This window comes from Lujinxingia sediminis (genome assembly GCF_004005565.1).
In the GTDB taxonomy this organism is placed as follows: domain Bacteria; phylum Myxococcota_A; class Bradymonadia; order Bradymonadales; family Bradymonadaceae; genus Lujinxingia; species Lujinxingia sediminis.
The window spans coordinates 173014-230684 of sequence record NZ_SADD01000005.1; the positions used below are offsets into that span (position 1 = coordinate 173014).

Below are 57671 nucleotides of genomic sequence, written 5' to 3' on the forward strand. Positions count from 1 at the left end.
AGGATCTGCTCACGGCCGCGGACATCGGGCGGCGCGACCATCACACGGCGGTCGAAGCGGCCCGGACGAAGTAGCGCCGGGTCGAGCACGTCGGCGCGGTTGGTCGCGGCGATGAGGATGACGCCTTCGTTGGACTCAAAGCCGTCCATCTCGACAAGGAGCTGGTTGAGCGTCTGCTCGCGCTCATCGTGCCCACCGCCCATGCCCGAGCCACGGTGGCGACCGACGGCGTCGATCTCATCGATGAAGATGATGCAGGGCGCGTTCTTCTTGCCCTGCTCAAAGAGGTCACGAACGCGCGAGGCACCCACGCCGACGAACATCTCGACAAAGTCCGAGCCGGAGATCGAGAAGAAGGGAACGCCAGCTTCACCGGCCACACCGCGGGCAAGCAGGGTCTTACCGGTACCGGGCGAACCCATCAGAAGCACGCCCTTGGGGATACGGCCGCCCAGTCGGGTGAACTTTTTGGGGTTCTTGAGGAACTCGACGATCTCCTGGAGTTCTTCTTTGGCCTCATCGATGCCGGCGATGTCGTTGAAGGTGACCTTATTCTGGTTTTCGTTGAGCAGGCGTGCCCGCGACTTCCCAAAGGTCATCGCACGGCCACCGCCGCCGCCCTGGAACTGGCGCATAAAGAAGATCAGGACCATCACCAGCAGAATAAGCGGGATCGAGGTCACGAGGATCGTCTTCCAGACGCCGTCTTCGTCGGCGCGATCAAAGGAGAACTCGATCTGCTGGGCAGCGAGCATGTCCTGAAGATCTTCACCGACCGGGCCGACGGTGTTGAATTCGGTTTTGCCCTCGTGATGCTCGCGGGCGTACTCCTCATTGAAGGTGCCCTTGACCTCGAGGTCTTTGATGGTGACTTCCTCGATCTGCCCGGTCTCCACCGCGTTGCGGAACTGGCTAAAGGAGATCTCGGAGGAGTCGATGGAGGTGTCGGTCATGATGTTGAAAACCACCACGACCATGATGATGAGAATACCCCAGATCAATGATGCGCGGAGGGGGATCTTGTTGAGCACGTTTGGCCTCGTCGAAGTCGAGTATCTGGCGAGCCTTTAAGGCGATACCTTGATAAAGCGCGCGGGAGTCCGGCGAGAGCATCGAATGCGGGGGGCCGGACCGACAAGCTATAACACCTCGCATGTGGGCGTTCAACAGCGCACCCGGCGCTTGAGTCACCCATCTGCGGGGCCGCGGATGGTGCGTGCGGCGTCGATGGGGAGAAGGGATGTTTAGGGGGTGTTATTTCCGCTGCCAGTGAAGAATTGCACTCAGGGCGGCGCCAGGTCGCACCACGATCTCCCAAAAGGGGTGCGCTGACGTGTTTTGAGCGGGAAAAGAAGGGGGCTTCAGCCCGGCGATCCAGATCAGGTTGTTGTTGGTGTCCGCGATGCAGGGCCAGCACCAGCGCACGTCGGTGCCCAGTTGAGCGGCCTGAAAGACGGTGCTGGCTTTTCGCGTCTGCGATGTGCCGTCCTGGCGCAGGCGCATAAGCGTATCGCCCGGGCGATAGCCTCGCAGCGTCAGAGGTTGCTTCGCGAGCGAATGGGGGAGCAGGCAGCGCCAGGGGCGAGCGGGGTGGTCGGGCGCAGCCTCGGCCCGGGGCACGAGCGACCACTGCAGGAGGGAGCCCTGCCACGCAAGTGTGCCCTGTGGGGTGGAGGCGAAGTTTGCCGGCGCGGCGACGGGGTGCAGGCGATCGCGTCCGCCGCGCTCGCGCGAGGGCAGGAGCACCAGCTGGCCGTGGCTAACGCGCACCAGAAAGCCGGGCGCGCTCAGGTGTTTCGGGGTGATGGAGAAGGCACCCGGTAGCATGGCGAGGACACCTGCAAGCGTCTCGCGAGCGAAGTGAGGCGCGATGCGCAGGATGATGCGGGTGCAGGTGGCGTGCGGTGCGTTTAGCAGTGTGCGGGCATCGAAGGCGTGTGCGTCGGGCTCAAGCGGCGGTCGGCGTGCGCGTCGCTCCAGCGCGTCTGCCACGTCGTCTGCCGCCTGCCGCTCGGCCTCCAGGTTTATCAGCGTGCGGCGTGCCGGGCCGAGCTCGCCGGCGATCGCTCGGAGCGCGGGGGTGACTTCCCTGCGGATGCGGTTTCGCAGGTAGCGGTCGGTGGCGTTGGTCGGATCTTCGACCCAGGTGAGTTGTCGCTGGCGCGCGTAGTCGCCGACCTGCTCAGCGGACGCGAAGAGCATCGGTCGAAGGACGCGTAATCTGCGATCTTCGATGGTGAGCGTGGCGTCTTCTTTCAAGGTCGCCAGGCCATCGAGGCCGCTGCCGCGCAGCAGGTTGATCAGCGCGCTCTCCAGGCGATCGTCGCCGTGGTGTGCGGTCAGCAGCGCGGAGGCCCGATGGGTCTGTGCGATGGCTCCAAGCGCCTGGTAGCGGGCCTGGCGTGCATCGGCCTGGTTTGAGGCCTGGCCCGGCGAGAGCGTGACGCGTTCGAGCTGGATGCCTGATGTTCGCGCCCACGCTTCGCAATGCTCGGCGTCGCGCGAAGAGCTCTCACGCATGGCGTGGTCCACGTGGGCGGCGATCAGGTGAAGGTGCAGGCCTGGTGCGAGTCTTTGCAGAAGATCGAGCAAGACGGTGGAGTCGCGTCCTCCACTCCATGCAACGACAAGCCTATCTCCCCGGCGGATATCGGCGTGTTCTAATGCGTTTTGAACACCTTCGAGCAAGGTGTCTTCGCTGGCAGTCGGAGGTGTTGGCATCGCGTGGAGACTCAGCGCTCGGAGAGCGATTCGATAAAATGCTGGAGTGCGCCGGGGGGGACCGCGAGGCCTACTGCGCTACGTTCCGGGTGGCGAAGTGCGTTCAACGCAACCAGGTGGTCGGTGTTGGAAAAGATCGGTGCCCCGAGAATCGCGGTCGAGGTGGTGGGCAGATAAAACTGAAAGGCCTCCTCAAGGGAGCGAAGATCGTGGATTTGCACCGGTTCAATACGATCAGGACGCTCCGGCGAATACGCGAAGATCATAGATGGGGCCGGACGACTGGAGTCATGCAGTGGCCAGCCTTGCGATGGCCGGTGTGTGGAGGTGGCGGCATCGGAGGTAAATACGAGGTGTGCCAGATTGAGGTTAGGCTCTTTGCGCGCCGCGCGAAGTTCGATGAGTACGTCTGCGTCGTTCTTGAGTAGATCTTCGATGCCGCTTCCCGAGGGGCGATGTGCTCCAGGGGAGGGCTGACTGGCGAGAGGAATGCCGTGTTGGCGCATGGCCGCGGCGGTCGCCTCGTCGATCAGGAAGAGTTGTCGCGCGTCGGCGATCCAGTCAGCTGTGCTGAGGAGGACCGGGGGCTGGTTTGGAGCAGGCTCTACCCAGACGGCGTGCCCGATATACACCATGGGCACCTGCCGGTAGGGCCGCGGGGGCATGACGAGTGCCATGATAAGCGAAGTGCGTGTGCTGGCGATGCCACGCAGGCGCTCCAATTCCTGACGATTCAAGGGGCGAGGAAGGTCGGCGCCTTCGGCTGTCGCGATGGTGGAGCGCCCCAGCCCTGGTACGATCTCGCTGAGCTCGTGGGGGCTGATGCGTTCGATGCGAACATCCTCAAAACTCTGCAACTCTCCGGGCTTGACGCGCTCCAGGGGCTCGGATTGCTGGGCGAGTGCACCGGTGCTCCAGAGGCATAGAGCAAGGGTCGCGGACAGGGGCCTTGTCCAACGCGGCATAGAAAACGGTCGGCGGGGAGTTTTGAGTGTGGGTAGCATGCTGAACTCGTCACTTTCGTCGCGGGCTCGGCCCGGCATTGCCTGGACGGTAAAAGACGCCCGGGTGCTTCGCAAATTCTAAAGGTGATCAGATGGCGCGATGACGCAGTGCATCGTGCGGAATGAACGAGGTTGAAGGCAGTGTGTCGTATGATGTAGGTATGATGCGGTGATCCGGCGTTCGGTCGCTCTCTCTAAGGGGTGCTTGACGCCAGAAAACGCAAAACGTATCTTCTCTTGTCCGCTTTCTGTCCCGGCTTTCGGGTATACTGGAGCGGAGTTCGGGCCGACCGCGTCGGCGAGAGTCGTCGCACCACGTGCGGCCAGATGGTGATAAAACCGAGTGAACGGAGCTCCTGGTGAAGCCGAAGAATCATAACCTGCGCGTCGCGCTAGTCTGGAACGGGACGATCTATCAAGAGTCGACGTTCACCAAAGACAGCGCGCCTAAAGTCACCATCGGTGAAGATGATAAGAACGTCTTCTCGGTCCCGGCGCCGGGGCTTCCTGCCTCGCTTGATGTATTTGAGCGTCAGGACTCGGGTTATAAAATCCGAATCACCGATAGGATCGAAGCCTCCCTCCATATTGATGATGAGGAGTTTGACCTCGAAGAACTCATCGAAGAGGGCAAAGCTACCAAGTCGGGTACCGTAAGCACCGATGAGGGCAAGGCTACCGTTTACGAAGTGGACTTGAGCTTCGGCGATTGGGGCGTGCTCAATCTGGGTAACGTCAACATCTTCTTCCAGCTCGTGGAGCGCGGTGAGGCGATTGTTGGCACCAGCCCCAAAGAGATCTTTGACGGTCCGCTCTCGGTCTCGCTGATTGTGGCGGCCATCGCGCACCTGATCTTCTTGATCACGGCGATGATGCAGCCGATTGAGCCGGAGCTCACCGATCTCGAGGTCATGGATCGCTTCGCGCGCTTTGCCGTCGATGACGTCGACGCTGCGCTTGAAGAAGAAGAGGAAGTGGAGGAGCCCGCCGAGGACACCACCGGCAAGAAGGCCGGCGGCGAAGAGGGCGAGTTCGGTGACCCGGATGAAGACATGCCTGACTCCAAGATCCCGAAGGTCGACGGTCCGATGGTCGATGAGATCGATGTGAAGAACATCGGTGTGCACGAAGCGCTGAGCAACAACATCATCAGCGATGGCCCGCTGGCCAACCTCTTCGGCAACTCGGAAGGCTTTGACTCCAAGATGAACGTCGCGATGAGCGGCGAAGGTGGCGAGCTGCAGATCGGTCGTGGCCAGGGCGGCATGGGCATGCGCGGCAGCGGCAGCGGCGGTGGTGGCGAAGGCTTCGGTCGCGTCGGTGGCCTGGGTAAGGTCGACACCGGTGGCGGCAAAGGCACCGGCGCAGCGCTGGGCAAGAAGAAAGAGCGTAAGGTTGAAGCCCGTATGTCGACCGGTGCGCCGGCCGTCGGTGACTTCTGCGACCCGGGCAACATTCGTTCGGTGGTCAGTCGTCGCCAGCCGGCCATCCGCCACTGCTTTGAGCGTGAGCTTCAGACCAACCCCACCCTGAGTGGTAACATCACCGCGACCTGGCGCGTGCAGCTGGACGGCTCGGTCTCCAACGCCGCGATTGCCAGCTCGACGATGAACAACTCCTCGGTGGAGAGCTGCATCACCCGCGTGATTGATCGTCTGCGCTTTGAGAAGCCCGACGGTGGTGTCTGCGTGATTAACTACCCCTTCGTCTTCTCGGGTATCGAATAAGTCGAGTCGGGTAGCTCCGAATAAAAAGGCCGCGTCCCTCTAAGGGGCGCGGCCTTTTTTGTGATGTGTCAAAAGGTCGTTCTGGCGCGCCGGCAACGCGTGCACATCGCTGCCGGTGGCGCTCAGCTCCCGGCAGGGTTATTCGCCGCCGAGCATCGTGGTGAGCTCCCCGGTGCGCTGGAGGGCTTGCACGTCGGTAAAGCCGCCGACGGATGTTCCGTTGATGAAGATCTGGGGGACAGTGCGCTTGCCGCCGGTGCGCTGGATGAGTTCCGCGCGGGCGTCGGGATCGTGGGTGACGTCGATTTCTTCAAAAGGCACATCGAGCTCGCGAAAGAGGCGCTTGGCCATGTCGCAATAGGGGCAGAACTGGGTGCGGTAGATGATGACTTCGGCCATGAGTAACTCCGTGATTCAGGTCAGTACCGGCAACAGTGCCGGAGGGTGAGCACAATGTGTGTGCGGGATTGAGCGCCATCGTGGCGAGTGGACGATTCGGCGCGGCAGGCAATGCTTTTGCGGCGCGATTCGGCCGGAGGCATCCAGGCGTCTACGTGGAGGTCGCGTCGGTGGCGTTGATAGGATGAGCAGGGCCCGGCGCGTGTTGGCGGGGAGCCGCACTGTGCGCGCATCACGCCCGGGTGGAGTGGGAGGTTTCGACGCGCGGCGTAAGGGGCCTGACATCGGGTGAGATGCCAGAGCCTGGCAAAGGTTTCAAGAAAGGTGTGGGTCGGCAGGTCGAAGCGGGCAGATGGCGAGGAGCCGTTCGTGTCGGAGCAGCGCCGTGGCCGTGCGCAGCGTGTCCAGGGTGGAGAGGGCGGGGAGCTCGGCGCGCAGTTGTCGGCGCAGCAGCGCGGGCAGGCTGACACGACGATGGGAGGCAAAGTGCAATTCGGCCAGATCCGGTGATAGCTCGGCGAGTTCGCAGGCCAGCTGGTAGGCGCGATTAAAGCCTCCGAGCTCGTCGACAAGGCCTCGGGCCAGTGCGTCGCGGCCGGTGTACACGCGCCCCCGTGCGTAGCGGTGCAGCTGTCGGCGGGGAAGCTTGCGGGCCTGGCCCACGCGTCGCAAGAACATCCGATAGAACGCGCGAGCGTCTTGCTGCAGGTTGCCAAGTGCGTGTTCGGGTAGCGGAGCTGTCAGGCTTTGGAAGCGGCCGACCGGGTGGCGCTCGCGATGCTCCACGTGAAGGTGAAGATTGTCGAAAACGCCGGGCAGCGCGAGTTTCCCGGCGATGACTCCGATGGAGCCCGTCAGTGTTTCGGGTTGGCAGATGATGCGATCGCAGGCCACGGCCATGTAGTAGCCGCCGCTGGCGGCGATGTCGGAGCAGTAGGCGATGACCGGTTTTTCGCGTCGCAGGCGCTCGATGGCCTCCCAGAGGATCTCGCTGGCCAGGGCGCTGCCGCCTGGCGAGTTGATATGCAGAACGACCGCGCGTACACGCGGGTCGCGGCGCAACGCGTGGAGTGTTGGCAGGACCTCGGAGGGTTCCACGCTGGCTGCCGATTGGCCGGGAAGTTCGGTTGAGGACATCACGATCATCCCGGAGAGATCCATCACCGCGATGCGTTCGCGGCGTCGAAAGAGTGGGGTGGGGCGAAAGCGGCCCGGGTCGCTGTCCAGCCAGTCGTTGGCGGAGCGAAAATCAACAGGTTGGTCCTCGGCGGGCGCGGGAGGCTGCTCGCTCTGAGGGGTGTCCTCGTCCTCGTCCTCGTTTTCGCGTTTGGCAAGTTCGGGACGAGGAATGAAGGCGCCTCGCTGAGAGCCCATTTCCAGGTAGTCGACGAGCTGAGCGCGATGAATCTCGGGACCGACCAGGCCCATCACCTGCGCGCGACGTGCGTCGAGGGGCATGTGTGACACGGTCGCATCCAGGGTCTCCGGGGTCAGTTCGAGGGAGGTGGCCTGACGCTCCAGGCGCTCCTGTTCCAACGTCTCGAGCAGTTGAGACATCATCAGGCGCTGTGGCGCGGTGCTCTGAGCGTGAATCATGCGGTGGGCGGCTGTTTTGAAAGGACCGATGTGCACGAACTGTGCGGCCACACCGACCTTCTCTAAGAGCTCCGCAGCGAAGATCTCTTCGAAGCGACGTCCGAAGAGGTAGAGACGGCCCCCCGGGGTGAGCAACACCTCATCGGTGGCGCAGGCCAGGTCGAAGTCATTGCCCGTCAGCGAGTGGGTGTGGGTGACGACGCGCTTTCCGGCCTGTCGCAGTTGCAGCACAAGCTCGCGAAGATCGGCGGTGCGCGCCGCCCCCTCGGTGAAGTCATCACAGACAAGCACCACGCCCCTGACGTAGGGAGATCTGGCGAGACGGTCGACGTCGTCGCGAAGTTGCAGGTAGGATTCCTGGCGCTGGAAACGTGCGGCCAGCCCCTGAGCCGGGCCAAAGGCCCGGCGCGTCCCCATGTTCAGACGCACCCAGAGTTGGTGTCGGCGCGCCAGCCGTCGACCCAGCTTAAAGAAAAGCCAGCGCCACATATAAAGCAACAGGCGCAGGAGATTTAAGATGATGACAAAAGGCGCACGCAGCATCATGAAACTCATCTCGGGGAATCATTCATACCGTCTGGCCCAAGGTAGACCCGGCACAGGGCGGTGTCGAGCAGGTCTGCTGGCACTCACGGTGCTCGTTCTTGGGATGATGGTTGCCGGGGGGTGTGTGACGACCACCGAGTGCGACGAGTACGTGCGTTGTGGTGATGGCGAGATGTGCTACAAGCGCCAGTGTCTGCCTCAGTGCGCCGACAACGCTCAGTGTGAGGCACCGGCGCAGTGTGTGCCCTGTCAGCCGGAGAGCGGGGCCCTGGAGGGAGATTGTCTGGGCGAAGCCGGTCGAGTGTGTGTGGAGCCGGGCTAAGACTGCAAAAAGGGTGCGCCGATGGCGCGAATGATCGACATCGAGGAGCAGCATAGCCGGCTGCGCATCAGTTTCCCCTACGACCGGGAGCTCGTGGCGGTGGTGCGCACGCTTCCCGATCGCTGGTACGACAAACACACCCGCAGCTGGCTTGTTCCCCTGGAGCACCTGGCCTTTGTGATCAGCAAACTTGAGGCGCATCACTTCAAGCATAGCGAGGATTTGCGGTCATACTGCGCTGACAATCAGTCGCAGGCCCGGGAGCTTCCGGCGCCGGCGCTTCCCACGGTGCCCGAGGGCACACTGACGGTGGCTCAGCTCAATCATCAGGCGCGGCTGGCGTTGCGTGAGCGTTTTGCTGAGGCGGTCTGGCTTGTCGGTGAGTTGCAGGATTTTGATAAAAACCGAGCCAGCGGCTACCGCACGTTTTTCTTCGATCTTGTGGAGCGCCCCTATGCCGGGGCCAGCGAGGTGGCGCGGATTAAGGCGGTCCTCTTTGAGGATGATCGTCGTCGGGTGGAAGAGGCGTTGCGCCAGAGTGCGCTTGATGTGCGTCTGCGGGACGGGCTGGCGGTGCGGGTGCTGGTGAAGATCGATCTCTATCCGCAGAACGGACGGTTTCAGGTCATCGTTCAGGATGTTGACCCTCGCTACACCGCCGGTGAGCTGGAGATGAACCGGGAGCGGGCCTTTCGTGCGCTCGAGGCACGAGGGGTTGCGGGGCTGAACCTGGCATTGCCCTTGCCCTTGTGTCCGCTGCGCGTGGGCCTCATCACAAGTTATGAGAGCGACGCCTACAACGACTTCGCCCACCAGCTGGCGCAGAGCGGGTTTGGCTTTGCGTTGACCGTGCACCACGCCAACGTGCAGGGGGTGCACACCGAGGCTTCCGTGTTGCGGGCGCTGCGCTATTTTGAGGCGCGGGCTTCCGACTTCGATGTGGTGGCCATCGTGCGCGGAGGAGGCTCGCGCTCGGACCTGGCGTATTTCGACACCGAGGCCATTGGTGAGGCGGTATGCCGGCTTCCCCTGAAGGTGATCTGCGGGGTGGGGCATCAACGCGATGTATGCCTTTTGGATGTGATCAGCACCTCGACGAAGACGCCTACGGCTGCCGCGGACGTGCTCATCGAGCAGGTGGAGCGCTTTGGGGCGACGATGGAAGATCGCTACGCGAGGCTGGCGCGCCATGCCACCCGCCAGGTGGAGCGGGAGCGGCAGCGTTTGCGGGTTGCAAGCGCGGTGCTTGAGCGCGATGTGACACGCGGGGTGGAGCGCGCACGCCTGCGGGAGGCCCGGGCGCGTGACCGTGTCAGCGCTGCGGTGCGCCGCCGGGTCGACAAGGCCGCGCGCCACACAGAGCGTGCCGAGGAGCGGTTGGCCCGGGCAGTGGAGCGGCGCACAGACGATGCGCGCCGTGAGGTGGAGCGCGCTTCGCGTGGGCTTTCATGGCACGCGGTGCAGGCGCGCCTTCGGCGACGGCTCGATGAGATTCGCGATCGCCAGGAGCGCCTCGATCGTGCCACCCGAGTGACGCTCATGCAGGCGCGGGCGAAGCTGGAGTTTGCCGAGGAGCAACGTCGTTTGCTCGACCCGGCTCGTGTGCTCTCCCGGGGATTTGCGATCGTGCGCGGCCCTCAGGGCGTGGTGCGCGGACCGGGCGAGTTGGAGGTCGGCGCACATTTTGAGGTGGAACTCGCCGGCGGTCGACTGACCGCAACGCGCATTTCAGACCCCGATGATGTATCGACACGAGTTTCTTCATCGCCGCAGAGCGAACTGCCCTGCGGCACACCCCCTGAGGAGAGCCCATGAACGAGTTTACAACGCCCCCAGACGAGAGCCTCAGCTACGGTGAGGCCATGGAGGAACTCAACCGAATTCTTGCGGCGATCGAGGGCGATGCTGTCGATCTCGATGAGCTTGGCGAGCGGGTGGCCCGCGCCGCCGAGCTCATTCGCATGTGCCGCGAGAAGATCGATCAGACCGAGTTTCAGGTCCGAACGATCATCGAAGAGCTCGACGGGCGTGACGAGGGCTGAGGCTTAGAGCACCTCGACCCGAAACTCGGCGATGACCCGAAAGCGAGCCGTCGCGGAAGGGGCGCTGCCGGAGGCGTCGCTGCTCAGCCGCATGCCTTCTTCGATGTAGGGTTTGAGGTTGACCCCCTCGGCGATCTCCAGCGCAAACCTTGCGGTATCTTCGGGGGCCGGCGCGCGCCTGGCGAGTTCAACCGAGGGGAGATCGGAGCCGCTGCGGGCGGACTCAATGGTGATGGTAACCTCATCGATGAAGTCGAAGTTGGGCTCCTCACTGTCGTTCTCCAGCGCAAAGGTCAGGTCGGTCAGGTACACCGCCTGGGCGCCATCGGCGTCTTGAGCCTGAAGCTCCTGCTGAAGGTTGACGCTCAGGGGGATGCGCGTCGGGAAGAGATTTCCCAGGCCCAGGAGGCTGTCGCCTCGGCCCTGAATCTCAATGACATCGCTCTCTTCGGTGAAGGTGAAGGCGACGATGCCGCACGCCGTCAGGCCGAGCAGGAGTAGAGCGAGGGCGCCGATGAGAAGGGGGCGGCCAGGCAGTAACCGGGGAAAGGACATCATCAAAGCTCCGTTCGAGAACGTGGGACGGGGAGTCAAAAGAAGGTCGTGAGTGTCTCATCACGACGCGGTGAGCATACGTTGATGCTACGCTCGATGCCGTCGACGCGGTATCAACGTTGGCTCACGACGTCATACCAGAATGGGATGCGTACGCACGTATCGCGTTGCATGTTTGGGTGAACAGTACCCCTCAAAGAGGGGACGCAAGGTCGCTTGTCACAAAGGGTTGCGAGCGGTAGAGTTGCCCCGATTTTCCGAGGCCAAGACAGGCCCGAATGAGGACCCAGACTGCATGAAGTTCTACTGCGACAGTTGCCAGACCAAGTACTCGATCGCCGATGAGAAGGTTCGAGGCAAGGTTCTGAAGGTGCGCTGCAAGAAGTGCAGCCACATTATCACGGTACGCGAGGCAAGTCGGCCTACGGCTGCGGCTCCGTCAGCGGCACCGGGTCCGCGTACGGTGGCCTGGCATTATGCCATCAATGGTCAGTCATTTGGGCCGATGGCAGAGGAAGTGCTTCGCCAGAAAATCGCCTCGGGTGAGGTGGGTGACGCGGCGTACCTCTGGAATGAGACGTTCAGTGACTGGAAGCCGTTGCGCTCGGTCGCTGAATTTTCCGCTGCGCTTGAGCAGGCCCACGCCGTCAAGCCCTCGCCGCGCACCATCGGAGTGAAGGAAGCGCTCAGTGCGATCAGCGTGCCTGAAAATACAGGTATGGAGCTGGGGGCCGAGCCCAGCTTCACCGAGGCGGAGCCCAGTGAGGCTGAAGACGACGCGACGGTCGTCGATCTGAACCGCTCCGAGCTGCTCAAAGCGGCTGCAGCGCGTCAGGCTGAGAGCGCCGACAAGGCGGTGGCAGGCTTCAAGGCGAGCCTGGAACCGACGGGGCAATCCGAACGCAAAGATCGGTTGGCGAAACTTCGCGAGCGCCTGCATCTCGATGAAGGCGAAGATGATGCGGCGACCGAGCCGGCCATCGACAGCGAGGATTCGCAGCCCCAGGGTGGTGTGGATCTCGCCCTGGGGGACACGCTCGATGCGGGCGAGCCATCGTCGGCTCCAGTGAGCTCGCCGACCTCCGAGCACGACGGTCTTTTTGGCGGATTTGATGCGCCGAGTGCTCTAGCGCCGGCGAACTCCCGGCCTCAGCAACAGGCCCAGGAGAGCGACGCGGGGCAGGAACAGCCCACCGACGCGGTGCCCTTCTTCCCCAGCGCGCCGAAGCTCGGTGACGCCAAAGCGAACTCGTCGAGCCGCCTTGAGGAGGTGACCGGGAGTCTGTTGATCCAGCTCAACTCCATCAAAAAGGACAGCCGCAAACGCATGATCTTCTTCGGGGCGGCTGCGCTCGTGCTGGTATGCGTGGTGGGGGGAATTGGTTATGTGGTGGCCACCTCGGAGTCTGTGGAGGTCGCGGAGACCGCTCCGAAGGTTCGTTTCGATAACCTGGGTCAGGCTCCGAAGTTCAATAAGTACTCCAAAGAGCAAACCGCTCGCGCCACCAGTATGTTTGTGATCGAAGAAGACATCGTGATCTCGCGCGAAGATGGACGGGCAGCCTTTGAGCAGGAAGAAGAGGCGCGTAAGGCCGGGAAGAGCTCCGACGAGATTCGACGCGAGCAGATTGCGCGTGCCGAGAGTAACCCGCGGCTTCTTCCGAAGATCGACGCCAACGCATTGCGCTTTGAGGGTGGCTCCACCGACGGGGCGCAGATTGGCCGAGGGGCATCCAACTCGGGGATCAACCGCGACGGCGTGGGGGCAACCGCCGGTGGCTTTGAGGTTGGCGGATTGGCAGGGGCTGCGGAGGCTGGTGCCGCCGATGACCGTTTTCAGCGGATGGCTTCGCTGAAGACCGAGTCGAATCGGGAGATCTACCGTCCGCATGCGGATCTGGAGGCCGGGCGTAAGGCAAAAGGGCCGCAGGGGCTAGCCCCGGAGGAGGTTGCCCAGGGGTTTCGGACCGTTTCGCAGAGTATCGGGTTGTGCCGCGAGCGCCATATGTGGCGCGGCGGCACCATTGATGCGCGACGCATTCACCTGACGCTTCAGGTTCTCAATACCGGGCGCATCGGGCGGATCAAGCTGGAGCCGGATTCGCTGGAAGGCACTGAGTTTAGCCGGTGTATGAACACGCACCGCGATCGGTGGAGTTTTCCCAGCTTTAACGGCGAGCCTATCGAAGTTCGCGCGCCCTTTGTGCTGCAGTGAGCAGGGCAATCGTACGTTGTTCATAAAGGAACGCCCGGCTTGCAGAAGCCGGGCGTTTTTTTGTGTTGGGTGCCAATTCAGGGGAAGGGTTGAGAGGCTTCTTCAAGGGCGAGTAGGTCATTGCGGAGCAGTTCCAGGTCGACTTCGGTGAGGCGATCGTTGTGGGCTGCCAGGTGATCTTCGACGCGTTCGATCCAGGCATGTGCCTGCGCTGCCGCACCGGCATGCACGAAGTCTTCTGCGATCTCGAAGAGCGTGTCTCCCATCGTCGCTTCTGGCTCGGTGCCAAGGGCCTCCTGGTAGAGGTGGTCGGCGTCTTCGGGCTGTCCGGCGAGCAGGGTCAGCCAGGCCCGTGCGCGCGCCGCAGTGAGGGGCAGAGGGCAGGGCGCGCCTGTTCCGATGTCGATCGCGGCCAGGGCGTCTGCAAGTCGGGCGTCGCGGGCGAGGGCAGCTGCATGTTGCATGGCGATCTCGCCATAGTGCAGCGCAGGGTGGTTGCGCTCGCCAGTGAGGATCGATTCGCTAAGGCTGAGAAAATCCTCGGTGCGCTGCAACTGCAAGCAGCGGCGGGCCAGCGCCCATCGCTCCAGGTCGGTCTGCGCCTCTGTGGCCGGCACCTCAGCGTCCGCCGACCAGTGCAGCCAACGGTCATGGCGCGCGGCCTCCCCGATGGAGGTGACCTCCCATGCGTGGTAAAGGTATCCGGCTTCGTCGTTGAAATAGTCAGGATAGTTGTCGCCAATCGATGGCGCGAAGTCGTCAGACATCGTTTAACCTTTCGGGTCGTTGAGAAGACCCACAGAACGCGCTCTTCATCAGGGCGCGCGCAGATATGAGGCAGGGATGCAGCGAGTGTTGCTCTATTTTAAAGGCGTATGCATGGGCATCGCCGACATCATTCCCGGAGTCAGCGGCGGGACGCTGGCCTTGATCTTGGGCATCTACACCGAGCTGGTCAATACGATAAAGGGGCTCAACCTTCGGTGGGTGGCGCCGCTGGGTCGGTGGCTAACGCAGGGGCGAAAGGAGGAGGACCGGCGCGCGCTTATTGCGGCTCTTGAAACACTTAATCTGGTCTTCTTGATGGTGCTCGGTGCTGGTATCGCCACTGCCATTGCCGTCGGGGGGCTGGTGCTTCCCGGGTTGTTGGAGCGCTATCCCGAGGTGATGCGAGCGCTCTTCTTCGGGCTGATCCTGGCAAGTGTGCCCGTGCCCTTTAAGATGATCGAGTTTCGCGACGGCCGCATGAAAGCCGTGGCCGCGGTCGCGGTGGTTGTGGGCGTGATCGTGGGGTGGGTGCTGACCAACCCGGCCACGACCTTTGAGACTCAGATGACCTGGAAGGAGGTTAGCTCTCAGGAGCAGACCATGCGTGATGTGGTGCGTGAGGGTCCCAGCGCCTGGGCAGCCGAGCAGGTCTACTGGGCGCCGCAGAATGAAGCGCTGCGTGAGGCCATGGGACAGGCCTATCCCGAGTTGGACCTCGCTCCTCCGGGGGCAGAGGCTGCGCAGGACAAAGATGCGGTGAAGGCGCGCAGCGAGGCGTATGAGGCGTTGAGCATTCCGGCCGGAACGCCCGTGCAGATCCCTCAGCCGGCGCCCTGGTACATCTTCGTGGTGGGGATGATCGCTATCTGCGCGATGATTCTTCCCGGGATCAGCGGCTCGTACCTCTTGTTGATTCTGGGCGGCTATTTCTTTGTGCTTAACGCGCTCAAAGGCGTCATCACGGGGCTGGCCTCGGGGAGTCTTCCGCTGAACGCGGCGATGTACGTCGGGCTCTTTATGGCCGGGGCGGCCGTCGGCATTTTGAGCTTCTCGCGGGTGTTAAGCTGGTTGTTGCACCGTTTTACCGTGCCTACGCTGGGAGTGTTGGTGGGGCTGATGCTGGGGTGTCTCAGGGGGATCTGGCCTTTTCGGGGGATGGCTTCGGGCTACGTCGTGAATGTTCTTCCGGCCGGCATCAATGGGACCGTGATCGCGTCGATCATCGCAGCTCTGGTGGGCGCGGTGTTGGTGACGGTGTTGGGCAAGGTGGGCGGGGCGCATCAATCGGGATCGTTGCAGGGTTGATGTTTCGGCAGAGGAGAAGGTCATGGAGATCAGCGCACGTACGATGTACGGGCTTCGCGCCCTGGTGACCCTTGCGGGGGCGCGAAGTTGCGAGCCCATGAGCATTCAGACCATCGCCGACGAGGAGGGGCTTCCGGGGAAGTTTCTGGAGGGGATTATGGCGGATCTGAAGCGCGGCGGGTTTGTGCGCAGCAAAAGGGGGGCGAATGGCGGCTACATGCTGGCCAGACCGGCGAGTGAGATCACGCTGCTCAGCGTGATCCGTCACCTTGACGGTCCAGTCGCACCCCTGGGCTATGAAGATCGTACGGGGGCGGCCGAGGGGGAGTTTACCGAGCGTCAGCGGGCTTTTGGGCCGGTATGGTGTGAGGTGCGCGATGCGACGATTCGGGTGCTGGAGCGCTACACGATTCAGTCGATCGCCGATAGTGTGCCCGAGCTGCGTCTGGAGGATTTTCGTCCTATCTACCAGATTTGAGGCGTTGCCCTTGAGGTACGTACTTCCGCAAAAAAAGCGCGCTCGCCAGTGGCGAGCGCGCTTTTTTGGTATGCGGTGGAAGCGTTCAGAAGTTGGGCATCTCCAGGTAATCCTGGCGGATGTTTTGGCCGACGTAGAGGGGCTGGCCATCTTCGTAGATGCGCAGGTAGAGGTTCACAAAGCGCAGCACCTTTTTGGCGTAACCTCGGGCCTCTGCGTAGGGGATCTCTTCGATGAACTCATCAAGCGGGATCTGGTGGCCGCGCATCTCCAGCCAGGCGCCCACGCGGTGAGGGCCGCCGTTGTAACCGGCAAATGCAAAGAGCTCCTGACCGTGGAACTTCCGCACCAGCCGGCTGAAGTAGAAGATGCCGTGGGCAATGGCGTTGTCTTCTTCGAGCAGGTCGTAGGGGCCGAAGTCTTCGTCGCCGAAGAGCTCGGCGATCTTCAGGCCTGTGCGCGGGATGACCTGAAGGAGTCCCAGGGCGTCGGCGCGGCTCAATGAATCGGGGTTAAAGGAGCTCTCAACGAGCATCAACGCCCAGATCATGTAGGGGTTGACGCCGTGTTCTTTTGCAAGGGGGATGACCTTTTCGGGGAAGGCGCGGGGGTAGGCCATCATCCAGTAGCGGCGGGCCTCGCCCTCGGGGGCGCGGCGCAGCCACCAGGTGTTACCGAGCGCGTGGCGGCGGACCAGGTGGTAGTCACCGACCTCCTGGAATGCGTGGACCAGCACGGTATCAAGACGGCGCCGGCGATCGAAGATATCCTGCTGGCGAGCGATCTGGGCACGTCGCGCCGAGGCGGCGGTCGCCACCGGGAAGCGCAGCTCATCGGACTTCATGCCCCAGAGCTGTGCCTGCTTTCGGGGCGGACGGTTATCGATGTAGTAGCCCCATCGTTGGTAGGGGAGCTCCACGGGGCTCGATCCGGCGCGGGCGCGGCGCGAGATGCCGCGAAACTCCAGGCTGACGTCACGAATGATGCGACGGGCCTCGGTGGTCCAGCCGGCTTGCCAGAGCCAGCGGCCACGATCCAGGTTGGGGAAGAGTTCGCCGGCCTCTTCGACCGCGCGGGCCAGGCCTCCGCGGTGAGTCTCATCGTCGTAGGCGGTGATGGCGTCAGGGACCGGGCCGATCATATCGCCGCGGGCGTAGTTGACAAAAGCCATGTCCGAGCCGTTGCGGCCTCCCCAGTAGATGCGGGCTTCGGCGTTGTAACGCATGCGGCTGGCGGGGCGAGTAAAGTCGACCTCACCGGAGGGAACACGTGCCTGGGGGGCGTTGCGGTCGTCGAGGCCGGAGATGTTGTCGCGGTCGGTGTCGTCGAGCTCATCGCGGGATGTGTCCGGCTCTACCCCCAGGAGTTGCGAGGGAGTCAGGAGCGGTCGGCCCGGGTTCCAGGCGAGTCCGCCACCGGGGGCGACCATCGAGGGCGTTGTTACGCAGCCGTCATCTTCCGCGTTGCAAGGTGTGGCGTAGTAGGGCCCGGTGCCGGTACGACGCCGGGGGCCCTCTTCGGCGATCGCGCCGGAGAGGGGCGTGGCGCGCGGATCTTGATAGGCGTCCGGCGCCTGACGGAAGCCGTAGAAGGAGGCTTCGTCAAAGGCATCGAAGACCTCATCGGAGCTCTCGACGACCCGCTCGGCCTGGACGAAGCCACCATCGCTTCCGGCGCGTTGGCGAAGGTCGAGAAGGCGTCCCGCGGCCTGAAGTCCGTAGTAGCTCGTGGGGTAGGCCTGGGCTACGTCATCGAAGACCAGTGCGGCTTCTTCGGCGTTGCCGCTGCGCTCCAGCGTTCGCGCCGTCCAGTAGAGGTATTTTGCGCGGTTTTGGCCGCTGGAGCGGTCTGCCAGACGTCGCAGGTTGTCGTAGGCTTCATTAAACTTGCCGCTCTTATAGAGCAGGTAGGTGTAGTGCCATCCACGTTTGCGATGTGCGCTGTAGAGTCGATCGTAGGCGGCGAGCGCTTCGGGGTAGCGGCCGTGCTGCTCGTAGAAGTCCGCAAGCGCGCTGAGAAGCTCCCGGGCGGGCTCGCCGCGGTAAAGCGTCTCAAGCGCTTCAATGGCTTCATCAAATCGACCCAGACGCGCCAGGGCGAAGCTGTGGAAGCGGTAGAGCGTGCGCTTACCCATTCCGGCTTCGTTGCCGGCTTCAAAACGCCGCCGCGCCTCTTCAAAGTAGGGCAGTGAGGCTTCAAATTGGTGGCCGTAGTAGCGATTAAGCCCGATCTCGAGCATCACCTCATTCTCAAAGGGCGAGTCACCGCTCTCGGTCGCATGTTTTTCCAGAAGGCCGCTCAGAAGTTCGTGGGCCAGCGGCCAGAACTTGTCGACGCGAAGTTGGCGGAAGCGTTTGAGAAGCTCCTCGCGAGGGAGCTCCGCGATGACGACCCCCTGATCGCGCAGCGCATTGAGGTGCTCAAGCGCCTGCTCACCTTCTTCTTTATAAGGAAACTCAAACCAGGCCAGCTGGTAGGAGCGGGCGGCGTCCTGTGGACGGTCGAGTTCTTCGAGGGCGCGCCCTTGCAAATAGAGAATGATGTGGCGTCGCGGGTAGTCCGGGAAGGTGTCGGCGATCTGCCTGAGCACCGGGGCGGCCTGCTCATAGAGCTCGGCAGCCATAAGGGCTTCCGCCTGGGCAGCACGCGCTCGCCAGAGTATGGGGCTGTCTTTGGCTTCGTAGACGCTTCCATAGGCCTGGGCGGCCTCCTGGTGACGCTCCAGCGCGCTTAAGTTAAGTGCGCGCAGGTAATTCACGTAGTCGTCGACGGGCGTGCTGCCTTCGAGCGCATCGAGATGGGTGAGCGCAGTGGCGTGATCGCCCTGGTGGTAGGCAAGGTAGGCACGTTGGAAGTGGGTCAGGTTAAGCGCCGAGGCAGGCTCGCCGCATTCGGCGCTGAGCAGCTTGTCGAGCGCGGCAGTTGCATCTTCGGGCTTTTGCCAGAGCAGCGCCTGACGGGCCTCCTCGCGGATGCGCGCGGCCGTGGAGCATTGGAGCGCGGCGTGCCTCGCTGCGTCGGTCGATTGATCGAGAAGCTGGCGGGCCTGGACGAGCGCGCCCTGGCGTGTGCTCTTGGTCTGGCCTGCGCGCGCCACGGCGCTCACACGCGCTTCACCATCCTGGGCGGGAGCGGAGTCGGCGCCGAAACTAAAAAGGGCGATCGCGACGGTAGCCGCCAGCGCTCCCGCAGCCAGCCGGGGGGCGGGGGGACGTCGAGTCATGGAAGGGTGCCTGGGTGCCGGACGAGGTCAATGAAGGTAGGGGGCCGCTCCCCAACACTGCAACACACACGAATGGAGGCGTGCGGCACTGCACGGGTGCGCGTTCGGGAAACAGCAACGCATGGCGTGGCTATTTCGCCGTACGAAAAGCTAACTCCGCGCAGCGTCGGAGGCGAGTTTTTAGCTCTCTTGGGCTTCGAGGGTGCGCATGGCGTCTTTGAGGGCGAGTTTTCGCTTCTTGATAACGCGTGCTTCGAACTGTTCTTCGGGGGAGAGCGATCGCAGTTTCTCGAGTGCCTGAAGTCGCTCCTTGAGCTCGAGGTGTTGAGCGCGAAGCTCGTCGAGCGAACGGGGGTCATCGGACATCGGGGTTCTGCGCTGCTGCATAGCGTCCTCGCCATTGGGTTAGATAAGAGGGTCTCAAGCTCATCCTTGAGAGCCTCCCCCAGTGTGGGGATCTGTGAGGAAATATTCAACCGCCACCGGTGTTATCCTCGGGTCAAAAGGCCAAAACCTGTTGACACACCCCTGCCCATCGGATAGCTATCCGCCTCCCAGAGAGGATGCCCGATGAAAAACGGGCGAACTCGGGGATCGTCTAACGGCAGGACAGCGGGTTCTGGTCCCGTCAATCTAGGTTCGAATCCTAGTCCCCGAATGACGTCACCCACCAGAGCAGGGTGACGCGGCATTTAACCACGAAAGACGCCGCCGAAAGCGCACAACGCGCGATCGGGGCTTCACAGAGCAGGGAAACGATATGGCTACCAAGCGTCCCGCAAAGATTGCGAGTAAGAAAAAAGGCAAAGCCAACAGCCGCACCTGTCCGGTGTGCGAGACTGAGATGCAGATCACGCGCGTGATGCGCTTCACCGAAGGCGCCAGCGGCATGCTGTGGGCCTGCACGAGCAACACCTGCCTGGCGCTTGTTTCCAAGCACGGCCAGCACGTGGGCAGCCTGCTCGACAAGAGCGCCTGATTGTGCACCGCATCCTGTCGCGCGTCGTCCGCGACGCCGACGACAAAAAAGCCCGCCTTCGCGCGGGCTTTTTTGTGGCCAGAATCAGGGTCCGCGGGTGGACTCACTTTGGAATGATCTTGAAGAAGCGCCGTCTTATAGGTCATGGTGGCGGGCTCGAAAGTAGAGGTTCGGCGCAGGACGACCCGCAACACCGTGAGCGCGACGACGTCGAACAACGATCGCAGGAGAAGGCTGGATGATGAAAGCGAAGAAGCGGATAGGTGCCCTGGTAGCGGGCCTGTTGATGTCGGCGGGGACACTCACCGCGGTGCCCCAGGCGTGGGCTCAGGGTGGAAACGTGCGCTTCTCCTATGAGGAGGTTCGTCTTGCCGACGAGCGCGACTACATGTTGGTGCCGCGCGCTGAGGGATCGCTCGCCGGAGAGGTGACCAAGGAGACGCTGGAGCGTGCCTTTGAGAGTCTTCGCCGCGCCAAGCGTCCCACCTATGGAAACTCCTATGTGGAGGTCTCCGGTCGGGTGCCCGAGCGGGCGACGGTTGAGGTTCATATCGACCGCAACCATGCGCAGTACGCGCTTATCATTATCGCCGAGGCCGTCTACACGATGACGGAGTTCGGGGTGCCAGCCGTGAGCTTCCCCGGCCACGCCGATCGCCCGCTGACTCGGGCCGATGTTCCTTTTGCGGCCTACACGCTCAGCGTGCCGCTTTGGAAGGTGGTGCCCCCCGGCCCGGTGACCAGCGCCCAGGTGATCATGCCTGATGGCGAGCTTGTGGCGATGTCCGAGGTGCGCGAGCGCTGGACAAGCGCGCGCAACGAGGTTGTCGACCAGGTCTACAGCTATCTCGACGCCGCGCAGGCTCACACGGTGCGCTCGGCGGTGGAGGTGTTGCCGAAGCTCGGGGAGCTGCGACTTGATGCGGTGCTCGCGTTGCTGAAGCACGAAGACGCCCGGGTGCGTCAAGCCACATTGCGCGTGCTTGAAGAGAAGGCCGGTGAGGAGCGCGTGCTCGCAGCGGTTGCCGAGCGTATGCCGGATGAGTCCAGCGCGACGCTGGCGCGCGCCATGGCCGAGTTTCTGGGAGGCGCGCGCGACGCGCGCTTTAACGTCCAGAAGCAGTTCTTCTTGTTGCGCCGGGGTGAAGATGCCGAGAAGTTGGCCGCCGCCGAGGCGCTGGCTAAGTTCTCGGGCGATGAGCGCGTCGTGGAACGTCTGGTAGCGACGCTGAGTGCGGAGAGCAAGGAGCTTGCCCTGCGCGCTGCGGCATCGCTCGAAGCGCTGGATGCACATCAGGCCCGGGTGGCAGCGTTGAGCACCGAGGCGATCGACGCGGAGGTGCGCCTGCAACTCGCCGACGATCTCTCGGCGTCCGGCAAGTCCGCTGACGTGCGTCTGGCCGGGCTGAGTTATATCGCGAAGCATCGCACCGAGGGGTATATCAATCAGGCGCTCAATCAGGTTGCCGGGCTGAAGACCGATGCCGGTCGTCAGGCGCTGGAAGCCTTTCTGAGCGACGAGAGCCCGCGTCGGCGTGCTGCCGCTACCGAGGCTCTGGTGCTTCAGAATGATGTGGCCAGCGTCGCCGCGCTTCGAGCGCGCGCCGAAGATGCCGCCGGCGCCGAAGAAGAGCGACTGAAGGAGGCGGCCTACACCATCATGGTCAGCCAGTCGCTTGACGAGGTTCTCAATCAGACCGAGTCGCGCAACCTGGCCGTGCAGCGCGTGGCCTATGAGGCGCTTGGCGAGCGCGCTGCGCGCCAGGGGGGCTCGCCATCCTCCCAGGTGCTCTCGCGCCTGCTTGAGGGGAGCGAGAGTCGCGATGATGCCATCCGCGGCGCCGCCGCCCGCGCCCTCGGGCAGGTCGGCGGGGAGCGCGCGCTCGCGCGGCTCAGCGAGATGAGTGAGGATCGCTCCGCGCAGGTTCGCCGTAGCGTGGCGCTTGCGCTCGGTAGCGCCCCCTCCAACCAGCAAGCGGATACGCTCATCGGCTATCTCGACGACAAGGACCCGGTGGTGGTAGCCGCTGCCGTCGACGCGATGGGAATGCGCAACGACCCGAGCGCGATCGAGCGCATTCGCCCGATGGCCACGCATCAGTCGCCGGCGGTGCGCGCAGCGGCGCTGCGCGCGCTGACCACCTTCACCATCGGCGGTGATAGCGAGGCGGTACGTCGTCACCTGGGACTTCTGGGGGGCGCGGTCAACGATTCGGCACGCGAGGTGAAGATCGCGGCGCTCAATCAACTTGGTCGCTTCGATCTGGCGATGGCGGTGACCAACATCGCGCTGCAGGTGAACTCCGAGGTGCCCGAGCTTCGGGCCGTAGCAGTTCGCGCACTGGGCGCAACCGGACATGCCAGCGCGCAACCTCTGATCGAGACTGCGCTGCGGGATGGCACCACTGAGGTGCGGCGTGAGGCGATTCTGGCCATGGCGAAGATGCCCGGAAGCACCCGGAAAGCGCGCCTTCAGGCCCGTCTGGAAGCCGAGGATGATCCGCAGCTGAAGGCCCTGATCCGCTCGACCATCGAGGAGATCTGAGATGGCCCCACTGTCCGGCAGTACAGCGTCGTCGTTGAGCCGCGGATGCCTCATGCTGCTGGTGGGGCTGCTGACGATGGCGTTTAGCTGTGAGCATACCTCCGGTGCCGATGATGTCGTCGCCGCGGATGGCGGGCGCGGCGAGGACAACGCCGCCTGCGTGCTCGATGAGCATTGTGAGAGTTTTTATCGTTGCATCGAGAGCACCTGCCAGGTGCCCCCGGCGATGAGCGGTCAGCGTGACGAGGCGACTCCCGTGCTCAGCTTCTTCTCCCCTGACGCTGAGGTGCCTGCGGAGGGCGGCGAGCCGCTGGTGAGCTTTTACACCGAACTGGCGCTCACCGCTGCGGAGCAATCGCGAGGACTGATGTTTCGCCCGCATATGCGCGACGACTGGGGGATGCTTTTTGTCTACCCCGCCGAGCGTACGCTCTCATTCTGGATGAAGAACACGTTGATTCCACTCGACATGATCTTCATCGATGATGCTGGCGAGGTGGTCGGGGTGGTGGAGATGGCCGAGCCTCAGACGCTCTCACCACGGCGAGTGGACAGGCCGGCGCGCTACGTCTTTGAGATCAACGGTGGGTTGAGCGCCGAGCTGGGTATTGGCGAAGGCACCCGGGTACGATTTGAAAACATGGAAGGCCATCACACGCCGCGTCGCTGAGTTCAACCTGACGCGAACCTATCTGGTCGCCCTGGGCGCATGCGCTCTTGCGGCGGTGGTGCTCTCCTTTGTGCCTCTGCTCAACCTCGTCGGCTACGAGTCGGCCGCATTCTTCGGAGTGCTGGCCGGGCTGCTCTCCACCGGACTCACCGTGGCGGACGCGCGCCGCTTTGATACGCTGGATGGGCGAGCGCTGGACTTCGGAAGGCTCGCGCTGCGCAACCTGGCGTTGCTGGTAGCCCCCCTGGTGATTCTGTCGCTCAACGGGCTGCGGGTTCCCAACTGCGATTGGGGAGCTGGCCTGAGTTTCTGGGGGTTGATACCGGTGATGGCGGTGTTGCTGGGAACGGCCAGCGCCTGGATGGCGGTGACCCTGCTTCGAGGTAGCCGGCTGTCCTACGTGCTGGCGTTTGGGTTGCCGTTGCTCGACGCTGCGGGGCTTGCCTGGCATCTGGCAACCCAGCCTCCGATTGTGGGGCATCAATGGTTTCTGGGCTATTTCGGCGGGTCCATCTACGATGAAGCGCTGGCGGTGCCGCTGAGTCTCATCGCATACCGAGTGTTGCACGCCCTGGCGATCGTGGCGGTGGTGGCCGCGCTCGACGCGCGCCGGCGCTGGCAGCAGGGCGCGCGCGCTGGCTGGACGGCGGCCCTGGCGCTGGCTGCTGCCCTCACGTTTGCAGTGGGGTTTGCCTCCCGTCAGGAGGCGGGCATCGCCATCGATCGTGACCACATTGTGGCGGAGCTCGGCGGCGTCATTGAGACGGACCATTTCCTGATCTTCTACCCGCAGACGCGTGCCTGGCAAAGCATGGCTCCTCTGCTCGCCGAAGATCATGAATACCGCTACGATCAGCTCAAGCGCTTCTTTGGCACCGACCCGGTGGCGGAACACGGCCGGAAGGTGCGCAGCTTCGTCTACGGGGATCGGGACTCGAAGGGTGCGCTGATGGGCGGGCGCAACACGATGGTGGCCAAACTCTGGCTCCATGACATGCATATCCTCTGGCGCGGCACCGGCGATCGCATGCTGACCCATGAGCTGGCTCATATCTTCACCGAGCCCTTTGGCAGCGGTCCTCTCAGGCTGAGTATGCAGCGCGGTGTGGGCGTCAATATGGGGTTGGTCGAAGGGGTGGCCTTCGCCGCCGAGTGGCCCGCGCGTGAGCTCGATGCGCATCAGGCCAGCCGGGCGATGCGGGAACTTGGCATCGCCCCGGACCTCGGAGCGTTGCTGGGCGCATCGGGTTTCTGGACCCAGGCATCGGGCCGGGCCTACACCCTGATGGGCTCCTTTGTGCGCTACCTCATCGACACGTACGGCATCGCGCGCTTCAAAGAGGTCTACGGAGACGGAGACTTCGAGGGGGCCTACGGCAAGGGCGTCGAGGTGCTGGTCGGGGAGTGGGAACGCTTTGTCGATGCGCTGGAACTCAGCGAGGCTCAACGCGAGGTGGCGCGCTACCTCTACGACCGGCCCAGCATCTTCGCCAAGGTCTGCGCGCGAACCATGGCGGAGTGGCGACGTCAGGCCGCCGACGCGTCTCGAGACGGCCAGCCTGCGGAGGCCATCCTGCTCTTGCAACGCGTGCTCGACGCCCAGCCCGATTTGCTCTGGGCGCATCTTGAGCAGGCAAGCGCCCTGGCGCAGATGGGGGAGATGGACGAGGCCCTCGATCTTCTCAGAGCGCGCCAGAAGCTCCCCTTAAGTCCGGTGGAGCGCGCCGAGCTCGAAGCGTTGATGGCCGATCTGCTCTGGAAGGCCGGGCTGGCGAGTCAGGCAGCGCAGAGTTACGCGAGCTGCCTTGAGGTCGGGGTACCCGTCGACCTGGAGCGCTCCTTGCAAATGCGCCTTCGCTACGCCCGCCGCGAACAACCTCGTGCACGCTCCTACCTGATGGATACGCCGGGCGGGGCGATGGCGATGTACAGGCTGATGCGTTGGGATGAAGAATCCCCCGATGACCCGGGAGTGGCCTACCTGATCGGCCGGCGCCTCTGGCAGAGCCAGGAGTGGGGGGAGGCGCGCCCCTGGCTGGAGCGCGCTTACGGCTCACTTGGCGTTGAGGTGCTGGACGCTGAGGCCGCCCTGATGTTAGGTCAAGTCCACTATTTCCTGGGCCGTGCGCAGGACGCTCAAACCCTCTTTGAGGATCTGAGTCGCTCCCCGCTGACCCGTTACCGTGAAGAGGCGCGTCAGTGGCTTGATCGCCTGCAGTGGAAAAGGAATAGCATCGAGAATGGAGAGCGTTAGAGGACGCGCCGCCGCTTCCCATCGGCGTGCCCGCCATGAAGAACTTCTGAGGGAGCTTTCAGCGCTTCCCACGTATTGAGCAGGAGCCCTGTATGTTGATGCCCCGAGGTATCGCCCGCGCCACGATGGCGCTGATGACGCTTATCTTTGTGACACTGAGCCTGGGCTGTGCCTCGCGCTACATCACCCCTGATGCACTCTACGCCGATGATCCGGAGTTCCGAATCGACGCCGAAAGCGAGATCCTCGACACGACCGAGGCACGCGAAGTGCTCGACGTGCTCTATCGCTACCGCCAGGCGGTCGTCGACAAAGACTACGGCACGCTGAATGAGCTCGTCAGCGACGACTTCTACGCCAACGCCGGGACCACCGAGACGACCTCGGATGATTACGGCCGTGACGAGCTCGTCTCGGTGCTCGAGATGACCGCGCAGCATGCCGACCGCATCCAGATGGCCGTGGTCGTCAAGGGCCTCACGGTGGAGGGGATGCGCGCCCACGTCGACTACGAGTACGACTACGCCTATCAGTACAATGTTGGCGACATGAAGTCCTGGGATGCCGGCGTTGACGTCAACCGCCTGCGTCTGGTGCGCGAAGACGATCGCTGGAAGATCGTCAGCGGGCTCTGATGCGGCACGTTGTTCCAAAGGTCTGACTTTTCCCGACATAGAAGACGATCGCGTAACGCAAGAGACGCGCAGTGCCCTGATCGGAGCAGCGATGAAGCAGCGCAATCGACGTACTCTCTGGCGCAGCGCGCTCGTCATGCTGGGAGCCGCTCTGGTGTGCGTGCAGCCGGCCGTCGGCCTGGCGCAAACGTCTGTGAGTACGTCGGCTGAGCGCGCCCGCTCGGAGCCTGCAAGTCGGCGCGATGCGGCTGATGCCTTCGAGCGTGGGCTGCTGTCTGAGGCGCGCACGCTTTCAGGAACGCGGGACGACAGTGCGTCGCTTGTGGTCCGTGCCCGCTTCGCGCATTGGGACGGTGATGATGCCGGTGCCCTTCGGATGACCGAGCAGGCGATGGCGCTCGCCGCCAGCGATAGCGAGCGGGTCGACGCTGCGCTCGCTCACGCAGAGCTCATGCACTTGAGAGGGGATTGGGACAAGGCCGAGACGCTGCTGCGCGACACGCTCTCCGGGGCGCCTCAAAGCATGCGGACGCGTCTGGCGCTCGGGCAACTGCTCTGGGAGCAGGGTGACCGCTCTGAGGCGACCCAGATCCTGGAGGCGATGGCTGCGCGCTACAATGACGGGTTGGTTGAAGACCTGCGGGAGCTCGTCGCGGTGGGGCGCGGCATGCACCTTCTCGGACGCCTGCGCGACGCCAATCGTGCGCTGGGACGGGCCGCGCGTCTGGCTCCGGATCACCCGCGCGTGCACATCGCGTTCGGTGAGCTGATGCTCGCTGGCTACAACTATTCTGAGGCCGAAGACTCGCTGAATCGCGCTCTTGAAGCTGCCCCTCAGCATCCGGAAGCGCATCGCCTGATGGCGGAAATCGAGTTTTTTGTCGGCGGCAACTTTGGGGCCGCCGAAGAGCGTCTTTCGATCGGCGGGGAGATCGCGCCGCATCACCTCGGGATCGCATTGCAGCGTGCGCGTTTTGCCATGATCCGCGGGGAATGGGCGAGTGCCGCCGCGATTCTCGACGAGGTTCTGCAGCGCGCACCGCGCCATAGCGATGCGATCAGTCTCCTGGCCGCAGTGCGCTACCTGGGCGGCGACAGGTCGGGGTTCGAGCGGGCGCGAGACGACTTCACGCAACATCGATCGCGCTCCTCCATGCTCTGGCGCGTTGTCGGAGAGGCCGCCGCGTTGAACAACCGACACGCCGAGGCCGTCCACTTCTTTGAAGAGGCACTGGAGCGCGATCCCGATGACGCCGGCGCCCTGGCTGGACTTGGCCTTGCGCTCACACGAACCGGCGACGAGGCCCGCGCGCTCGATGTCCTGCAACGCGCCGCCCGTGAGGATCGCTTTCACGTTCGTGTGCACAACATGCTGGAACTCTACCAGCGGGGCTTGCGTGATTACCTCACAGCTCCGGTAGCGCCCGGACTCCGGTTGCGGGCGCACATGGATCAGCACGAGCTTCTCAAGGCGGCGAGCCTCCCGCTGGTCGACGAGGCCCACGATGTCTTCTCGAAGCGGTATGGCCAGCGCATTGAGCCGCTGATCGTCGAGATCTATCCCGAGCCTCAGACCTTTTCGGTGCGCTCCGTCGGTGTGCCGAAGATCGATCCCCATGGCATCTGTTTTGGCGACACGGTGCTCTTGCGCAGCCCGGCCGATGCTGACTTCAACTGGGAGATGGTTCTCTGGCATGAGACCGCCCACGCCTACCATTTGCGCGTCTCCGAGTCGCGGGTGCCGCGCTGGTTCACTGAAGGCCTGGCCGAGTACGAGAGTGGCGAGCGCGACGCGAGTTATCGTCGCTTTCATGATGAGGAGATCGCGCGCCGACTTCAGCATGGCACCTTGCCGGCTTTGAGCGAACTGGGCGAAGCCTTTCTCGCCGGCCGCGGCTTCGACGTGATTGTGGCCTACCAGCTGGCCAGCCTGGCCATCGACTACATCGTCGAGATCGGAGGACGTGACGCGCCCACACGCATGCTCCGCGGCTTTGCCGAGGTGCCGCGTTTTGACGCGCTGGCTCCGCAGGTGCTGAATCGTTCGGTAGAGGCGCTCGACGCGGGCTTTGATGCCTGGCTTCGCACGCGCTACGCGCCTTTGATCACGCATCCGATGATCGATGTGGAGCGGGTCCGACGCATGGCTGGCGGCGAGGAGGTCGAGCACGCTGATGCGGTGGAGGAGGGCGTGTATAAAGCGCTGGTCGCGGCTCTGGAAGGGCGGGGCGATCAGGCGAGGGTGTTGATCGCCAGCGCGCGCCGACGTGCAGCGGGCGCCGGAGTGCAGGAGCAGGCGCGCGTTGAGGCCGTGCTTGTGCATGCGTTCCACGCGCTGGGGCAGAATGATGAGGCGCTTCGGGCAGGCCGTAGCGCGCTTGATGCGGGCCTGGAGGGCCCCGAGCTCCGCCTGGCCCTGGCTCGTGCTGCCGCCCAACGTGAGCAGCTTCACGAGGCCCTGGTGCACGCTGAGGCGGCCTCCTCCGTCAATCCCGGCTCCCCGGAGGCGTGGGCCATGGTTGAGGAGCGCGCCGCGGTCCTTGGAGAGCACGCACTGGCTCGTCGTGCGCGTCTGGCCCGTTTCGAACTCTCCGCTCATGATCCTGGCCTGGCCCGGGCTCTCTTCGAGTCCAGCCGTGGCGAACTTCGCCTGCGCGCCGCTGAGCGCTGGGCGGCCATTGAGACCTTTCGCACGGAGGCCCACCTGGCGGTGGCCTCAGCGCTGCTTGAGCTGAAGCGTCCCGATGAGGCGATCGCCGCCTTTGAGCGTGCCGCGCTCAGCGATCCGCAGCGCGCGTCTACCATTAAAGAAGACGCCCGCGAGCAATTGACCCGCGGCGGCTGGCGCGATAAGGCTCCTCTGATCCCGTGAGGTGCTCTCGCTTGACCGCCGGCGCTCCGGTTTACCCTCCCGAGTTTTTAAGGTGTTGACCTCATCATGACCGATCCTCTCCCCGCAAATGCTCTTGACGTCCTCGACGATGCCGCGCTCGCCAGTCGCGCCGTCGACGGCGACTTTGCGGCGTTTGAAAAGATCGTCGAGCGTCATCGCGACAAGGCCTACCGCCTGGCCTTAAGCCTCACCAAAAGTGAGGCCGACGCCCAGGATGTGGTTCAGGAAGCGTTTATCAACATCTACCGTAAGCTCGATACCTTCGCCGGCGATGCGCAGCTGAGCAGCTGGATGTACCGCATCGTGGTCAACGCGGCGTTGATGCGTCTTCGCAAGACCCGTCGCCGCGCGGAGGTCAGTGTTGACGACGTCTCCGATCCGGCCCATTTCGAGCAATCGGCCCCCGGCGAGCCCGCCGGTTGGCGCGTCCGTGGCGATGAGGCCGCAGAGAATCGCGAGCTGCGCGAGCAGATCCTGGCAGCCATCGATCAACTCGAGCCGAAGTATCAGGCGGCCTTTTTGCTGCGCGAGATCGAAGGGTTGAGCCTCGACGAGATCGCCTCGGTCCTCGACCTGAGCACCGGCGCGGTGAAGACGCGCCTGCATCGAGCGCGCCTCTTTCTTCAGGCCGCGCTCGAGCCCTACCTGGGCCGCGAAGAAGACATCTCGAACTAGATCAAAAAGGGCGCTTCGCCGCGGCTGCGGCAAAGCGCCCTTAATGCTCAGAGAGGCGGGGGAGTTGGCCCCCGCAAACCGTCAGCTGATCTTTTCTTTGAGCTTGTCGAAGAACCCTCCCTTCTTGACCGGGATGCCGCGCAACTCGGCGTAGCTCTCCAGATGCTCACGCTCTTTGGAGGAGATCTTCGTGGGGATCTCGACGTCGAAATGCACCACGAGGTGGCCGCGGCCGGAGCCCTGTACGCGCGCCAGGCCCTGGTTTTTGAGCACCAGAGTATCGCCGTGCTGCGTTCCAGGTTTAACGCTGATTGTTTCGTTGCTTTCCAGCGTCGGAATCTCAATCTCGGCGCCCAGGATCGCCTGTACAAAGCTGATCGGTTGGCGCAGGTGCAGATCTTCGTGGTCGCGCTCAAAGACCTCGCTCCGCTCCACGTGAATGAACACATAGAGATCGCCCTGGGGACCTCCGCGCGTGCCAGCCTCACCCTCGCCGCCCAGACGAAGGCGCATCCCGGTATCGACACCGGCCGGGATGGTGACGCTGACCTCACGTGTGGCCTGCTGTTTGCCCGAGCCGTGACAATCGCCGCAGGGATCTTCGATGCGTTTGCCGCTGCCCTGACAGTGCGGGCAGGTCGAGGTCAGCGTGAAGAAGCCCTGGCTGTGGTTGATCTGACCGCGCCCCTGGCAGGTCGAGCAGGTTACCGGCGAGGTGCCCGGTTTGGCACCGCTGCCCGAACAGGTCTCACAGTCGTTATGGCGCACGACCGATATGGTGCGCGAGGTGCCAAAGGCGGCCTCTTTAAAGGTCAGGTGAATGTCCTCACGAAGATCCGAACCTCGCTGAGGTCCACCTCGCGGCCGTCCCCGACCGCCGCCAAAGCCGAACATATCGCCGAAGATGTCGCCGAATTGCGAGAAGATGTCGTCCATCGAATGGAAGCCCGCTCCGGGACCCGCCGCACCGCGTACGCCCTCATGACCGAACCGGTCGTATCGGGCGCGTTTCTGAGCGTCGCTCAACACTTCGTAGGCTTCGGCAGCCTCCTTGAAGCTCGCCTCCGCTTCGGCATCATCCGGATTGCGGTCCGGATGGTACTTCATCGCCAGGCGTCGATAGGCTTTCTTGAGTTCTTTATCGTCGACGTCGCGGGAGACGCCGAGCACCTCGTAGTAATCGCGCTTACTCATAGGGGGGCTCGTCCTGGGCAGTGCATTCGTAGCATGAGATTTGGGGAGGGGTGCCGCGACCGCTCATCACAGTCCTTGCGACGCGGCCTGGCACTTCGGGCCAGAACCTCGCAACGCCCGGGCGCGCTTGTCAAGGCGGGCGGCCCGTCGGGCGGGGCACCTCAGCCCCCAGATTGTCGCCAATCTAGGCGCGGAGTTGCCGACGGCAAGTTGTGAAGCCACACTAACATAATGCAATCACAGCGTAATCTTTGCGTACTCCTCTAACCACCACTGAACCCGTCGAGCTATTCCACGTGGCGTTCATCGTTGAGGCATCGGTCCCGGCCGGGTCGTGTTGGTCGGAGCAGGCTCGCGTCTAGGATCGAAGTGTCGTTCGTAGCGTCGGTCGCAGGCCCCAGGGCGCGCGACCCGAAGGAGACTTCTCGTTGTGGAGCAGGCTCATGTACGCCGTCGCCGCACGCCTTGGCCGCGATCTCGATGAGCGCATCGCGCGTCTCTGGGATCGCACCGAGCTTATCGCGCCTCACCAGATCCCGCGAGCGGGAAGGGTGCCTCACGTGTCGTTTCAGATGGTTGAGACGCCGCATCCACATGCCCTTGAGTTGCTCTTGCGTGAACCCTTTCCCGGGGCTCCCACCACCATTCGAACCAGCGCTCTCGGGGTCTTCGCTCGTCCCCGCCAGGTGCTCTTTTTGAGCGTCGTGCGCGAACCGGCGCTCGACCGCTATTTTCAGGCCATCAACGTGCGATTGATGGCCCAGGGATATCATTTGCACCCCCTTTACAGTCCGGCGATGTGGACGCCGCACATCTCCCTGGCGCTGGGGCCCTTTAGCCCGTCGACACTCTGTGCGCTCTTACGGGCGGGCACCGTCTACGAGGAGCTTCAGGGTTGTTGGGAACTCGGGCCCCTCTGCCTGCTCGGGCCCGCGACGCAATCGGGACAACCCGCAACCCCCGCGTCCTGAGGTTGCATGGATCTGCCGCGGCGCTCCTGTCACTGCGCGTTCAAGTCCATGCCCGGCTGCCAGTTATCCACGACCATCAGCTCGTGGCGATCGCCCAGTGCGTTGCAGAAGCCAGCGAAGAGCTGCCCGGCCAGGTACTGCGTGAAGGGCGGGTCGCTCTCACGCTCTTCCCGAAGTACGCTGTTAGCGTTTTGGCCGCCGTCGAGCTCTTCGCGATCGACCTGCTCCAGGTTGAGATAAAGCCTGCGCACGCCCTCGCCCAGATAGGCAAGCACCGAGGCCGTGCCGCCTGATTCGAGCGTCTCGACGATCCCGACCGCGCTATACCAGTCGTTGTTGCGCCCGTCGTCGTTGGCATCATAGGTGTTGTGAAAGAACACCATATCACCGATGGCCGGACGGCTGGAGTGGTAGACTTTGCCCTCATTACGACAGGCTCGGTAGAGCTCAGGCACGCTTGACGAGGCCTCCCCGGCAAAAACGACGCCGTTGAGCGCGAAGACGGCATGCACGTAGGCTGCTGCCAGAGGGCCATCGGCTTCAGGTGCCGCCGGGCCGCGTGGAGCAGGCGGGTGGGAGGCACTCTCGGCGTTGGACGCCGAACTTCCGGTGGCCGCGGCGCTCGGGCGGTAGCTTGCCAGGGCCGGGCGTTGCGGACGGGTGACGCTGTCGAGGGGCGCACGTGAGGGCGGGGTGGTCGCCGGCGCCGGACGACTTCGTCGCTGACCTGGCTGGGCCGGACCGCTGTTACTGCGGTACACGTACACGTGTGCGGGCAGCACCCCGGCCTGCGAGGTGCCCTCTTCCGAGAGCCCCCGTGCGCCCGGTGGCGCAAGTTCATCTTCCAACATCGGTGAGGCATACATATGAAAGGGCGCGCTGATTGATGCGGTGCATCCTGCACCTGCGATCGCCACCATCATTGCCCCGGTCCACTGCCACAGACTTCTCGCCATCGTCATACTCCCTTAACATCCACTCAGGGATATCGCGTCGTCCGGACCCGGTGACCCTCCATGGCCCCTAAGTGCTTTGCCGGTGCGACGATTCGCAGTGTAAAGGAGAGTGGCGCGTCGCCAAGTTTTTTGCGTGCGCGACCCTGGCGAGGCGGCCGGGCTTGCCTGGTGGCCCGCTCTCTCATACCGTCGTGCCCTCAGACGGCCACAAGGAGCAGCCGCATGACAACCACCCTCAAAGGCCCGGCGGCCATGCACGCCGACGCACAGTTTGGAAAGTACACCCTGATTCGGCAGATCGCCGTCGGAGGGATGGCCGAGATCTGGCTGGCCGAGCAGCGCGGACCGGGCGGCTTTAATAAAGAGCTGGTGCTCAAGCGCATCCTTCCCCACCTGGCCCAGGAGGGGCAGGTCGCCCAGATGTTCCTCGATGAGGCGCGCATGGTCGCCCACCTCACTCACCCCAACATCGGGCAGGTCTTTGAACTCGGCGAGCTCGACGGCGAGTACTTCATCGCCATGGAGTTCATCGACGGTCTCGACCTTGCCCGGCTCGCCGGTGCCCTCAAAGAGCGGGGATCACAGATCCCGTTGGCCTACGCCGTCAAGATCGTCACAGACCTGCTCGAAGCCCTCGATTACGCGCACGATTTCGTCGATCGCGACGGCAATCACGTCGGGCTCATTCACCGTGACATCTCCCCACAAAACGCACTGATCTCCAATGATGGTGTCGTCAAGCTGGTGGACTTCGGGGTGGCCAAAGCCAGCATCAATACGACGAAGACTGAGTCCGGGGCGGTCAAAGGGAAGTTCGCCTACATGGCGCCCGAACAGATCGAGGGCAAGCCGCTCGACTGGCGCGCCGACATCTTCTCGATTGGTGTGCTCTTCTACGAGCTTCTCAGCGGAATCAAGCCTTTTGGAGAAGATCTCAAAGCAGTCTCGATGATCCTCTCTCAAGACCCGGCTGATATCCGAACCTACCGTACCGATGTGCCCGAAGAGCTCGCGCGTATCATCGCGCGGGCCATGGCCAAGGACCGGGAAGCCCGCTTCGCCAACGCCGCAGAGATGCAGCGTGTCTTGCAGACCTTCATGCGCTCGTACACCGAGGTGGTGGGTACCCGTGAACTCTCCATTATGGTCCGCCAGCTGCGTGGGCTTGATCTGGCCAAGCCCACCGAGCAGCTCTTCGGTTTTGAGAAGCACGGCGTCACCTCGTCCGGACCCCGGCTGACCACGCGTGAGCTTCCCAGGGCGGATGTCGATCGTCGACACGCGCCGGGTCCCACTCTGGCGAGCTCGCCAGCCGCCGCCTCCCAGATCGAGGCCAATGAGCCCGGCCCGTCCGGTGGCAAGTCGGTGGCTCTGGTCGCGGGCTTCTCGCTCCTGATGGTCGGTCTGCTCGCCGCATTCTTTGTGGTGGGTTACCTGGTGATCGCTGGCGATAGAGACACCTCGGACGTTCCCCCAGCGTCGCCTACGGCGGCTGAGACGCCTCCCTCATCAACGTCGTGGGCTCACGCCGACGGTCAGATCGTGGCGATCTCATCGCAGCCCTCCGCCGAGATCGTCGTCGATGGAGAGGTCGTCGGAAACACCCCCTTCCAGACCACGTTGCGGCCGGGAACCTATCGCATCGAATTGCGCACGGGGGAGGTGACGCGCAAAGAGACCCTGAAGATCACTTCGACGAGCTCGATTCAACGCTTCCGCTATGATCTCTAAGCAGTTCCGCCCGGGTGTCGTCGACGACCCAGCCGTTGAAGCAGAAACGGCGACCGTGGGCCTCGGGGTCATCGGTGCGAACTTCGAGTCGAAGTTCCTTCTCGGGGGATAACGCGCGAAGGTCGATGGTGTGAGCCATCCAGCTCGCGTCGAACTTCCCAAGGGTGTGGGAGAGCACCTGCTCCTCACCGATGAAGACACGGTAGGTGAGCGGCTGCGCGCGCTCGTGGCGAGCGCCGCGCAGGTCAACGCCGGCACGCAAACGCAGCCAACTTCCGGCGGCGTCCTGCTCCTCTAGCAGCGCGTCGGCGGGATAGCTCACCCGGAGCACCTGGCCCTGCTTGAGCGCGTGAGCCCAGGCGCAACGCCGGGGATCATCACCCACCTCCAAAAGCTCGCTGCCCACATAATGGCCTCCCGGGCAGTTCCAGCGTTTGCGGCGCGCATCCCATCGACGGCAGGGCGTGACGTTTTCGTCCGTTGCGCTCACATGCTCGACGCGAGCCTCGGGCAGTCGTGTGAGAAGTGAGGGGCCCAGCTGAAGTTCGGGGGGCAGGGCGTAAAGCTCGAGGCTGACCTCTCCGAGTTGCTTGGAAGAGACCCGCTCGGAGCCTGGAGGCAAGCGCGCCGCGCCGTCTTCGGCGCGCTCGGCCTCGGCGATCACCCAGACGCGCTCCATCCCCTGAAAATCCTCGATCTGCGGGTGGTGGTGGCGGTGCAGCAGGTTTCCAACCGGCCCCAGATGCACCATGGCGCTTTCCGACCAGGTCGGCTCCACCCGAATGGCGTCCTCTGCCCGGGCCTGCTCCACCACCACGTCGGCAGCGCGTTTCCAATCCGCATCACTCGGGGCGTTGGCTGACCCGAGGAGCTGCGTTGCGATGCTCAGACCACCTGCCAAAAGGAGCAGGCCCGCCCCGAGGAGCGGGCCCGCTTGATGCGCCCTGTGCGACTTCGACATGCCTGTCTCCAAGGCGACCTGGGTCGCTTTAGCGCTTGCCACCCTGAATAGCCTGCGAACGCCCGCCCAGGCTCATCAGTAGATCGCGATCGTAGAACGCCTCGCTACGCTCACCGTAGGGCGGCATGTGGCGTCCGGAGTCCATGCGGATCGCATCACATGGACAGGCCTCCACGCACAGGCCACAGACGATGCAGCGCAGCTCATCGATCACGAAGACCGAGGGATACTTCTCAATCGTCGGATCGTCATGTTCGGCAGCTTCAATATGGATGCAGTCCGCCGGGCAGATCGTCGAGCAGCACATGCACGCGACGCAACGCACCTGACCGTCGTCCCGAAGCATCAGTCGGTGCAAACCCCGGTAGCGTTCCGGGTAGACCGTCGGCTCCTCCGGGTAGTTGCGCGTAAAGATGGTGCGCTTTTCTTTGTTGGGGTTGAGGTTGCGGAAGAAGTGACCGGTGGTCACCGCAAGCCCGCGGATGATCTCAGGAATGTAGCTCTTCTCCCAGAGAGACTGCGGCTCACGATCGATTACTTTGACGTTCACGGTGGCCATCAACGACCTCGGTTCAGATGGCGAGGGCCGGGCCCCCCTGGAAAGGGTGCCCGACGAACTCGGATTAAAGCAGGGTGACGATGAGCGCAGTCACAAAGAGATTGGCGATGCTCAGCGGAAGCAGAATCTTCCAACCCAGCGTCATAACCTGGTCGTAGCGGAAGCGGGGCAGCGTCCAGCGCATCATGAACTGAAGCCAGACCAGCACCAGGATCTTGAAGATCATCGCGTGCACACGCAGGAAGATCGAAATCCAGTACCAGGCCTGCTCACCAAAGGGCACCCAGTGGCTGTCGAAGATTCGGATGCCGTCGGCGTAGACGTAAGGAATCTGCCAGCCGCCCAGGAAGAGTACCGCAATCAGCGCTGCGATAAACACCGTGGCCGCGTACTCGGCCAGCTGCATGCCGGCGAACTTCATCGTGGAGTATTCGGTCAGGTAGCCGGCCACAATCTCGGACTCACCCTCCGGGAGGTCGAAGGGCGCGCGCTTGGTCTCGGCCATCCCTGCCAAAAAGAAGAGGAAGAACGCCAGAGGCTGAACGACAACGCCCCACATCGGCAGCCAATCCCAGAGCAGGTAGCCCTGCATGCGCGCCATCTCGTTGAGATCCAGCGTGCCGTAAATCAGCAGGATCCCCGCCAGGCTAAGCCCCATGGAGACCTCGTACGAGATCATCTGCGCGGAGGAGCGCAGTCCACCGAGAAGGCTGTACTTGCTGTTGGAGGCCCACCCTGCGATCGCCGCGCCGTAGACTGAGATCGCCGCGATCGCAAACGCGAAGAGCAGCCCCGCATTCAGATGCATGATCGAGAAGTAGTTCTTCCACTCCCCACCCACACAGATCTCGGTGTATTCGGCCGTCGTCTGTACGGTGCCCGTGCAGTAGTGATCCATAAAGGGGATCACCGCCCAGCCGATCAGCGCCGGGGCAAGCACCAGGACCGGGGCAAGCGTGTGCAGAAAACGATTGGCGCCGGCCGGAACGATATTCTCCTTGAGCACCAACTTCAGGCCGTCGGCCAGGAAGTGGGGAATACCCAACACCCCGATCCCGAGGATCTTGGCGCGGTTGGGGCCAACGCGGTTCTGGATCTTCGACGACTGCTTGCGGTCGCCCAGCAGGGTCAGCAGGCCGGCAACGGCCATAACAAACCCGAGGACGATCACGAAGATCTTAACCAGACTAATGAGCACTTCGACCATCATGATGATTTCATCCTTTCAACGAAGAGCGGCGCGTCGCGGCGAGCCTCAATTCCATCACTCAGCAGGGGTCTGAGACGCCTCTTCTGTGGCCGCCGAGTCTTCGAACATCTCCTTACGGATCTGATGGACGAAGGTGTAAGTGAGCTTGTGATTCATCGCGCGGGCCAGTCGCATAAAGATCTGCCAGTGGGGCAGCGACTCACCCAGCGGCGCAAACGCGCGGTCGAATTCCTGGGCGATTCCGTCGAAGTTGACGAAGGTGCCCTCGCTCTCGGCGTGGGAGCAGGCCGGCAGCGCGATATGCGCTTTGGTGGAGAGCTCCCCGTGGTGCTGAGCCTGAAGCACGAAGAGATCGAGCTTGTCGAGAGCGTTCAAGAATCGAGCACTCTCGTCTGCGGCTACCGGGATCTGCGTCTCCATCATGTAGAGCGATGTCACCGTACCGCTCTCGATGTCTGCAATCAGGGCGTCGAACCCTCGCAGTTCACCAGCGCTGCCAAAGATCGTATGCAGCCCACGGGTGTTGGGGTTCTTATCGGCCTTAATGAGGAAGTCATCTTCGAAGCCATCCGGGTTGCCGCCGACGTAGATGCGATCGGTGCCCAACACTTCCAGCGCGAAGCGACGCGCGAGGAAGAGGTCCTCGCAGCTTGCCTGCGGGCTGACCACAAAACCGAGGCTTCCGTTGTCTTCGATCGCACGACCGAGCTTGTCGGCAGCGGTGCCGCTGACGCCGTGCCAGTTGAGCTCCGCACCGTTGCTCATCGGGCGCGTCAGGCGGTCGTTGTGAATCGCCTTGTAGGTGAGGCGGCCTGAGTCGCACATCCAGTAATCGTTGACGTCCGGGTTAAAGCGCGGACGGTAGCGCTGGACCTCGTTACGGAAATGCTCCAGGTGAATGTTACAGCCGTTGGAGCAACCTGTGCATACGCTGTCGGTGGAACTGAGCAGCCAGACCCGGCACTTAAAGCGAAAGTCGCGCGAGGTCAGTGCGCCCACCGGGCAAATGTCGGCGGTGCATACCGAGTAGGGGTTGTCGAGCGAGCGGCCCGGGAAGGGGCGAATCTCGGCGGCGTCACCACGCTGGATGATGGTCAACTCGTTGGTGCCCGTGATCTCCTCGCAGAAGCGCACGCAGCGGGTGCACAGAATGCAGCGCTCGCCATCGTAGAGGACCTCGGGGCCGATCGGGAAGACCTTGACCTTGGCCGTCTTCTCGGTGCGCAGGCGTGATTCCTGCGCATCGTAGGCCATGTAGTAATCCTGGAGTTTGCACTCACCGGCCTGGTCGCAGATGGGGCAGTCGACCGGGTGGTTGATCAGGATAAATTCGAGCACGGCTTTTTGAGCCTTGATGACGCGCTCGCTGTTGGTGTTGACGACCATCCCGTCGCTGACCTGCGAATAACACGAAGGCTGCAGCTTCCAGGAGCCTTCCACCTCGACCAGACACATGCGGCAGTTGGCCGGGATCGACAGGGCGGGGTGGTAGCAGAAGTGGGGCACCTCGTAGCCGGCCTGGGCGGCCGCACGCAGGATGGTGGTCCCTTTCTCGACCTCGATCTCGGTACCGTTGATGGTGACTTTTGGCATTTGACTACTCCAGGGGTGGGCGCGCCCGCGTCGATGTGGCGAGCGCCTGAGACCACGCTCCGTAATTACTTATCGCACTCGCCACCAATCATGTTGATGGTGTCGAAGGTGGGGATGATGTCAGCGAGCAGGCCGCCTTCAAAGAGCTTGTGGATACCGCCCATCACAATCAGGCTTGGCGAGCGCACGTGAATCTTCCAGGGCTTCCCGGTGCCGTTGGAGACAATGTAGAATCCAAGCTCACCGTTTCCGCCTTCGGTGTAGCTGTAGACCTCGCCGGCAGGCACCTGAACGCCTTCAAAGATGATCTTGAAGTGGGAGATCATCCCCTCAATGGTGTTGTAGACTTTGTCTTTGCCGGGAAGCGCCACACGGGGATCGTCGGTGTTGATGGGACCCGGCTTCATCTTGGCCAGGCACTGGTCGATGATGCGAATGGACTGCACCAGCTCCTCCATGCGGCAGAGGTAGCGGTCCATGTTGTCACCGTGTTTGCCGACGGGCACATCGAAGTCGACCTCGCCATACTTGAAGTAGGGGTGGTCTTTTCGCACGTCGTAGGCCACGCCGGTAGAGCGCAGGCAGACGCCAGTGTAGCCGTAGGAGACGCCCATCTCCGGCGTAATCACGCCGGTGCCTTCCATGCGGTCGAGGAAGATACGATTGCGCGTGAGCAGCTTGTGGGTGATCTCGTGGATCTCCACGAGGCGCTCACGGGTGTAGGCCCAGCGCTCGGCGAAGTCCGGGGTGAGATCGTCTTTGAGTCCGCCGATACGACCGTAGCTCACGGTAAGGCGCGCGCCGGTAACCTGTTCGATCAGGTCCCAGACCAGTTCGCGACCCTCGATGGCGTAAAGGAACGCCGTCATCGCGCCGAGCTCAAGTCCCCCGGCCCCGATGCAGGTCAGGTGGTCGGAGAGACGGCTGAGCTCGCCCATGATGGTGCGAATCCAGTCGCAACGCTCAGGGACTTCAATGCCCAGCAGTCTTTCAACGGCCAGAGCATAGCCGAAGTTGTTGAGCAACGGGCTGACGTAGTTGAGGCGGTCGGTGTAGGGGAAGACCTGGGTCCAGGTCGCTTCCTCACATTCCTTCTCAAAGCCGCGGTGCAGGTAGCCGACCTCGGTCTCGCACTTGATGACCTTTTCGCCCTCGAGCGTCAGGGTAAAGCGCACGGTGCCGTGGGTGGCAGGGTGGCTGGGCCCCATCTGGAGGATCATCGGCTCGCTGTGGATGTCCTGGTCAATGGGCTTGTAGATATCTTCGGCCATGATTCAAAACCCTTGCATGGTGGTGAGGGGAGCGCCGGGCAGCATTACGCCTGGCGGGAGCCCTCGGAGGGCTTGTCTTTGACGTAGCGGTTGAACTCTTCGACGCTGTCACGCTCTTTGCCGAGCAGCTCCAGACGAGGCTGAGAGGCCTGCTTGGCGTAGTCTTTGCGCAGCGGGTGGCCTTCAAACTCTTCATAAAGGAGCACACGGCGAAGGTCGGAGTGCCCCTCAAAGGTGACGCCGTACATGTCCCAGACCTCGCGCTCCATCCACGCCGCGCACCCGTAGAGGTGTTCGACCGTAGGTACGTTACAGTCGTCTTCAGGTACCACGACACGCACGGTCAACATGTGCTTTTTGGCGATGCTGTAGAGGATGTAGACGACTTCAAAGCGCGGTTCGCGATGAAGGTAGTCGACGCAGGTGATCGCGCGAAGCATGTTCATCTGGGTGGCATCGTCGTCGCGCAGCCGCTCGATAATATCGGCAACCCGGCGACGCTCCACCACCACGGTGTCGTTGCCCAGACGCGAATGAGCGTCGAGGACTTCGTCGCCGAAGTGCTTTTTGACAAAGTCGATCAGTTTTTTGGCCATATCTTTAAGTCCAGAGGAGGGCGCTGGATGTTCCATTGCTCCGATGCACGCTCAGTGCGCGCAAGCGTCCAAAAGTATCTGCGATGCAGGAGCGTCGGCTTCGCGAATGATCAGACCTTGGTGCCGAAGCGCTCCAGGAAGGTCGGTTCTTCTTCGATGCCTTCGGCCAGGCGACGGCGTCGCTTCTCTTCGTAGGCGTACTTGTCCCAGGGCTCGTTCTGGATCTTCTCCTGCAATTTGAGGAGGCCGTCGAGCACCTGTTCGGGGCGCGGAGGGCAGCCCGGGATGTACATGTCAACCGGGATGATCTTATCGATCCCCTGGACGGTCGCGTAGTTGTCGTAGAAACCGCCGGTGGAGGCGCAGACGCCAAACGAGATCACCCACTTGGGCTCAGCCATCTGCTCGTAGATTCGACGCAGGAAGGGAGCCAGCTTGTGGTTGACGGTGCCTACCACCCAGAGAAGGTCGGCCTGTCGCGGGGAGAAGCGCGGAATCTCTGCGCCGAAGCGCGAGATGTCGTAGCGCGCTGCCGCCGTCGCCATGTACTCCATGCCGCAGCATGCAGTGACGAAGGGGTACTGGAAAAGCGAGTGCTTACGCGCCCAGCCCACCGCGCTTTCAAGGCGAGTGGTGATGACTTCAGGAAGTTGATGTTCTAGTCCCATTCGAGACCCCCTTGGCTCCACTCATAGACGAGACCGATGGTCAGAATCGCCAGGAAGAGCGCCATGACAGCAAAAGAGTAGAACCCGTGACCCATCGCCGCGCTCTCGCGCCAGCTCATGGCCCACGGAATGACGAAGACCGTTTCCAGGTCGAAGAGAATGAAGCTGATCGCCACCATGTAAAACTTCACGCTGAAGCGGGAAGCCTGGGGCTCAGAGAGCGGATCGGAGCCGGACTCATAGGGCATCAGCTTTTCGCGGGTCGGGTTTTTGGGCCCGAAAAACTCCGCGGCGAAGATGATGCCGCCGACCACCGCGACGGCGACCAGCACCAGCAAAATCAGAGGTATGTAGTTGGCGATTAACATGGGGCGCGCTCATTGCACGGGGTGAAAAGGGAGGGGCTCGGTGAAGGCATTCATCGGAGATTTACCGGCCCGTGCCGCCGCGTTCGACGACGCATTTCAAACCGGGTGAGTGCCTAACACGGCATCTCTAAAGGTGTCAAACACGGGCCCTGCGCTTTGTTGCATTCCGCGGCGTTTCGGGGGGAAGGCTCGACCCGGGCTGATTGTAGGTGCAGGTATTTTTATGGCCAGTCTTGTTTTGTCTGTATGAGTGTTCAGCTTTGATTGACCTGGGCACACGTGTTCAGTAGTCTGCTCGGGACGTCGCCCGGAGAACCGGGGACATTCATATGAACGCTGGCAAGGCCCGAGCCGTATTACGAGGGGTGAGCTGGCCAGGGACGAGGCCGAATCATGAAGCCACTGACCAAGCTGACAAACCGTCAGGCGAAGGTGTTGGAATTGATTGCCGATCACATTCAGAAGGTGGGCTACCCGCCGACGATTCGTGAACTCGGCGACGCATTGGGGATTCGTTCGACCAACGGGGTCAATGACCACCTCAAAGCTCTTGAGAAGAAGGGGTACCTGTCGCGCGAAGACGCGAAGTCGCGCACCTTGCGACCGCTCTTCTGGCCCAATGGCGATGCGTTTGATCTGTCGCCGTCGGCGGCCGGTCAGGGCGACGTGGCCATGGAGCCCGATAGCGATGTTCACCAGGTTCCGGTGGTGGGGCGTATTGCAGCGGGGCTTCCGATCTCGGCGATCGAGCAGACCGAGGAAGTTGTCGCGATCGGCGAAGGTTTGCTGGGACGACACCCGGATCTCTTCGCGCTTCGCGTCAAGGGCGAGAGCATGATCGAAGACGGGATCTTCGATGGGGACTATATCTTTGTGCGCAAGCAGAGTGACGTGCGCGACGGGGTGATTGTCGCTGCGATGGTTGACGGTGAGGCCACCGTGAAGCGCCTTTTCCGCGAGAAAGGACAGGTGCGATTGCAGCCGGCGAACGCCTCGATGGAGCCGATCTACGTCCGCGAAGAAGATGGGCGTGATACCAGTGTTCTCGGTGCGGTCGTGGGCGTGTTTCGTCGTCTTAACTAGCCGGTGTGGGGCTGGCGCTGAGCGTGTGTTAGCTCGGCGCCAGCATGGGCGGATTTCTGGGCCATCAGGCATCTGCAGAAGGCCGCGTTGCGGGGGCTGGTCTCTACTGAAAGAAAGGCAGCCGACCCTGGACGGCCAGAGAAGTGATGTCCATCGTTACGGCCACCGAGACGTGAATCGCCACCCCCATCCAGATCGAGCGCGTGTAGAGCGATAGTAGTCCCAGTGCGATTCCGGCCAGGATCGCGCCGACCGTCTCCGGGAGCGGTTTTCCGAAGTGGATCATGCAGTAGGGGATCGTTGAGACGAAGATCGAGTAGATGCCCAGGCGTGCTTTGAGCCCGTGAATGAGGAACCCTCGGTAGAAAAACTCCAGCGCGAAGAACTGTGCGGCGTAAACAAGCTGCCAGGCGAAGAAGTCCAAAAGACTTCGGTCTGCGGCCTGATAGAAAGGGTATGTGCGTTGAAAGCTGGGATGAAACGCCACTGCGATCACAAAGGGAAGCACCAGGAGGTAGAGGCCGACGTAGATCTTCCAGTGTGTCAGGGCGCCCTCCAATTTCATTCCGAAATCACGCAGGCGATGTTTCATGATCAGCGTGATGAAGAGTGCCGGGATCACGAAGTAGCCTAGAAACGTCGTGGCACTCCAATAGGTCAGTCGCGCAAGCCGTCCGTAGTCTCGATCGGCAAAAATCGCACCGAGTGTCGAGGCTGGCTCCTCGGAAAAGAGCCCCACCAGGGGCTCCAGGCTCTTCCAGTGGGTGGAAGAGCCGTAATATTCGAGGATCGACAGGATGAGCGCCGCCAGTGTGAGGACGCCCATCGTCGTCCAGTCGATGTTGGCGTCCTGGCGAGCGTTTCGGGCGTGCTTGCTCTGGGTTTCGACCTGGATAACCAGGTCCCGAGTGAGCACCCAGAGGCGTTTTAGGGGAGAGAACATAAGGAACTTGGCCGGGAGAGCGGAGGCGTCAGTCGCGCGAGGCGACCTTTTACGATAGAAGCGCGGTGGTTTCCAGCATGTGTCGACGCAGGTAGCCACCCTCGTGAACTTTGTAAGGGAGTAGGCAGTGAGTCAGGACGATCCTCTCTGGAGAAATACAGCAGCACGTCACGCAGCGGACGCGCCTCGCTCGGTGGCGGTGCTTTCTCCCGAACTCGCCAACCAGATCGCGGCGGGTGAGGTCGTGGAGCGTCCGGCGTCGGTGGTCAAAGAGCTGGTCGAGAATAGTCTGGATGCGGGCGCGCGCCGTATCGAGGTGACGATTGAGGGAGGAGGGCGAGAGCTGATCCGTGTGGAAGACGACGGCTGCGGAATGCGTCGTGAGGATGCGCTGCGTGCTGTTGAGCGACATGCCACCAGCAAAATCGCACGGGTCGAGGACCTCTTTGCCATTGGCACTCTGGGATTTCGCGGCGAGGCCGTTCCGTCGATCGGGTCGGTTTCGCGGATGGAGATTTGCACTCGCCCCCGAGATCAGTTGGAGGGCACGCGAATCTTTATTGAGGGGGGCGTCATGCACGAGATTGAGGATGTGGGGATGGCCGCTGGTACCACGATCCTCGTCGAAGAGTTGTTTTATAATACACCGGCACGTTTGAAGTTTTTGAAGACACCGGCCACCGAGACCCGGCATATCACGGAGATGCTGGTGAGGGTCGGGTTGAGCCGGCCAGATGTGCGCATCAAGTTTGTGAAAGACGGGAAGATTCGACTCGATCTTCCGCAGGTCGATCGCCTCAAAGACCGCATCCTGGAAGTGTTGGGTCGCGAGGTGTACGACGACCTCTACCCGACATTTGAGTATCCGGCGATTCACGGTGTGGTAGCGCGAGGGTACTTCTCGAAACCGGGGCATTCGCAACGTTCGCCGAATAACATGTACACCTTCGTGAACGGACGTTACGTCAGCGACCGCACGATACGTGCGGCCATCACCGGGGCCTACAAACACCTGCTTGAGCGCGGGCGATACCCCAGTGTGGTGCTCTTTATCGATGTGCCTTTCTCGATGGTCGATATCAACGTGCATCCGGCTAAGACGGAGGTGCGCTTTCACGATACGCAGCCCATCTATCGTGCAGTCTACCACGCGATTGCCGATGCGCTGGCGGAGGCGCCGTGGCTGGAGGGGCAGGCCGCTCGGGCGTACAGTCTGGGGGAGCGTCGCACGCTTAACGGTGGCGCTGGGTTCGTCAGCGGAACAACGGAGAAGGAAGGGAGCTTCGAAGGGGCGATGCTGCAACCAGGGCGCGTTAAAATTGAACCTCTTAACGCCCGTCATCGCCGACTCTCCGAACAAGACCGACTCGATCCGGGAGAGCTACGTTCACCTTTTTTATCTGAAGCTCCAGATATGCAGGGCGGGTTTGTCGCGCGGGGTTTGACACCGTTGATTGAGCCCCCGCGTGTGGACCTTGGTGAGGTCGGCGGAGCGTCGCCAGGCCAGGACTCTCCATCGGGGCGTGACGCGTACTTTTCTACGCTGAAAGTGATCGGTCAGTTTCGGCGAGCCTACATCGTGTGCGAAGACGCGTCCGGGATGGTGATCATCGACCAGCATGCTGCCCACGAGCGAGTCGGGTTTGAGAGGCTAAAGGCGCTCTTCAAACGGGAGCATAAAGAAACCCAGCCCTTGCTCTTCCCGCTGCGTATGGAGCTCGACGCGCTGCGGGCGGCAACGATGAGTGAAGCGGTGGAATTCTTCGCGCAGGCGGGATTTGAGATCGACCACTTCGGCGGAAGCACGTACGTGCTCAAAGAGGTTCCGGCGGTGCTTCAGCGCGCGCCTCACGAGAAGATCATTAAAGATGCGCTTGATGATCTCTCCAACTTCGGCGGCTCAAGTCGGGTGGAAGAGGCGATGGAATCCGTATTGAGCCGAATGGCCTGCCACTCGGTGGTGCGAGGGCCAACGCAGCTGACGTTGGACGAGTGTGAGGGGCTTCTGGTGCAGATGGACCAGATCGACTTTCGTGCCAACTGTCCCCACGGGCGACCGGTGTACTACCGCATCCCGCTTATGGAACTTGAAGAGGCTTTTGACCGCAGATGATGCAGATTGCAGATCACCCGGAGTTGTTTGAGGGGTTGACGCGCGTGGTGGCCCTGGTGGGGCCAACCGGTGTCGGAAAGACCGCACTTTCGCTGGAGCTGGCTGAGGCGCTGAATGCCGAGATTGTCAGTGTGGATAGCCTGCAGGTCTACCGCCATCTCGACATCGGCACGGCGAAGGCGAGTGAAGGGGAGCGGGCCCGGGTTCCGCATCATCTCATCGATGTTGCGGAGCCGGATGAGGAGTTCAATGCGGCCGACTTTCGAAACGCGGCGAATGAGGCGATTGCCTCGATCCTCAGGCGGGGCAAAGTTCCGCTTATCGTCGGGGGCACCGGGCTCTACCTGCGGTTGTTGGTGCACGGGCTTTTTGAGGCCCCTCCGCCCAGCGATGCATTGCGGGCGCAGTACCGCGACATCGCCGAGCGCGAGGGCTCCGAGGTGCTTTATGCTCGCCTTGAACAGGTGGACCCGGAGCTGGCCGCTCGCGTAAACCGCAACGACTTCATTCGGGTGACACGGGGGCTGGAGATCTTCGATCAGACGGGGACGCCGCTCAGTGAACACCAGCGGGCGCATCGCTTTAAGGCGCCGAACTATCACGCGCTGAAGATCGCGCTGATTCGACCTCGCGACGAGCTTTATGAACGCATCAACAGTCGCGTTGATAGCATGATCGAACAGGGTTTGATCGACGAGTACCGGGGGCTCTTGGAGAGAGGCTTCGGCCCTGAGCATAAGCCGATGCAAAGCCTGGGGTACCGTCAGGTGGGAGAGCATCTTCTGGAGGGCCGAGAGCTTGATGACGCGATTCAAGAGATCAAGCAGCAGACGCGACGCTACGCCAAGCAGCAGATCTCCTGGTTTCGAAGCGAGCCACAGACCCACTGGGCCATGGCGCCGGTGCTGCGTGAAGGGCGCGTTCCGGGGGAGGTGCTCGAAGATATACGTGCCTTCATCGAGGGGGGGAAACCCGCGCTTGAATGGGCCCAGATCGACCCGTATAAAGTGGAGCGCGCGTCGCGCCCCACCTGAACAAGCAAGCAAAACGAGGAACGATGAAGGCGTTAGTCGGAGAGCATATCGAGACGCTCAAGCCCTACGTACCCGGGAAACCGATCGAGGAGCTGGAGCGAGAGCTGGGCATTGAAGGATCCATCAAGTTGGCCAGCAATGAGAACCCGCTGGGGCCCAGCCCGATGGCCACCGAGGCAGCCCGGGCGCTTTTGTCCAAAGGGCATATCTATCCTGATGGTGCTGCACATCGCCTGCGTGCAGCGGTCGCTGAGTTTCACGGGGTGAACGCCGATGAGGTCATCACCGGCAACGGCTCCAACGAGGTGCTCACCATTGCGGTGCGAACCTTTTGTACGGCGGATGATGAGGCGGTGGTCTCGGAGTACAGCTTTGCTGCCTACCCGATCATCTGTCAGGCGCAGGGGATGACGATTCGGCGAGCGTCGATGAAGGAGCCCTTGACCTTCGATCTGGAGGCGATGGCTGCTGCGATCACGCCGAAGACAAAGATTGTCTTTGTGGCCAACCCCAATAACCCCACCGGCACTTACGTACCCGCCGACGAGCTGCGCACCTTTCTGAAGGCGGTGCCGGAGGACGTCATCGTGGTCGTCGATGAGGCCTACCACGAGTATGTACAGGCGGATGACTATGCCAGTGCGGAGACGATGCGTGATCTTCGTGAGCGCCTGATCATCTGCCGCACCTTCAGCAAATGTTATGGGCTGGCCGGCATCCGAGCCGGCTACGGGATCGCACCTGCAAATTTGATCGACCGCATGAATCGGGTGCGCGAGCCCTTCAACGTGAACATACTCGCCCAGGATGCGGCGGCGGCGGCACTCAAAGATGTGAACTTTGTGGAACGCTCGGTGCGCATCAATGAAGAGGGGCGAGCGATCCTGGAGAAGGGGCTGGCGGAGATGAGCGAACTGGGAGTGAGCTGGATTCCAAGCCAGACGAACTTCCTGCTTGTGAAGACGCCGGTTGAAGGCGTGAGCGTCTACAACGCGCTACTTCGAAAAGGTGTGATTGTGCGTCCGATGGCGGGCTACGGGCTGGGTGACTACGTGCGTATCTCCATCGGAACACCCGACGAGGTGCGTCGCTGTTTGAAGTCGCTCGGTGAGGTGCTCCCTGCGCTTGTGAACGGGGAGGGAGCATGATCGTCGCGATTGATGGTCCGGCGGGTGCCGGAAAGTCGACTATCGCCCGGGCCCTGGCCGAGAAGTTGGGGTTTCAGCTCGTGGACACCGGCGCGATGTACCGCGCGGTGGCCTATGAGGCGGCCGCGGCCGGGGTAGACTTGCAGGATGCTGAGCAGGTTGCTGACATCGCCCGTGGGCTGCGTTTTGAGTTCAAGTTAGAGGGGGGGGAGAATGTTATTTACTGCAACACGCGCGCGCTGAATCAGGAGATTCGCAGCGCTGAGGTAAGTCGCAACGCCAGTGTGATCTCGGCGCATCCCGCAGTCCGGCGCGAGCTCGTCGATCAGCAGCGCCAGGTGGGGCGCGAGCGTTCCAGCGTTCTGGAAGGGCGCGACATCGGTACGGTGGTCTTCCCGGACGCTGAACTCAAGGTCTTCATCACCGCCTCGCCAGCGGTGCGCGCCAGACGGCGCGTCGAGCAGATGCGGGAAGGCGGCGATGAGGTCGACGAAGCTGAGGTGCTTCGCGACATTATAGAGCGCGATCGTCGCGACTCCGAGCGAGACGTTGCTCCGCTCAAAAAAGCCGAAGATGCCATCGGCATCGACTCGACCGATGTCAGCGTGGAGGAGATTGTCGCGGGGCTCTGTGAGCGCGTCGCCGCGCTCCGATAGTACCTTTTAAGGCGCACGGTCGAAGTCGGCCGGCGTCGGACCCCGGGGTTCAAAGATCGCGTCGGGGTAATTCGACATCAGAGGGGGGCGCCGGGCAGGCTCAAAGTAGCGGAGCTCGGCGCTCTCTCCGTCGATCGCCTCCAGGGTGCCGCCGAGCACCTCAACGGCGAAGACGATGACCACCGACTCGAGCTCGTCGCCGTTGGGATAGGTGACCCGAAACCCCTCACGGTCGCCCCCGTAGACTCCCAGAATATGCGTGGGTTGCACGTGAAGCCCGCACTCCTCATAGACCTCGCGTACAATCGCCTGCGCAGGGGACTCCCCCGGGTCGATGGTTCCTGCTGGCAACGACCACAGCCCATTATCGCTACGCCGTTGAAAGAGGACGCGTCCCTCGTCATCGCGCACCACTGCGGCGACCGCCGGCACAAAGAGCAGGTCATGGCCGACTTTTTGCCGCAGGCCACGCAAGAAGTCTGAGATGGGCATGCGTTTAGCCCTTTGCCGTCGCGACGCGAGCGTCAGGCTCAAGTGGCGTGATGAAGTCGCTGAGTTTGAGCAGGTGCGTGAGGTTATGCACGTCCTCGCCCAGAAGCGGAATCAAGCGCAGCGCCTCCTGTCCCACCTTTGTGGCCAGTGAGGCGATGGCCTCGCGGTCACGGATAGCGAGCTTGGCAAGCTGGAGGTAATGCGTCTCCAGGCGCTGGCGAAGCCCGCTGATATGCTCGGCGCTGGCCCCGTGGTCGGCTTCGCGTAGCAAGGTGTCGAGGTCGGCGTCCTCAATGGCCGCGATGTCTTCGGGGTGAAAGCGCGGGATGACGCGGTTGATGATGAAGAAGTCGGCGCGCTGTTCGAGCTGCCCCAGCTTCTCGTGAAAATAGACTGCTTCTTTGATGCGCCGGGGGTCGGCGCTGGTGATGATGAAGAAATGCGTCAGCGGGTCGCGCAGGATGAACTCGATGAGTTCGCCTCGCTGCTGCAGGGTTTCCTGCAGGTAGTGGAAGGTGTCGAAGAACTCCACAAGATCGTTGACGAAGCTCTCGCCCAGGACTTTCGAGATGAGGCCGAGCACGATGGAACCCGGGTTGAAGACCCGGCCCAGAAGCCCGCTTTTGCGGTTGGGTAAGAACCACTTGATGATCCGCTCATCGAAGAAGGTGCTGGCGCGCCCCGGTGTCTCCAGAAACTCCAGGGCGTTCTTGGTCGGCGGGGTATCGAGGATGACGAGATCGAAGTAGCCGCCGGTGTAGAGGTCGTGAAGCTTCTCCAGCGCCATGTACTCCTGCATCCCGTGCAGAGCCGAGGAGAGCAGGCGGAAGATGTTGTTCTCTTTAGCGCGCTTGAGCGCGCCTTTGTCCGGTGCGAGGCGGTCGACCAGGTCGTTAAAGGTCTTTTCGGAGTCGAGCATCATCGCCCAGAGTTCGCCGCCGTTATCCTTGTTTCCTGTGAGCTTAAGGGCCTCGGTCAGATCGATTTGCTGTGGATCATTGGTCAGGTCATCAAGCCCCAGACTGTTGGCCAGGCGGCGGGCCGGGTCGATGGTCATGACGATGGTCTTGCGTCCGGCCATCGCCGCACGCAATCCGACGGCAGCCGACGTGGTGGTTTTACCCACGCCGCCCGGGCCCACACAGACGATGAGGCGCCCGGAGTCGAGCAGGTGGCGCAGTGGTGCGGCGTTGGCGTCTGAGCGAGGGCTTGCTGTCACCGAGGAGCTCCTACAGGGCGCTAGATGGCCAGGGGATGATCGAGAGAGGAGGAGTCGCCGCCGAGCTGGCGGGCGACACGGGCGACGACGTCGTCACCGGAGGTTTCGTAAAAGATGGGCAGCTCAATGATCGGGGCGTCGACATGGCTGCGAAGTTCGCCCAGGTAGCGTTGATCGCGGTCGTGCCAGCCCAACGCCAGCGCGTTTCCTTCGACAAGGCGTGCCAGGGCATCGGATTCGTCGGTGGGCTCTTCGTCAAAGAGAAGGCTGCTTGTGCCCGGAGTGCTTGCGCGAACGCGAGCGAGTAGCGCGTCGAAGATCGGGCGGTCATCATCATGCAGGGGAGCGCGGTGAACCATGTTGGCGATGGCCAATGTGAGGGGGCGCCCGAGCACGCCCTTCAGGTTGCTCGCAAGCTCGATGGTCTCGTTGACCGGCATTTCTTCCGGCAGGCAGACCGCAGCGATCGCGGTTTGTTCCGGATCGTTGATGATGGCGGCCACCTGAGCGGTCATCTTCGCGATCGGTCCGATGCCGCGCATCATACCGTTCATCGTTGCCGGCACGTTGAGAAAGGTCACTGCGTGACCGCTGGCCGGAAGGTCGACAACGATGTGGTCATAGCGGGGATTACCCTGATCCTCGGCCTCATAAAAGACACGGATCTGGTCGAGGATGGTGACCTCGTTGACCGAGGGCGCAGCTTTAAAAAAGACGCGTGCCACGCGGTTGTTGATCACCGCCCGTGCCACACGCTCGCCAGGTACAAAGCGGGTCAGCGTGGCCACGAAGCAGTCTTCGGCCAGCAGGTTGGAGGCGTAGAGCGTCTCGGAGAGCTTCACCGGCTCGAGCCCCGTGCCTTCGTAGCCGTAAAGGTCTTCCATGGCCGAGAAGGTGTCGGTCTCCAGCACCAGGGTGCGCTTTCCGCGCGAGGCAAGAGCTTTGCCCAGGGCGGCGGTCACGGTGCTTTTGCCGACGCCACCTTTGCCGGTGACGAAGATCAAGCGCTTGTCGAGGAGGGGGTCCAGCATCGTCAGGGAAATCCTTGCACTGCAGGCCAAAAACAACAGGGACAACCTAGCGACATCGGCGCAGTGGGCAACGTCAAACATCGTTCGCACACCGGATCGCGGTGCGCGTGAGACCGGGTGGTCAGGTGCCACTGGTTGTAGAGAGGGGCCTGCCCGGTGTCAATGCGGCAGGTGCTGGCGATCTGTGCTCAAACGCAACGAGGCGGCCCCGGCTGGGGCCGCCTCGTTGGGACACGAAGCTCCGTGTGAACGGCGTGCAACGCCGGCGAGCCCTCTCGCGCTCGCCGGTGTGAGGAGCTTACTCCTCTTCGTCGCCGGTCAGATCGCCGAGCTTGCCCTTGAGCAGGTCGCCGAGCTGCGCGGTGGCGCCGCTCTCTTCGGCGTACTCCCGAAGGTGACCCGACTCCGAGCGACGCACGAAGTTCTTGATCGAGAGCGCGATCTTGCGCTCCTTCGGATCGACGCTGATGACCTCAACCTTGTGCTCTTCGCCAACTTTGACGACTTCGCTCGGGTTTTCGATGCGCTCGTCGGCCAGCTCCGAGATGTGGATGAGACCTTCGATGCCTTCTTCCACTTCCGCAAACGCACCGAAGTCGGTGAGCTTGGTGATGGTGGCGTCGACGATCTTGCCCGGCGGGTAGCGCTGGGGCAGGGTCTCCCACGGATCGCTCTCAAGCTGCTTGATGCCCAGGCTGAAGCGCTCGTTCTCGACGTCGATGTTGAGCACGACGGCTTCGACTTCCTGGTTGGCTTCGTAGATCTCGGAGGGGTGACGGATCTTCTGGGTCCAGCTGATGTCGCTGATGTGGACCAGACCGTCGATGCCCTCTTCGATGCCCACGAAGATACCGAAGTCGGTGATGTTGCGGATCTTGCCGAGGATGCGGGTACCGACCGGGTAGCGATCTTCGAGCAGGGTCCAGGGGTTGGGCTCGACCTGCTTGATGCCCAGGCTGACCTTCTTGGCATCGGTGTCCAGGTTGAGCACGACGCAGCGGATGATCTCGCCCTCGCTCACCACGCGGTTGGGGTGCTTGATGCGGCGAGTCCAGCTCATCTCGCTGATGTGCACCAGACCTTCGATGCCTTCTTCAAGCTCGACGAAGGCGCCGTAGTCGATGAGGCTGACCACGCGACCCAGGACGTGCGCGCCGTCCGGGTAGCGATCTTCGGCACCTTCCCACGGATCGGGGGTAAGCTGCTTGTAGCCCAGGCTGACGCGCTCGCTCTCGGCGCTGAACTTGAGGACCTTGACCTGGATTTCGTCGCCGACGTTGAAGAGCTCGGTGGGGTGCGAGACGCGGCCCCAGCTCATGTCGGTGATGTGCAGCAGGCCGTCGATGCCGCCCAGGTCGACGAAGGCGCCGTAGTCGGTGAGGTTCTTGACGATACCGTCGATGACCGCACCGGCCTTGAGCTTCTCGAGCGTCTTCTTCTTGAGCTCGGCGCGCTCTTTCTCAAGCAGGGCGCGGCGGCTAAGCACGATGTTGCCACGCTGCTTGTTGAACTTGATGATCTTAAACGCGAACTCTTGACCGATGTACTTGTCGAGGTTGCGGGTCGGACGCAGTTCGACCTGGCTGCCGGGCAGGAACGCCTTGACGCCGATGTCGACCTGGAGGCCGCCTTTGACGCGGTTGGTGATCGTACCGCGGACCAGCTCGTCGGCCTCGGCCTTCTCGCTGATGATCTCCCAGACCTTCATGCGGTCGGCGCGTTCCTTGGAGAGGATGCACTGACCGGACTCGTCTTCGCGCTTCTCGAGGAGAACGTCGACGTCATCGCCGGCGCGCACGGTGACTTCGCCCTTCTCGTCGATGAACTCGGAGAGGTCGATGCGGCCTTCGGATTTAAATCCGATGTCGACGAGCACGTAGTCATCACCGACTTCAAGCACGCGGCCGGTGGTGATTTCGTTTTCGCGAACCGCACTGGTGAAGTCTTCGTGGGTGTCGAGCAGCGCCGCGAAGTCATCGGTGGTGGGGAAGTTTTCGTTTTGTTGAACAGTCATTGACGACCTTGAACATATCGCTCAATGAGCGACGGTTGGTATTGGGGAGGTTCGCCCGCTGGCCCCCGTGGCCAGCGTCTCTTAGAAGGCGACCTTCGCCGTGAGAAAGTAGAACGTGGTGACGCCTGAACTTCGCCAGAAGGTGCGCACCGTTTTGAAGCAGGCGCACCCACACGCAAGTCGCGGGTAAGTCGGCGACGCGGAAACCTAACGACGGGAGATGGGGTTGTCAATGGGAGGGAGGCATTTCGGGAGGCCTCGAGAAGTTCCGCGCGCCACTGTCTCTTCGGGATGTTGTGTGGAGGTTCTGCGGCGGTTGTGAAAAACGCCCACAGCCCTATGATGGCCGCGCAACACAGCCGATGACCTTTCCACGATTCGAATTTCTGAGGAGTGAGTGATGCATAAGCCGGAACTCGACTACGGCCAGATGGGCTTTGATACGCGGGCGATTCATGCGGGTCAGGAGCCCGACCCGTCCAACGGGGCGATTATGACGCCGATCTTCCAGACCTCGACCTACGTGCAGTCCTCGCCGGGGCATCATCAGGGCTTTGAGTACACGCGCACGCACAACCCGACGCGCAACGCGTTGGAGGATTGCCTGGCGAGCCTGGAGAAGGGCAAGCACGGGGTGGCGTTTGCCTCCGGGTGTGCGGCGACCTCGACGATCATGCACATGCTCAACGCCGGCGATCATGTGGTCAGCGGGGACGATGTGTACGGGGGGACCTACCGACTTTTCACCAAGGTGTTTCGGCCGATGGGAATCGGCTTTAGCTTTGTGGACATGACTGACCTCGATGCATTTAAGGCTGCGCTGACGCCGGCTACGCGCCTGGTGTGGTTGGAGAGCCCGACCAACCCGATGCTCAAGATTTGCGACATCCAGGCCATCTGTGAGATCGCGCATGAGCAGGGGATTCCGGTGGTGGTTGATAACACCTTTATGAGCCCCTACTTCCAGAACCCGCTTGTGTTGGGGGCGGACCTGGTGGTGCATTCGACGACGAAGTTCATCAACGGGCACTCCGATGTGGTGGGCGGCGTGGTGATCACCAATGACGATGAGGCCGCCGAGAAGTTGCGCTTCTTGCAGAACTCCATCGGAGCGGTGCCCGGTCCCTTTGATAGTTGGCTTGTGCTGCGGGGTGTCAAAACGCTGGCGGTGCGGATGCGTCAGCACGCGGCCAACGCTCAGGTGATCGCCGAGTATCTTGAGAAGCACGAGGCGGTGGAGAAGGTAATCTACCCGGGGCTGGAGAGTCATCCGCAGCACGCGATTGCGAAGAAGCAGATGTCGGGTTTTGGCGGCATGATCACGTTTGTCTTAAAAGACGGTCTGGAGCCGGCGCGGAAGATGCTGGAGCGGGTCAAGGTCTTTGCCCTGGCGGAGAGCCTGGGTGGGGTGGAGAGCTTGATTGAGCATCCGGCGATCATGACGCACGCCTCGGTGCCCCCGGAGGTTCGCGCGGAGCTGGGGATCAGCGACGGGCTGGTGCGCCTCTCGGTGGGCATTGAAGATGTGCAGGATCTTCTTGCTGACCTGGAGCAGGCGCTGAGCTGAGCGACGCTGCTCGAAGTCTGAGAGGTTAAGAAAAACGCCGGCGCCCTGGTGGACGCCGGCGTTTTTTTGATCTTCTGGAGGTCGGTGGGGGAAACCTATCGGTGATGCGACTCAGTACACATCCCAGAAGATGTTGGCGCCGCCCTCGTTGCGGTCGGTGTAGGTGAGCTCGACCATCCAGCGGGGGAGGAAGTGGTACTCGACGCGCACGATGTTGGTGGCGTCGTCTTCCTCACCGCCGAACTGCACGCGGTAGGAGACGAAGATGTCGTTGGTGATGTACTTGCCGAACTCCAGGCGGCCGCCCTGGAGCCCGCCGTCGCCGGGTTCCAGGCGCAACACATCGACCGGGACGGTGCCGGCGAGTTGGTCCTGGAGAAGGCCGAAGAAGAGTCCGCTGACGGCGCCCAGGGCCTGGTTGGCGACGCCCTCATCCTGGCCGACGTCACCGCGGCTGGGGGGCCGTCCGGTCATCAACACAAAGAGGATTTCGGTGTCGGTCATCGCCGGGTCGCTCTGCAAGACAAGTTGCGGATTGTCGGCGCTGCCGCTGATGCGGAAGATGATGCGCGGGTCGCCCTCCGAGGGGGGGCCGAGCGACTGGGTGATGGCGCGGTCCAGCTCATAGGTCGCTTCGAGCTGCAGGCGAGGGTTGGGCGGGGTGGCACCGGTGAAGACCACTTCACTGGGCTCGACGATGAAGCGTCGCCCGAGAAACTCGAGATCGCCGCGGATGGCTTCGGCCGAGCCGGTCAATGAGATGTTGGTGCCTGCGAGCAGGGCGACGATGTCGGCTTTGATGTTGACGTCGCCGATGGGGTGGCGCACCCAGGCGTCGCGGTCCACCTTGACGTTGACCCGCAGGTTCATCGCGCCGGGGTCGCTTAAATCGCGGTTGGCAAGCTCGCTGGCGTTGGTCTGGTCTTCGGTCTGATTGCGGTTGTTCCCGTTCAAAATCACGATGTCCGGGTCGAGCTCGGTGGCGTGAAGTCCCTGCTCCTGGTTGTCGGTGAGGACGACTTCCAGGCCTGCGATGTTGACGTTGATCGTGCCCGGAGAGCCTTGCAGCGAGCCGCGCGCGGTTGTGGTTGTACTGACGTAGACGGGGAAGTCGACGGCGAGTCCGGCGAGGTTGAATTCGTTGGCCTCCAGGCGAAGATCGACGTCGTCCGGGATGAAGCGTTCATGGCCAACCGAGCCGGTGAGTGAGGCGCGGCTGGGGCCGTCATTGAGCACGAAGGTGTTGATGTCGAGGGTGTCATTGTCGAGGGCGATATCGGCGTCGATGTCGACGAAACGCCTGCCCATAGGCACCAGGGTGATGGCTGCCTGATTGAGGCTGAACTGCCCGTCGATAAGGGGTTCTTGCCAGTCGCCGCGCACTTTGAGGTCGGCTTCCAGTGTGCCTTCGGGCTCTTCGATGAGGTCGGAGAGGAGTTGGGTGGGGAGGACCTTATCAAGCTCCATCGGGTCGCTTGTGACGTCGACGCGAAGCTCACCCGGGGCCTGCCAGTTGGCGCCGCTGGCCAGAGCGATGACGTCGAGGTTGAGCGGTAGCGCGGCGCTCATGTTGAGAAGATCGCCGTACTGGCGGCAGAGGCGAGCGTCGAGGTTGAGGAGGTTGTCTTCGCCGCGGACTTCCATGCTGATGGTGCCGGTGGATCCGTCGCCCAGGCGAGTGTCAAAGAGTCCGGCGCGAGCCTCCAGACGCGGAGCGCGCAGGCTGCCATCGAGGGTGATGTAGGCGGCGATGTCGCCGCGTACCCGGGCGAACTCGTAGTTGAAGGCGCTCAGCTTGGAGATGGGGAGCTGGCGCAGCTGGGCGCGGAAGTTAAGCGGGATATCTTCCAGCGTCTCTCCGGCCAGAAGATCCTCGACGGGCAGCGGGAGGGAGCCGTCGGCGACGAGGATCTCGTCGCCGTCCCATTCAAAGCGCAGGCGCTCGACGTTGAGGCGTCCGTCGCCCAACCGGGCGTTGAGATCGATGAACATGTCGCGGAAGTGCGTCCAGCCGAGCTTCTGAAGACCGATGTCAATGCGGCCGGTGGGGCGGGCGATGGTACCGTCGAGGTCGATGAGGATGGAGCCTTCGCCGGTGGCGTCGGCCTGGCGAAGTTGCTCCAGAGGAATGCGCTCCAGATTGATATCCGGAATGTCGACAAGCAGGCGCATCGGAAGGGTGAGGAAGGCCTCACGCCAGAGGAGCTCTTCGTCGGAGTAGCCCGTGACCGAGCGAAGCCATTGAGCCAGGGGGAGTGCGGCGCTGGCGTGTACCCGCGCGATGCGTTCGCTGCGCCAGTCGAGGTTGATGCGGGAGTTAAGTCCGCCGCGCGGGCCGCGGGGCGGGCTGTAGGTGGTTTCCGTGGCCAGATCGATGCTGCGCAGTGAGACGAACTCGCCATTGACCTCGCCGGTAAACTGGAGTCCCTGGGCATTGAGGTCGACTTCGAGGTTCGGGTTCTCCAGTGAGCCCGACCAGCTGACGCGTCCGTTGATGTCGCCCTCAACGCCGTACTCGTTGAGGATGGGAAGGGGCTGATGAAAGTCACGCAGGGTGATCTCGGCCAGGTTCAGGTTGAGGCGAAAGTCTTTCTTCCAGTGGATGCTGGTATTGCCCTGAAGATCGAATGTGACCGGGAGCGTGGCGCTCATCTCGAGGATGTCGTGTTCGTAGGCGCTCAGGACGACTTCGGGAATGCGCGCCTGGCCATCGGTGTAATCGGCGGCCAGCGAGAGGTTGA

General features: G+C 62.7%; 47 protein-coding genes and 1 tRNA gene (2 of these 48 only partly in view). 23 read left to right on the forward strand and 25 right to left on the reverse strand.

Annotated features, from left to right (window positions below; genetic code table 11):
* The 3 genes from ftsH to EA187_RS11090 all read right to left on the reverse strand — a co-directional run.
* Positions 1–1031: the 5' portion of an ATP-dependent zinc metalloprotease FtsH gene (ftsH, locus tag EA187_RS11080; RefSeq protein ID WP_241250193.1), read on the reverse strand. 922 nt of this gene lie to the left of the window's left edge; only the first 1031 of its 1953 coding nucleotides appear in the window; the start codon lies at positions 1029–1031; its stop codon lies off the left edge, out of view.
* 223 nt (positions 1032–1254) lie between these two features.
* Positions 1255–2721 (reverse strand): tRNA lysidine(34) synthetase TilS, encoded by a 1467-nt coding sequence (gene tilS, locus EA187_RS11085; RefSeq protein WP_115604274.1) that lies wholly within the window; start codon positions 2719–2721, stop codon positions 1255–1257.
* Between the two features lie 11 nt (positions 2722–2732).
* Positions 2733–3686 carry a hypothetical protein gene (locus EA187_RS11090; protein WP_127780300.1) on the reverse strand — a complete coding sequence of 318 codons (954 nt, stop codon included), beginning with the start codon at positions 3684–3686 and terminating at the stop codon, positions 2733–2735.
* 398 nt (positions 3687–4084) lie between these two features.
* On the opposite strand from EA187_RS11090, the gene EA187_RS11095 reads away from it, so the two are divergent.
* Positions 4085–5452 carry an AgmX/PglI C-terminal domain-containing protein gene (locus EA187_RS11095; protein WP_115604278.1) on the forward strand — a complete coding sequence of 456 codons (1368 nt, stop codon included), beginning with the start codon at positions 4085–4087 and terminating at the stop codon, positions 5450–5452.
* A gap of 138 nt (positions 5453–5590) precedes the next feature.
* Here the strand turns inward: EA187_RS11095 and grxC are convergent, their stop codons facing one another.
* A complete protein-coding gene (gene grxC, locus EA187_RS11100) occupies positions 5591–5851 on the reverse strand; it encodes a glutaredoxin 3 (RefSeq protein ID WP_115604280.1) in 261 nt (86 codons plus the stop codon).
* Positions 5852–6166: 315 nt separating this feature from the next.
* A complete protein-coding gene (locus EA187_RS11105; protein ID WP_115604282.1) occupies positions 6167–8002 on the reverse strand; it encodes a S49 family peptidase in 1836 nt (611 codons plus the stop codon).
* Between the two features lie 115 nt (positions 8003–8117).
* Between EA187_RS11105 and EA187_RS11110 the strand changes: the two genes are divergently transcribed.
* From EA187_RS11110 to xseB, 3 genes are read left to right on the forward strand one after another with little or no spacing between them, the layout of a single operon-like run.
* Positions 8118–8315 (forward strand): hypothetical protein, encoded by a 198-nt coding sequence (locus EA187_RS11110; protein WP_127780301.1) that lies wholly within the window; start codon positions 8118–8120, stop codon positions 8313–8315.
* A gap of 21 nt (positions 8316–8336) precedes the next feature.
* The gene (gene xseA / locus EA187_RS11115; protein ID WP_127780302.1) at positions 8337–10130 is read left to right on the forward strand and encodes an exodeoxyribonuclease VII large subunit; all 1794 of its coding nucleotides are present in this window, start codon (positions 8337–8339) and stop codon (positions 10128–10130) included.
* Positions 10127–10357: an exodeoxyribonuclease VII small subunit gene (gene xseB / locus EA187_RS11120; RefSeq protein ID WP_115604286.1), complete on the forward strand. Its 231-nt coding sequence runs from the start codon at positions 10127–10129 to the stop codon at positions 10355–10357. Before xseA ends, xseB begins: the two co-directional genes overlap by 4 nt.
* A gap of 3 nt (positions 10358–10360) precedes the next feature.
* Here xseB and EA187_RS11125 read toward each other — a convergent pair whose 3' ends face one another.
* Positions 10361–10915 (reverse strand): hypothetical protein, encoded by a 555-nt coding sequence (locus EA187_RS11125; RefSeq protein ID WP_127780303.1) that lies wholly within the window; start codon positions 10913–10915, stop codon positions 10361–10363.
* Positions 10916–11207: 292 nt separating this feature from the next.
* Here EA187_RS11125 and EA187_RS11130 point away from each other — a divergent pair, with 292 nt between their 5' ends.
* Positions 11208–13127 carry a GYF domain-containing protein gene (locus EA187_RS11130; RefSeq protein ID WP_164856220.1) on the forward strand — a complete coding sequence of 640 codons (1920 nt, stop codon included), beginning with the start codon at positions 11208–11210 and terminating at the stop codon, positions 13125–13127.
* A 77-nt stretch (positions 13128–13204) separates the two neighbouring features.
* Here EA187_RS11130 and EA187_RS11135 read toward each other — a convergent pair whose 3' ends face one another.
* Entirely contained in the window at positions 13205–13894 is a 690-nt protein-coding gene (locus EA187_RS11135) for a hypothetical protein (RefSeq protein ID WP_127780305.1), read from the reverse strand.
* Positions 13895–13970: 76 nt separating this feature from the next.
* On the opposite strand from EA187_RS11135, the gene EA187_RS11140 reads away from it, so the two are divergent.
* Positions 13971–15200 (forward strand): DUF368 domain-containing protein, encoded by a 1230-nt coding sequence (locus tag EA187_RS11140; protein ID WP_127780306.1) that lies wholly within the window; start codon positions 13971–13973, stop codon positions 15198–15200.
* Positions 15201–15222: 22 nt separating this feature from the next.
* Positions 15223–15678 carry an RrF2 family transcriptional regulator gene (locus EA187_RS11145; RefSeq protein ID WP_115604295.1) on the forward strand — a complete coding sequence of 152 codons (456 nt, stop codon included), beginning with the start codon at positions 15223–15225 and terminating at the stop codon, positions 15676–15678.
* An 85-nt stretch (positions 15679–15763) separates the two neighbouring features.
* Here EA187_RS11145 and EA187_RS11150 read toward each other — a convergent pair whose 3' ends face one another.
* Both EA187_RS11150 and EA187_RS11155 read right to left on the reverse strand, forming a co-directional pair.
* On the reverse strand, positions 15764–18901 hold the full coding sequence (locus EA187_RS11150) for a tetratricopeptide repeat protein (protein ID WP_127780307.1): 3138 nt from the start codon (positions 18899–18901) through the stop codon (positions 15764–15766).
* Positions 18902–19081: 180 nt separating this feature from the next.
* Positions 19082–19267 (reverse strand): DUF465 domain-containing protein, encoded by a 186-nt coding sequence (locus EA187_RS11155; protein ID WP_164856202.1) that lies wholly within the window; start codon positions 19265–19267, stop codon positions 19082–19084.
* 221 nt (positions 19268–19488) lie between these two features.
* Here EA187_RS11155 and EA187_RS11160 point away from each other — a divergent pair.
* The 8 genes from EA187_RS11160 (at position 19489) to EA187_RS11195 (ending at position 29552) form a co-directional block, all read left to right on the forward strand.
* A tRNA-Gln gene (locus tag EA187_RS11160) sits at positions 19489–19559 on the forward strand.
* A gap of 102 nt (positions 19560–19661) precedes the next feature.
* Positions 19662–19880, forward strand: coding sequence for a hypothetical protein (locus tag EA187_RS11165; protein WP_115604301.1), 219 nt, complete (start codon positions 19662–19664; stop codon positions 19878–19880).
* A gap of 238 nt (positions 19881–20118) precedes the next feature.
* A complete protein-coding gene (locus tag EA187_RS11170) occupies positions 20119–22425 on the forward strand; it encodes a HEAT repeat domain-containing protein (RefSeq protein WP_127780308.1) in 2307 nt (768 codons plus the stop codon).
* Between the two features lies 1 nt (position 22426).
* Entirely contained in the window at positions 22427–23095 is a 669-nt protein-coding gene (locus EA187_RS11175; protein ID WP_206524266.1) for a DUF192 domain-containing protein, read from the forward strand.
* Positions 23058–25349 carry a hypothetical protein gene (locus EA187_RS11180; RefSeq protein ID WP_127780309.1) on the forward strand — a complete coding sequence of 764 codons (2292 nt, stop codon included), beginning with the start codon at positions 23058–23060 and terminating at the stop codon, positions 25347–25349. The genes EA187_RS11175 and EA187_RS11180 overlap by 38 nt, the downstream gene beginning before the upstream one ends.
* Before the next feature lie 92 nt (positions 25350–25441).
* Positions 25442–25984, forward strand: a complete 543-nt coding sequence (locus tag EA187_RS11185; RefSeq protein ID WP_115604309.1) for a nuclear transport factor 2 family protein — start codon at positions 25442–25444, stop codon at positions 25982–25984.
* 91 nt (positions 25985–26075) lie between these two features.
* Positions 26076–28856 (forward strand): tetratricopeptide repeat protein, encoded by a 2781-nt coding sequence (locus tag EA187_RS11190; protein ID WP_164856203.1) that lies wholly within the window; start codon positions 26076–26078, stop codon positions 28854–28856.
* 66 nt (positions 28857–28922) lie between these two features.
* Complete coding sequence (locus EA187_RS11195; protein ID WP_127780311.1) at positions 28923–29552, forward strand: RNA polymerase sigma factor; 630 nt, start codon at positions 28923–28925, stop codon at positions 29550–29552.
* 81 nt (positions 29553–29633) lie between these two features.
* On the opposite strand, the gene dnaJ is transcribed toward EA187_RS11195, so the two are convergent.
* Positions 29634–30746, reverse strand: coding sequence for a molecular chaperone DnaJ (gene dnaJ, locus EA187_RS11200; RefSeq protein WP_115604315.1), 1113 nt, complete (start codon positions 30744–30746; stop codon positions 29634–29636).
* A gap of 428 nt (positions 30747–31174) precedes the next feature.
* On the opposite strand from dnaJ, the gene EA187_RS11205 reads away from it, so the two are divergent.
* The gene (locus EA187_RS11205) at positions 31175–31717 is read left to right on the forward strand and encodes a hypothetical protein (protein ID WP_127780312.1); all 543 of its coding nucleotides are present in this window, start codon (positions 31175–31177) and stop codon (positions 31715–31717) included.
* A 29-nt stretch (positions 31718–31746) separates the two neighbouring features.
* On the opposite strand, the gene EA187_RS11210 is transcribed toward EA187_RS11205, so the two are convergent.
* Positions 31747–32673: a hypothetical protein gene (locus EA187_RS11210; protein WP_127780313.1), complete on the reverse strand. Its 927-nt coding sequence runs from the start codon at positions 32671–32673 to the stop codon at positions 31747–31749.
* A gap of 222 nt (positions 32674–32895) precedes the next feature.
* Between EA187_RS11210 and EA187_RS11215 the strand changes: the two genes are divergently transcribed.
* Positions 32896–34404: a serine/threonine protein kinase gene (locus tag EA187_RS11215; RefSeq protein ID WP_164856204.1), complete on the forward strand. Its 1509-nt coding sequence runs from the start codon at positions 32896–32898 to the stop codon at positions 34402–34404.
* Here the strand turns inward: EA187_RS11215 and EA187_RS11220 are convergent.
* The 8 genes from EA187_RS11220 to EA187_RS11255 form a co-directional block, all read right to left on the reverse strand.
* Positions 34361–35365, reverse strand: a complete 1005-nt coding sequence (locus EA187_RS11220) for a hypothetical protein (protein ID WP_127780315.1) — start codon at positions 35363–35365, stop codon at positions 34361–34363. The two genes, EA187_RS11215 and EA187_RS11220, sit on opposite strands and share 44 nt — an antisense overlap.
* Positions 35366–35393: 28 nt before the next feature.
* The gene (locus tag EA187_RS11225) at positions 35394–35924 is read right to left on the reverse strand and encodes a NuoI/complex I 23 kDa subunit family protein (RefSeq protein ID WP_115604325.1); all 531 of its coding nucleotides are present in this window, start codon (positions 35922–35924) and stop codon (positions 35394–35396) included.
* Between the two features lie 64 nt (positions 35925–35988).
* Positions 35989–37134, reverse strand: coding sequence for a complex I subunit 1/NuoH family protein (locus tag EA187_RS11230; RefSeq protein ID WP_127780316.1), 1146 nt, complete (start codon positions 37132–37134; stop codon positions 35989–35991).
* Positions 37135–37188: 54 nt separating this feature from the next.
* Complete coding sequence (locus EA187_RS11235; protein ID WP_127780317.1) at positions 37189–38727, reverse strand: NADH-quinone oxidoreductase subunit G; 1539 nt, start codon at positions 38725–38727, stop codon at positions 37189–37191.
* A 65-nt stretch (positions 38728–38792) separates the two neighbouring features.
* Positions 38793–39998, reverse strand: a complete 1206-nt coding sequence (nuoD, locus tag EA187_RS11240; RefSeq protein WP_115604331.1) for an NADH dehydrogenase (quinone) subunit D — start codon at positions 39996–39998, stop codon at positions 38793–38795.
* Between the two features lie 44 nt (positions 39999–40042).
* Positions 40043–40594 (reverse strand): NADH-quinone oxidoreductase subunit C, encoded by a 552-nt coding sequence (locus EA187_RS11245; RefSeq protein WP_115604333.1) that lies wholly within the window; start codon positions 40592–40594, stop codon positions 40043–40045.
* Between the two features lie 110 nt (positions 40595–40704).
* The gene (locus tag EA187_RS11250; protein WP_111730221.1) at positions 40705–41262 is read right to left on the reverse strand and encodes an NADH-quinone oxidoreductase subunit B; all 558 of its coding nucleotides are present in this window, start codon (positions 41260–41262) and stop codon (positions 40705–40707) included.
* Positions 41253–41630, reverse strand: coding sequence for an NADH-quinone oxidoreductase subunit A (locus EA187_RS11255; protein WP_115604335.1), 378 nt, complete (start codon positions 41628–41630; stop codon positions 41253–41255). The genes EA187_RS11250 and EA187_RS11255 overlap by 10 nt, the downstream gene beginning before the upstream one ends.
* Before the next feature lie 402 nt (positions 41631–42032).
* Here EA187_RS11255 and lexA point away from each other — a divergent pair, with 402 nt between their 5' ends.
* The gene (lexA, locus tag EA187_RS11260) at positions 42033–42713 is read left to right on the forward strand and encodes a transcriptional repressor LexA (RefSeq protein WP_115604535.1); all 681 of its coding nucleotides are present in this window, start codon (positions 42033–42035) and stop codon (positions 42711–42713) included.
* 103 nt (positions 42714–42816) lie between these two features.
* Here lexA and EA187_RS11265 read toward each other — a convergent pair whose 3' ends face one another.
* On the reverse strand, positions 42817–43656 hold the full coding sequence (locus EA187_RS11265; protein ID WP_115604337.1) for a type II CAAX endopeptidase family protein: 840 nt from the start codon (positions 43654–43656) through the stop codon (positions 42817–42819).
* Positions 43657–43783: 127 nt separating this feature from the next.
* On the opposite strand from EA187_RS11265, the gene mutL reads away from it, so the two are divergent.
* The 4 genes from mutL to cmk are packed head-to-tail and all read left to right on the forward strand — an operon-like array spanning position 43784 to position 48607.
* Positions 43784–45769, forward strand: coding sequence for a DNA mismatch repair endonuclease MutL (gene mutL / locus EA187_RS11270; RefSeq protein ID WP_115604339.1), 1986 nt, complete (start codon positions 43784–43786; stop codon positions 45767–45769).
* Positions 45766–46803: a tRNA (adenosine(37)-N6)-dimethylallyltransferase MiaA gene (gene miaA / locus EA187_RS11275; RefSeq protein ID WP_115604341.1), complete on the forward strand. Its 1038-nt coding sequence runs from the start codon at positions 45766–45768 to the stop codon at positions 46801–46803. The genes mutL and miaA overlap by 4 nt, the downstream gene beginning before the upstream one ends.
* 23 nt (positions 46804–46826) lie before the next feature.
* Positions 46827–47951, forward strand: coding sequence for a histidinol-phosphate transaminase (hisC, locus tag EA187_RS11280; protein WP_115604343.1), 1125 nt, complete (start codon positions 46827–46829; stop codon positions 47949–47951).
* Complete coding sequence (gene cmk / locus EA187_RS11285; protein WP_115604345.1) at positions 47948–48607, forward strand: (d)CMP kinase; 660 nt, start codon at positions 47948–47950, stop codon at positions 48605–48607. The genes hisC and cmk overlap by 4 nt, the downstream gene beginning before the upstream one ends.
* A 6-nt stretch (positions 48608–48613) precedes the next feature.
* Here the strand turns inward: cmk and EA187_RS11290 are convergent, their stop codons facing one another.
* The 4 genes from EA187_RS11290 to EA187_RS11305 all read right to left on the reverse strand — a co-directional run bounded on the left by EA187_RS11290 (position 48614) and on the right by EA187_RS11305 (position 53363).
* On the reverse strand, positions 48614–49099 hold the full coding sequence (locus EA187_RS11290; RefSeq protein ID WP_115604347.1) for an NUDIX domain-containing protein: 486 nt from the start codon (positions 49097–49099) through the stop codon (positions 48614–48616).
* Positions 49100–49103: 4 nt separating this feature from the next.
* Complete coding sequence (locus EA187_RS11295) at positions 49104–50318, reverse strand: ArsA family ATPase (RefSeq protein WP_115604349.1); 1215 nt, start codon at positions 50316–50318, stop codon at positions 49104–49106.
* 20 nt (positions 50319–50338) lie between these two features.
* Entirely contained in the window at positions 50339–51349 is a 1011-nt protein-coding gene (locus EA187_RS11300) for an ArsA family ATPase (RefSeq protein ID WP_164856205.1), read from the reverse strand.
* A gap of 298 nt (positions 51350–51647) precedes the next feature.
* A complete protein-coding gene (locus EA187_RS11305; RefSeq protein ID WP_115604353.1) occupies positions 51648–53363 on the reverse strand; it encodes a 30S ribosomal protein S1 in 1716 nt (571 codons plus the stop codon).
* Positions 53364–53793: 430 nt separating this feature from the next.
* On the opposite strand from EA187_RS11305, the gene EA187_RS11310 reads away from it, so the two are divergent.
* Positions 53794–54930, forward strand: coding sequence for a cystathionine gamma-synthase (locus tag EA187_RS11310; protein ID WP_115604537.1), 1137 nt, complete (start codon positions 53794–53796; stop codon positions 54928–54930).
* Positions 54931–55041: 111 nt separating this feature from the next.
* On the opposite strand, the gene EA187_RS11315 is transcribed toward EA187_RS11310, so the two are convergent.
* Positions 55042–57671 carry the 3' end of a translocation/assembly module TamB domain-containing protein gene (locus EA187_RS11315; RefSeq protein ID WP_164856206.1) on the reverse strand. It continues 2764 nt past the right edge of the window, so 2630 of the gene's 5394 nt are visible here — the last part of the coding sequence; its start codon lies off the right edge, out of view — the gene reads right to left on this strand; it ends in the stop codon at positions 55042–55044.

Excerpts from the sequence above, each read along its gene's own strand:
- tilS (WP_115604274.1), bottom strand. The coding sequence starts at position 2,721 with ATGCCAACACCTCCGACTGCCAGCGAAGACACCTTGCTCGAAGGTGTT.
- EA187_RS11090 (WP_127780300.1), bottom strand. The coding sequence starts at position 3,686 with ATGCCGCGTTGGACAAGGCCCCTGTCCGCGACCCTTGCTCTATGCCTC.
- grxC (WP_115604280.1), bottom strand. The coding sequence starts at position 5,851 with ATGGCCGAAGTCATCATCTACCGCACCCAGTTCTGCCCCTATTGCGAC.
- EA187_RS11105 (WP_115604282.1), bottom strand. The coding sequence starts at position 8,002 with ATGAGTTTCATGATGCTGCGTGCGCCTTTTGTCATCATCTTAAATCTC.
- xseA (WP_127780302.1), top strand. The coding sequence starts at position 8,337 with ATGGCGCGAATGATCGACATCGAGGAGCAGCATAGCCGGCTGCGCATC.
- xseB (WP_115604286.1), top strand. The coding sequence starts at position 10,127 with ATGAACGAGTTTACAACGCCCCCAGACGAGAGCCTCAGCTACGGTGAG.
- EA187_RS11125 (WP_127780303.1), bottom strand. The coding sequence starts at position 10,915 with ATGATGTCCTTTCCCCGGTTACTGCCTGGCCGCCCCCTTCTCATCGGC.
- EA187_RS11130 (WP_164856220.1), top strand. The coding sequence starts at position 11,208 with ATGAAGTTCTACTGCGACAGTTGCCAGACCAAGTACTCGATCGCCGAT.
- EA187_RS11135 (WP_127780305.1), bottom strand. The coding sequence starts at position 13,894 with ATGTCTGACGACTTCGCGCCATCGATTGGCGACAACTATCCTGACTAT.
- EA187_RS11140 (WP_127780306.1), top strand. The coding sequence starts at position 13,971 with ATGCAGCGAGTGTTGCTCTATTTTAAAGGCGTATGCATGGGCATCGCC.
- EA187_RS11145 (WP_115604295.1), top strand. The coding sequence starts at position 15,223 with ATGGAGATCAGCGCACGTACGATGTACGGGCTTCGCGCCCTGGTGACC.
- EA187_RS11150 (WP_127780307.1), bottom strand. The coding sequence starts at position 18,901 with ATGACTCGACGTCCCCCCGCCCCCCGGCTGGCTGCGGGAGCGCTGGCG.
- EA187_RS11155 (WP_164856202.1), bottom strand. The coding sequence starts at position 19,267 with ATGTCCGATGACCCCCGTTCGCTCGACGAGCTTCGCGCTCAACACCTC.
- EA187_RS11165 (WP_115604301.1), top strand. The coding sequence starts at position 19,662 with ATGGCTACCAAGCGTCCCGCAAAGATTGCGAGTAAGAAAAAAGGCAAA.
- EA187_RS11170 (WP_127780308.1), top strand. The coding sequence starts at position 20,119 with ATGATGAAAGCGAAGAAGCGGATAGGTGCCCTGGTAGCGGGCCTGTTG.
- EA187_RS11175 (WP_206524266.1), top strand. The coding sequence starts at position 22,427 with ATGGCCCCACTGTCCGGCAGTACAGCGTCGTCGTTGAGCCGCGGATGC.
- EA187_RS11185 (WP_115604309.1), top strand. The coding sequence starts at position 25,442 with ATGTTGATGCCCCGAGGTATCGCCCGCGCCACGATGGCGCTGATGACG.
- EA187_RS11190 (WP_164856203.1), top strand. The coding sequence starts at position 26,076 with ATGAAGCAGCGCAATCGACGTACTCTCTGGCGCAGCGCGCTCGTCATG.
- EA187_RS11195 (WP_127780311.1), top strand. The coding sequence starts at position 28,923 with ATGACCGATCCTCTCCCCGCAAATGCTCTTGACGTCCTCGACGATGCC.
- dnaJ (WP_115604315.1), bottom strand. The coding sequence starts at position 30,746 with ATGAGTAAGCGCGATTACTACGAGGTGCTCGGCGTCTCCCGCGACGTC.
- EA187_RS11210 (WP_127780313.1), bottom strand. The coding sequence starts at position 32,673 with ATGGCGAGAAGTCTGTGGCAGTGGACCGGGGCAATGATGGTGGCGATC.
- EA187_RS11215 (WP_164856204.1), top strand. The coding sequence starts at position 32,896 with ATGACAACCACCCTCAAAGGCCCGGCGGCCATGCACGCCGACGCACAG.
- EA187_RS11220 (WP_127780315.1), bottom strand. The coding sequence starts at position 35,365 with ATGTCGAAGTCGCACAGGGCGCATCAAGCGGGCCCGCTCCTCGGGGCG.
- EA187_RS11225 (WP_115604325.1), bottom strand. The coding sequence starts at position 35,924 with ATGGCCACCGTGAACGTCAAAGTAATCGATCGTGAGCCGCAGTCTCTC.
- EA187_RS11230 (WP_127780316.1), bottom strand. The coding sequence starts at position 37,134 with ATGATGGTCGAAGTGCTCATTAGTCTGGTTAAGATCTTCGTGATCGTC.
- EA187_RS11235 (WP_127780317.1), bottom strand. The coding sequence starts at position 38,727 with ATGCCAAAAGTCACCATCAACGGTACCGAGATCGAGGTCGAGAAAGGG.
- nuoD (WP_115604331.1), bottom strand. The coding sequence starts at position 39,998 with ATGGCCGAAGATATCTACAAGCCCATTGACCAGGACATCCACAGCGAG.
- EA187_RS11245 (WP_115604333.1), bottom strand. The coding sequence starts at position 40,594 with ATGGCCAAAAAACTGATCGACTTTGTCAAAAAGCACTTCGGCGACGAA.
- EA187_RS11250 (WP_111730221.1), bottom strand. The coding sequence starts at position 41,262 with ATGGGACTAGAACATCAACTTCCTGAAGTCATCACCACTCGCCTTGAA.
- EA187_RS11255 (WP_115604335.1), bottom strand. The coding sequence starts at position 41,630 with ATGTTAATCGCCAACTACATACCTCTGATTTTGCTGGTGCTGGTCGCC.
- EA187_RS11265 (WP_115604337.1), bottom strand. The coding sequence starts at position 43,656 with ATGTTCTCTCCCCTAAAACGCCTCTGGGTGCTCACTCGGGACCTGGTT.
- miaA (WP_115604341.1), top strand. The coding sequence starts at position 45,766 with ATGATGCAGATTGCAGATCACCCGGAGTTGTTTGAGGGGTTGACGCGC.
- hisC (WP_115604343.1), top strand. The coding sequence starts at position 46,827 with ATGAAGGCGTTAGTCGGAGAGCATATCGAGACGCTCAAGCCCTACGTA.
- cmk (WP_115604345.1), top strand. The coding sequence starts at position 47,948 with ATGATCGTCGCGATTGATGGTCCGGCGGGTGCCGGAAAGTCGACTATC.
- EA187_RS11290 (WP_115604347.1), bottom strand. The coding sequence starts at position 49,099 with ATGCCCATCTCAGACTTCTTGCGTGGCCTGCGGCAAAAAGTCGGCCAT.
- EA187_RS11300 (WP_164856205.1), bottom strand. The coding sequence starts at position 51,349 with ATGCTGGACCCCCTCCTCGACAAGCGCTTGATCTTCGTCACCGGCAAA.
- EA187_RS11305 (WP_115604353.1), bottom strand. The coding sequence starts at position 53,363 with ATGACTGTTCAACAAAACGAAAACTTCCCCACCACCGATGACTTCGCG.
- EA187_RS11310 (WP_115604537.1), top strand. The coding sequence starts at position 53,794 with ATGGGCTTTGATACGCGGGCGATTCATGCGGGTCAGGAGCCCGACCCG.